This is a genomic window from Achromobacter sp. UMC46 (assembly GCF_014170335.1).
Lineage (GTDB): Bacteria > Pseudomonadota > Gammaproteobacteria > Burkholderiales > Burkholderiaceae_B > Achromobacter.
Genome location: NZ_LZZS01000035.1, coordinates 114,517 through 170,767 on the forward strand (window position 1 = coordinate 114,517; position 56,251 = coordinate 170,767).

The 56,251-nt window shown below is 65.3% G+C and carries 56 protein-coding genes (2 of these 56 running past the window's edge); 13 read left to right on the top strand and 43 right to left on the bottom strand.

Translation table 11 applies throughout. From position 1 onward, the window contains the following. Together A9973_RS24430 and A9973_RS24435 are read left to right on the top strand one after the other, a co-directional pair. A protein-coding gene (locus A9973_RS24430) for an ATP-binding protein (RefSeq protein WP_183016231.1) crosses the window boundary here: on the top strand, positions 1-447 show its 3' portion. 888 nt of this gene lie to the left of the window's left edge; 447 of the gene's 1,335 nt are visible here — the last part of the coding sequence; the start codon falls outside the window, past its left edge; the stop codon is at positions 445-447. A 78-nt stretch (positions 448-525) separates the two neighbouring features. Then, positions 526-1,968, top strand: coding sequence for a DegQ family serine endoprotease (locus tag A9973_RS24435; RefSeq protein WP_183016232.1), 1,443 nt, complete (start codon positions 526-528; stop codon positions 1,966-1,968). A gap of 15 nt (positions 1,969-1,983) precedes the next feature. Here the strand turns inward: A9973_RS24435 and maiA are convergent, their stop codons facing one another. The 3 genes from maiA to A9973_RS24450 form a co-directional block, all read right to left on the bottom strand. Beyond that, positions 1,984-2,628 (bottom strand): maleylacetoacetate isomerase, encoded by a 645-nt coding sequence (gene maiA / locus A9973_RS24440; RefSeq protein ID WP_183016233.1) that lies wholly within the window; start codon positions 2,626-2,628, stop codon positions 1,984-1,986. A gap of 67 nt (positions 2,629-2,695) precedes the next feature. Continuing rightward, a complete protein-coding gene (gene ispH, locus A9973_RS24445) occupies positions 2,696-3,673 on the bottom strand; it encodes a 4-hydroxy-3-methylbut-2-enyl diphosphate reductase (RefSeq protein WP_183016234.1) in 978 nt (325 codons plus the stop codon). Position 3,674: 1 nt separating this feature from the next. After that, positions 3,675-4,151 (bottom strand): peptidylprolyl isomerase, encoded by a 477-nt coding sequence (locus tag A9973_RS24450; protein ID WP_183016235.1) that lies wholly within the window; start codon positions 4,149-4,151, stop codon positions 3,675-3,677. 49 nt (positions 4,152-4,200) lie between these two features. Between A9973_RS24450 and radC the strand changes: the two genes are divergently transcribed. From radC to A9973_RS24480, 6 genes are all read left to right on the top strand, one after another. Continuing rightward, positions 4,201-4,878 (top strand): DNA repair protein RadC, encoded by a 678-nt coding sequence (radC, locus tag A9973_RS24455; RefSeq protein ID WP_183016236.1) that lies wholly within the window; start codon positions 4,201-4,203, stop codon positions 4,876-4,878. A 93-nt stretch (positions 4,879-4,971) separates the two neighbouring features. After that, positions 4,972-5,598, top strand: coding sequence for an arylformamidase (gene kynB, locus A9973_RS24460; RefSeq protein ID WP_006218257.1), 627 nt, complete (start codon positions 4,972-4,974; stop codon positions 5,596-5,598). A gap of 152 nt (positions 5,599-5,750) precedes the next feature. Next, a complete protein-coding gene (gene kynA / locus A9973_RS24465; protein WP_183016237.1) occupies positions 5,751-6,599 on the top strand; it encodes a tryptophan 2,3-dioxygenase in 849 nt (282 codons plus the stop codon). Between the two features lie 213 nt (positions 6,600-6,812). Next, a complete protein-coding gene (locus A9973_RS24470) occupies positions 6,813-7,079 on the top strand; it encodes a type B 50S ribosomal protein L31 (RefSeq protein ID WP_183016238.1) in 267 nt (88 codons plus the stop codon). Positions 7,080-7,202: 123 nt separating this feature from the next. Then, positions 7,203-8,933, top strand: coding sequence for a glycosyltransferase (locus tag A9973_RS24475; protein WP_183016239.1), 1,731 nt, complete (start codon positions 7,203-7,205; stop codon positions 8,931-8,933). Continuing rightward, positions 8,930-10,333: an MATE family efflux transporter gene (locus A9973_RS24480; RefSeq protein WP_183016240.1), complete on the top strand. Its 1,404-nt coding sequence runs from the start codon at positions 8,930-8,932 to the stop codon at positions 10,331-10,333. Before A9973_RS24475 ends, A9973_RS24480 begins: the two co-directional genes overlap by 4 nt. Before the next feature lie 69 nt (positions 10,334-10,402). Here the strand turns inward: A9973_RS24480 and paaK are convergent, their stop codons facing one another. The 9 genes from paaK to paaA all read right to left on the bottom strand — a co-directional run bounded on the left by paaK (position 10,403) and on the right by paaA (position 18,675). Beyond that, on the bottom strand, positions 10,403-11,719 hold the full coding sequence (gene paaK, locus A9973_RS24485; RefSeq protein ID WP_183016241.1) for a phenylacetate--CoA ligase PaaK: 1,317 nt from the start codon (positions 11,717-11,719) through the stop codon (positions 10,403-10,405). A gap of 107 nt (positions 11,720-11,826) precedes the next feature. Continuing rightward, positions 11,827-12,297 carry a hydroxyphenylacetyl-CoA thioesterase PaaI gene (gene paaI / locus A9973_RS24490; protein WP_183016242.1) on the bottom strand — a complete coding sequence of 157 codons (471 nt, stop codon included), beginning with the start codon at positions 12,295-12,297 and terminating at the stop codon, positions 11,827-11,829. Further along, positions 12,297-13,085 (bottom strand): 2-(1,2-epoxy-1,2-dihydrophenyl)acetyl-CoA isomerase PaaG, encoded by a 789-nt coding sequence (gene paaG, locus A9973_RS24495; RefSeq protein WP_183016243.1) that lies wholly within the window; start codon positions 13,083-13,085, stop codon positions 12,297-12,299. Before paaG ends, paaI begins: the two co-directional genes overlap by 1 nt. A gap of 135 nt (positions 13,086-13,220) precedes the next feature. Beyond that, the gene (gene paaN / locus A9973_RS24500) at positions 13,221-14,885 is read right to left on the bottom strand and encodes a phenylacetic acid degradation protein PaaN (RefSeq protein WP_183016244.1); all 1,665 of its coding nucleotides are present in this window, start codon (positions 14,883-14,885) and stop codon (positions 13,221-13,223) included. Between the two features lie 46 nt (positions 14,886-14,931). Beyond that, on the bottom strand, positions 14,932-16,020 hold the full coding sequence (gene paaE / locus A9973_RS24505) for a 1,2-phenylacetyl-CoA epoxidase subunit PaaE (RefSeq protein ID WP_183016245.1): 1,089 nt from the start codon (positions 16,018-16,020) through the stop codon (positions 14,932-14,934). A gap of 13 nt (positions 16,021-16,033) precedes the next feature. After that, a complete protein-coding gene (paaD, locus tag A9973_RS24510) occupies positions 16,034-16,540 on the bottom strand; it encodes a 1,2-phenylacetyl-CoA epoxidase subunit PaaD (RefSeq protein ID WP_183016246.1) in 507 nt (168 codons plus the stop codon). After that, positions 16,537-17,301 carry a 1,2-phenylacetyl-CoA epoxidase subunit PaaC gene (gene paaC, locus A9973_RS24515; RefSeq protein WP_183016247.1) on the bottom strand — a complete coding sequence of 255 codons (765 nt, stop codon included), beginning with the start codon at positions 17,299-17,301 and terminating at the stop codon, positions 16,537-16,539. The genes paaD and paaC overlap by 4 nt, the downstream gene beginning before the upstream one ends. Before the next feature lie 15 nt (positions 17,302-17,316). Further along, complete coding sequence (gene paaB / locus A9973_RS24520; RefSeq protein WP_006225111.1) at positions 17,317-17,601, bottom strand: 1,2-phenylacetyl-CoA epoxidase subunit PaaB; 285 nt, start codon at positions 17,599-17,601, stop codon at positions 17,317-17,319. Positions 17,602-17,685: 84 nt separating this feature from the next. Next, the gene (gene paaA / locus A9973_RS24525; RefSeq protein ID WP_183016248.1) at positions 17,686-18,675 is read right to left on the bottom strand and encodes a 1,2-phenylacetyl-CoA epoxidase subunit PaaA; all 990 of its coding nucleotides are present in this window, start codon (positions 18,673-18,675) and stop codon (positions 17,686-17,688) included. A 172-nt stretch (positions 18,676-18,847) separates the two neighbouring features. On the opposite strand from paaA, the gene paaX reads away from it, so the two are divergent. Next, entirely contained in the window at positions 18,848-19,777 is a 930-nt protein-coding gene (paaX, locus tag A9973_RS24530; protein ID WP_183016249.1) for a phenylacetic acid degradation operon negative regulatory protein PaaX, read from the top strand. A gap of 23 nt (positions 19,778-19,800) precedes the next feature. Here the strand turns inward: paaX and A9973_RS24535 are convergent, their stop codons facing one another. Together A9973_RS24535 and orn are read right to left on the bottom strand one after the other, a co-directional pair. Next, positions 19,801-20,424, bottom strand: coding sequence for an NAD(P)H-hydrate epimerase (locus A9973_RS24535; RefSeq protein ID WP_183016250.1), 624 nt, complete (start codon positions 20,422-20,424; stop codon positions 19,801-19,803). 90 nt (positions 20,425-20,514) lie between these two features. Beyond that, positions 20,515-21,060, bottom strand: coding sequence for an oligoribonuclease (orn, locus tag A9973_RS24540; RefSeq protein WP_183016251.1), 546 nt, complete (start codon positions 21,058-21,060; stop codon positions 20,515-20,517). Between the two features lie 61 nt (positions 21,061-21,121). On the opposite strand from orn, the gene A9973_RS24545 reads away from it, so the two are divergent. Beyond that, on the top strand, positions 21,122-22,372 hold the full coding sequence (locus A9973_RS24545; protein WP_183016252.1) for a M48 family metallopeptidase: 1,251 nt from the start codon (positions 21,122-21,124) through the stop codon (positions 22,370-22,372). Then, complete coding sequence (rsgA, locus tag A9973_RS24550; RefSeq protein WP_255469279.1) at positions 22,369-23,334, top strand: ribosome small subunit-dependent GTPase A; 966 nt, start codon at positions 22,369-22,371, stop codon at positions 23,332-23,334. The genes A9973_RS24545 and rsgA overlap by 4 nt, the downstream gene beginning before the upstream one ends. A gap of 10 nt (positions 23,335-23,344) precedes the next feature. On the opposite strand, the gene A9973_RS24555 is transcribed toward rsgA, so the two are convergent. Next, positions 23,345-24,076, bottom strand: coding sequence for a CoA pyrophosphatase (locus A9973_RS24555; RefSeq protein WP_183016253.1), 732 nt, complete (start codon positions 24,074-24,076; stop codon positions 23,345-23,347). Between the two features lie 123 nt (positions 24,077-24,199). Then, positions 24,200-24,580, bottom strand: coding sequence for a 50S ribosomal protein L19 (gene rplS / locus A9973_RS24560; protein WP_054423686.1), 381 nt, complete (start codon positions 24,578-24,580; stop codon positions 24,200-24,202). A 323-nt stretch (positions 24,581-24,903) separates the two neighbouring features. Between rplS and A9973_RS24565 the strand changes: the two genes are divergently transcribed. Continuing rightward, positions 24,904-25,776 (top strand): DMT family transporter, encoded by an 873-nt coding sequence (locus A9973_RS24565; RefSeq protein WP_183016254.1) that lies wholly within the window; start codon positions 24,904-24,906, stop codon positions 25,774-25,776. 13 nt (positions 25,777-25,789) lie between these two features. Here the strand turns inward: A9973_RS24565 and A9973_RS24570 are convergent, their stop codons facing one another. From A9973_RS24570 to A9973_RS24650, 17 genes are all read right to left on the bottom strand, one after another. Further along, positions 25,790-26,254: a hypothetical protein gene (locus A9973_RS24570; protein WP_183016255.1), complete on the bottom strand. Its 465-nt coding sequence runs from the start codon at positions 26,252-26,254 to the stop codon at positions 25,790-25,792. Positions 26,255-26,313: 59 nt separating this feature from the next. Continuing rightward, positions 26,314-27,747: a PA0069 family radical SAM protein gene (locus tag A9973_RS24575; RefSeq protein ID WP_183016256.1), complete on the bottom strand. Its 1,434-nt coding sequence runs from the start codon at positions 27,745-27,747 to the stop codon at positions 26,314-26,316. A gap of 212 nt (positions 27,748-27,959) precedes the next feature. Next, positions 27,960-29,258 carry a sulfate adenylyltransferase subunit 1 gene (locus A9973_RS24580; protein ID WP_183016257.1) on the bottom strand — a complete coding sequence of 433 codons (1,299 nt, stop codon included), beginning with the start codon at positions 29,256-29,258 and terminating at the stop codon, positions 27,960-27,962. A 41-nt stretch (positions 29,259-29,299) separates the two neighbouring features. Then, positions 29,300-30,208 (bottom strand): sulfate adenylyltransferase subunit CysD, encoded by a 909-nt coding sequence (gene cysD / locus A9973_RS24585; protein ID WP_183016258.1) that lies wholly within the window; start codon positions 30,206-30,208, stop codon positions 29,300-29,302. A 40-nt stretch (positions 30,209-30,248) separates the two neighbouring features. After that, on the bottom strand, positions 30,249-31,016 hold the full coding sequence (locus A9973_RS24590) for a phosphoadenylyl-sulfate reductase (RefSeq protein ID WP_255469280.1): 768 nt from the start codon (positions 31,014-31,016) through the stop codon (positions 30,249-30,251). Next, a complete protein-coding gene (locus A9973_RS24595; protein WP_183016259.1) occupies positions 31,013-32,077 on the bottom strand; it encodes a sulfate/molybdate ABC transporter ATP-binding protein in 1,065 nt (354 codons plus the stop codon). The genes A9973_RS24590 and A9973_RS24595 overlap by 4 nt, the downstream gene beginning before the upstream one ends. A 26-nt stretch (positions 32,078-32,103) precedes the next feature. After that, on the bottom strand, positions 32,104-33,006 hold the full coding sequence (gene cysW / locus A9973_RS24600; RefSeq protein WP_183016260.1) for a sulfate ABC transporter permease subunit CysW: 903 nt from the start codon (positions 33,004-33,006) through the stop codon (positions 32,104-32,106). Continuing rightward, positions 33,003-33,893, bottom strand: a complete 891-nt coding sequence (gene cysT / locus A9973_RS24605; RefSeq protein ID WP_370539530.1) for a sulfate ABC transporter permease subunit CysT — start codon at positions 33,891-33,893, stop codon at positions 33,003-33,005. The genes cysW and cysT overlap by 4 nt, the downstream gene beginning before the upstream one ends. A gap of 24 nt (positions 33,894-33,917) precedes the next feature. Next, complete coding sequence (locus A9973_RS24610; protein WP_183016262.1) at positions 33,918-34,946, bottom strand: sulfate ABC transporter substrate-binding protein; 1,029 nt, start codon at positions 34,944-34,946, stop codon at positions 33,918-33,920. A 212-nt stretch (positions 34,947-35,158) separates the two neighbouring features. Next, positions 35,159-35,800 (bottom strand): peroxiredoxin, encoded by a 642-nt coding sequence (locus tag A9973_RS24615; protein WP_183016263.1) that lies wholly within the window; start codon positions 35,798-35,800, stop codon positions 35,159-35,161. Positions 35,801-35,944: 144 nt separating this feature from the next. Next, positions 35,945-37,771: an acyl-CoA dehydrogenase gene (locus A9973_RS24620; RefSeq protein WP_183016264.1), complete on the bottom strand. Its 1,827-nt coding sequence runs from the start codon at positions 37,769-37,771 to the stop codon at positions 35,945-35,947. A 133-nt stretch (positions 37,772-37,904) separates the two neighbouring features. Then, positions 37,905-39,605, bottom strand: coding sequence for an aspartate-alanine antiporter (aspT, locus tag A9973_RS24625; RefSeq protein WP_183016265.1), 1,701 nt, complete (start codon positions 39,603-39,605; stop codon positions 37,905-37,907). Positions 39,606-39,629: 24 nt separating this feature from the next. Continuing rightward, entirely contained in the window at positions 39,630-41,456 is a 1,827-nt protein-coding gene (locus A9973_RS24630; protein ID WP_183016266.1) for a bifunctional aspartate transaminase/aspartate 4-decarboxylase, read from the bottom strand. 113 nt (positions 41,457-41,569) lie between these two features. Continuing rightward, entirely contained in the window at positions 41,570-43,261 is a 1,692-nt protein-coding gene (gene aspT / locus A9973_RS24635; RefSeq protein WP_183016267.1) for an aspartate-alanine antiporter, read from the bottom strand. Between the two features lie 194 nt (positions 43,262-43,455). After that, positions 43,456-44,385: an electron transfer flavoprotein subunit alpha/FixB family protein gene (locus A9973_RS24640; protein WP_183016268.1), complete on the bottom strand. Its 930-nt coding sequence runs from the start codon at positions 44,383-44,385 to the stop codon at positions 43,456-43,458. Positions 44,386-44,387: 2 nt separating this feature from the next. After that, the gene (locus A9973_RS24645) at positions 44,388-45,137 is read right to left on the bottom strand and encodes an electron transfer flavoprotein subunit beta/FixA family protein (RefSeq protein WP_013392406.1); all 750 of its coding nucleotides are present in this window, start codon (positions 45,135-45,137) and stop codon (positions 44,388-44,390) included. 71 nt (positions 45,138-45,208) lie between these two features. Beyond that, positions 45,209-46,132, bottom strand: a complete 924-nt coding sequence (locus tag A9973_RS24650; RefSeq protein WP_183016269.1) for a histone deacetylase family protein — start codon at positions 46,130-46,132, stop codon at positions 45,209-45,211. Positions 46,133-46,142: 10 nt separating this feature from the next. On the opposite strand from A9973_RS24650, the gene mltB reads away from it, so the two are divergent. Continuing rightward, positions 46,143-47,297: a lytic murein transglycosylase B gene (mltB, locus tag A9973_RS24655; protein WP_183016270.1), complete on the top strand. Its 1,155-nt coding sequence runs from the start codon at positions 46,143-46,145 to the stop codon at positions 47,295-47,297. 106 nt (positions 47,298-47,403) lie between these two features. Here mltB and cysM read toward each other — a convergent pair whose 3' ends face one another. The 10 genes from cysM to aroA all read right to left on the bottom strand — a co-directional run. Further along, entirely contained in the window at positions 47,404-48,312 is a 909-nt protein-coding gene (gene cysM, locus A9973_RS24660) for a cysteine synthase CysM (RefSeq protein WP_105554962.1), read from the bottom strand. Between the two features lie 78 nt (positions 48,313-48,390). Continuing rightward, positions 48,391-48,939, bottom strand: coding sequence for a helix-hairpin-helix domain-containing protein (locus A9973_RS24665; protein ID WP_183016271.1), 549 nt, complete (start codon positions 48,937-48,939; stop codon positions 48,391-48,393). A 224-nt stretch (positions 48,940-49,163) separates the two neighbouring features. Next, positions 49,164-50,153 (bottom strand): ADP-glyceromanno-heptose 6-epimerase, encoded by a 990-nt coding sequence (rfaD, locus tag A9973_RS24670; RefSeq protein WP_183016272.1) that lies wholly within the window; start codon positions 50,151-50,153, stop codon positions 49,164-49,166. Continuing rightward, positions 50,150-51,091, bottom strand: a complete 942-nt coding sequence (gene rfaE1, locus A9973_RS24675; protein ID WP_183016273.1) for a D-glycero-beta-D-manno-heptose-7-phosphate kinase — start codon at positions 51,089-51,091, stop codon at positions 50,150-50,152. Before rfaE1 ends, rfaD begins: the two co-directional genes overlap by 4 nt. Then, positions 51,088-52,305, bottom strand: coding sequence for a lipopolysaccharide assembly protein LapB (gene lapB, locus A9973_RS24680; protein ID WP_183016274.1), 1,218 nt, complete (start codon positions 52,303-52,305; stop codon positions 51,088-51,090). The genes rfaE1 and lapB overlap by 4 nt, the downstream gene beginning before the upstream one ends. A 59-nt stretch (positions 52,306-52,364) precedes the next feature. Then, positions 52,365-52,679, bottom strand: a complete 315-nt coding sequence (locus A9973_RS24685) for a lipopolysaccharide assembly LapA domain-containing protein (RefSeq protein WP_006225143.1) — start codon at positions 52,677-52,679, stop codon at positions 52,365-52,367. Between the two features lie 183 nt (positions 52,680-52,862). After that, complete coding sequence (locus A9973_RS24690; protein ID WP_049072346.1) at positions 52,863-53,222, bottom strand: integration host factor subunit beta; 360 nt, start codon at positions 53,220-53,222, stop codon at positions 52,863-52,865. A gap of 3 nt (positions 53,223-53,225) precedes the next feature. Continuing rightward, the gene (gene rpsA, locus A9973_RS24695; protein ID WP_006225145.1) at positions 53,226-54,938 is read right to left on the bottom strand and encodes a 30S ribosomal protein S1; all 1,713 of its coding nucleotides are present in this window, start codon (positions 54,936-54,938) and stop codon (positions 53,226-53,228) included. A 190-nt stretch (positions 54,939-55,128) separates the two neighbouring features. Beyond that, positions 55,129-55,845 (bottom strand): (d)CMP kinase, encoded by a 717-nt coding sequence (gene cmk, locus A9973_RS24700; RefSeq protein WP_183016275.1) that lies wholly within the window; start codon positions 55,843-55,845, stop codon positions 55,129-55,131. An 11-nt stretch (positions 55,846-55,856) separates the two neighbouring features. After that, positions 55,857-56,251, bottom strand: partial view of a 3-phosphoshikimate 1-carboxyvinyltransferase gene (gene aroA / locus A9973_RS24705; RefSeq protein WP_183016276.1) — the 3' end only. The gene runs 928 nt beyond the window's last position; only the last 395 of its 1,323 coding nucleotides appear in the window; its start codon lies off the right edge, out of view — the gene reads right to left on this strand; its stop codon occupies positions 55,857-55,859.

Here is a 56,251-nt window from a genome sequence, read left to right on the forward strand (position 1 = left end):
CCCGTGGACCTGGCCGACGTCTTGCGACAGGCGCTATCGGAAACGCTGCCGCAAGCCAACGCCAAACTGATCGGCATCGACATGGAAGGGCCGGCCGAAGCCTGGATTCAAGGGCATCGCGACGCGCTGGTGCTGCTGGCGCGCAACCTGCTGGACAACGCCGTCAAGCATACGCCCGAGGGCAAGCACATCCGTCTGCGCCTGGAGCAGGCGGCGGACCAGGCCTCGTTCATGATCGACGACGAAGGCCCCGGCATCCCGCCCGCCGAACGCGAGCGCGTATTCGACCGCTTCTACCGCGCCGAAGGCAACACGCAGCATGGCAGCGGCCTGGGGCTGTCGATCGCCCGCGCCATCGCCGACCGCCATGGCGCCGCCATATTCCTGGAAGACGCGCCCGGCGGCCGGGGGCTGCGCGCCCGGGTCGTGTTCCCTCGCCCGGATTGAGTCCCGCGATTTAAGATTCACCTAAGTGTCAGGCCCGAAGATAGCGCCATGCCCTCAAACATGAACGCAGGAGCCGACATGAAAACTTCGCAACTGACCCCCTCGCGCCTGGTGCTGGCGCTGCTGGCCGCTGGCGCCATTGGCGGCGCTGGCGCAACCGCCATGACCGGCAGTGTGTCGATGGCGGCCAACGCGCCTGCCGCCGCCACCGCGCCGCAGACGATCAACACGTCCAGTCCGCCCAATTTCGCGCAGATCACCCGCGACTTCGGGCCTGCCGTCGTCAACATCAGCGTCAGCGGCACCCGCAAGGTGTCGGCCGACGACGATGACCCCTTCGCCCAGTTCTTCGGCCAGATCCCTGGCTCGCGCGGCCGCATGCCGGCCCGCGAAGTACCGATGCGCGGAGAAGGCTCGGGCTTCATCATCAGCAATGACGGCATCATCCTGACCAACGCGCACGTCGTGCAGGACGCCCGTGAAGTCACCGTCAAACTGACCGACCGCCGCGAGTACAAGGCCAAGGTACTGGGCGCGGACCCGCAGACGGACGTGGCCGTGCTCAAGATCGAGGCCAAGAACCTGCCCGTCGTGAAGGTGGGCGATGTGAACCAGCTGCAAGTGGGCGAATGGGTGCTGGCCATCGGTTCGCCATACGGCTTGGAAAATACCGCCACCGCGGGCATCGTCAGCGCCAAGGGCCGCTCACTGCCCGACGACACGTCGGTCCCCTTCATCCAGACGGACGTGGCGGTCAACCCCGGCAATTCGGGTGGCCCGCTGTTCAACGACCGCGGCGAAGTCGTGGGCATCAATTCGCAGATCTACAGCCGCACCGGCGGCTTCCAGGGCCTGTCGTTCTCGATCCCCATCGACGTGGCCTACAAGATCAAGGACCAGATCCTGGAACACGGCAAGGTGCAGCATGCCCGGCTGGGCGTGACGGTGCAGGAAGTGAACCAGGACCTGGCCAATTCCTTCAAGCTGGACTCGCCGTCGGGCGCGCTGGTGTCCAGCGTCGAAAAGGGCAGCGCCGCCGAGAAGGCCGGCCTGCAGCCCGGCGACGTCGTCCGGAAGATCGACGGCAAGACCATCGTTTCGTCGGGCGATCTGGCGTCCCTGATCACGCTTGCCTCGCCGGGCGAGAAGATCAAGATGGATGTCTGGCGCGCCGGCGCCCCCAAGGAATTGGTGGCCACGCTGGGCGGTATCCCCAAGGACAAGACGCAAGCGTCGTCGGGTGAGCAGGACGTGCAGCGCGGCCAATTGGGCCTGGCCCTGCGCCCGCTGAGCCCGCAGGAGCAGCAGGCCTCGGGCACCGAAGGCTTGCTGATCGAGCGCGCCGCCGGTCCGGCCGCCAAGGCGGGCATCGAACCGGGCGACGTGCTGCTGTCCTTGAACGGCGTGCCCGTGCACAACGTCGGGCAAGTGAAGGAAGCGCTGTCCAAGGCGGGCAAGACCGTTGCCCTGCTGGTCCAGCGCGGCGAAGACAAGATCTTCGTGCCGGTGCAGATCGGCTAAGCCGATCCGCCAGCGTTACTCCGCGTCGGGCTGCTTGCCCGGCGCGGCGTCCGCGAAGGCCGGCAGTTCGCGGCAAGCCGCGTCGATACGCACCACGTTGGGCATCGCGGACAGGTCGCACTCGAAACGCTGCGCGTTGGCCACTTGCGGCACCAGGCACAGGTCGGCGATGGTCGGCGTGTCGCCGTGGCAAAAGCGGCCGGTGGCGCTGGAGCGCGCGAGCTGCGCCTCCAGGGCTTCCAGTCCCTGATGCACCCAATGCTTGTACCAGGCGTTCTTGGCGGCCTCGTCCACGCCCAGCGTGTGCTTCAGATACTTCAACACGCGCAGGTTGTTCAGCGGATGGGTGTCGCAGGCAATGCCCAGGGCCAGATCGCGCACCCGCGCACGTCCGATGGCATCGGCCGGCAGCAGCGGTGCCTGGGGATGCGTTTCTTCCAGGTATTCAATGATGGCGAGCGACTGCCCGATGACGGCGTCGCCATCGATCAGCGTGGGCACCAGCGCCGTCGGGTTCATCTTGCGATACCCCTCCGACAGCTGCTGCCCGCCATCCTTCAGCAGATGCACCGGCACGGTTTCGTACGACAAGCCTTTCAGGTTCAGGGCAATGCGCACGCGGTACGCGGCCGAGCTGCGGAAATAGCTGTACAACTGCATGAAGTCTCCTTGGTGTTCTTCCGGCGCCGCGCGGGCGCCTGTTTTTCAACGATGCACCAGCGCGGCGCTATTCCAGCGATTCCGTCTGGGCAGCCTTGCGCGACAAGCCCTTGGGAAGCGGAAACGCCACGTTTTCTTCCAAGCCCGGCATCGTGCGCACCGACACCGCGCCCAATTCCTTGACGCGGTCGATCACCTGCTGCACCAGGATTTCGGGGGCGGAAGCGCCCGCCGTCACGCCGATGCGCTTTCGGTCGACCAGCCACGCCGGGTCGATGGAGTCGGCGCCGTCGATCAGGTAGGACGCCACACCCTTGCGCTCGGCCACTTCGCGCAGCCGATTGGAATTCGAACTGTTGGGGCTGCCCACGACCAGCACCAGATCGCAATCGGGCGCCATCACCTTGACCGCGTCCTGGCGGTTCTGGGTGGCGTAGCAGATATCGCTTTTCTTGGGCTCGACGATGCTGGGGAAGCGCGCTTTCAGCGCCTTCGACACCGCCGCCGCGTCATCCACAGACAGGGTCGTCTGCGTGACGTAGGCCAGGTTTTCCGGGTTGACCACTTCCAACCCGGCCACGTCTTCCACGGTCTCGACCAAGTACATGCCGCCTTGCGCCTGGCCAAGCGTGCCCTCGACCTCGGGGTGGCCCTTGTGGCCGATCATGATGATCTCGCGGCCAGCGGCGCGCATGCGGGCCACTTCGATATGGACCTTGGTGACCAGCGGGCAAGTGGCGTCGAATACCTGCAGACCGCGGGATTCCGCTTCGGCACGCACCGCCTTGGACACGCCATGCGCCGAGAACACGACGATCGAGCCCGAGGGCGCGTCGTCCAGTTCGTCGATGAAGATCGCGCCCTTGGCGCGCAGATCTTCCACCACGTAGCGGTTGTGGACGATCTCGTGGCGCACGTAGATCGGCGCGCCATGCAGTTCGATCGCGCGCTCGACGATGTCGATGGCGCGGTCCACGCCGGCACAGAAGCCGCGCGGCTGCGCCAGCAGGACTTCGGCGCCAGAGGCGGTAACGGCCTTGCTCATATCAAAGGACTCCCAGCAGCGCCACGTCCACGCGCAAGCTGATGCCCGCAAGCGGGTGGTTGAAGTCGAACAGCGCCGACTCGTCGTTGATTTCTTTCAGGACGCCCGAATAGCGGCCGCCGTTGGGCGCGGTGAATTCCACCAGGTCTCCCGGTTCGAAACCGGCATCCGCGCCCGCGTGTTCTGCCAGCATCGCCCGCGTGACGCGCTGGATCAGCTCGGGGTTGCGGTCGCCATAGGCGTCGGCGGGTTCCAGGGTAACGCTGAACCGCTCGCCTTCCGCATGGCCGATCAACGCGGCCTCCAGGCCGGGCGCCCACTGGCCCCCGCCCATCTGCAGCGTGCCGGGCCGGCCGTCGAAGGTATCGGCGAACACGGAATCCTTGCCGGGACCCGAAGCCAGGGTGATCCGGTAGTGCAGCGTTAGGTAGGAATCCTGACGGACAAAAACGTTCACTTCGTTAGAGGCGATGCTCAAGATCTGCCACCGTATAGATATTGGATAAACCCTGATTTTAGAGCCTCTTATGAAATTGTCTGTGCGGCTGTCAAAACACGAGCGTCCCCGGGAGCGGATGCTGCGTCACGGGGCGGGGGCGCTTCAGGACGCGGAACTGCTTGCCATCGCCCTGCGCACCGGCATTCCCGGGCTGAACGTGATGGATTTGTCCAACCGCCTGCTGGAACGTTTTTCGGGCCTGCGGGGCCTGCTGGGCGCCACCCCCGAAGAATTGATGACCGTATCCGGCCTGGGGACGGCCAAATCCTGCACGCTTGCCGCCCTGCTGGAGCTGGCGCGCCGGACCATCGAGGAAGACCTGACCCGCACCGACACCCTTCGCCACCCCGGCCAAGTGAAACAATATTGCATGACGGCGCTGGGGCATCGCCGGGTCGAGCACTGCATCGCGCTGTATCTGGACAACCAGCTGCGCGTGATCGCCACCGGCGAACTGGCGCGCGGGACGCTGTCGCAGGCCTCGGTCTATCCGCGTGAAGTCGTCCGGGAGGCCCTGCGCCACCATGCCGCCGCCCTGATCGTGGCCCACAACCACCCGTCGGGCCTGGCCGAGGCCAGCGCCGCCGACCGTGGTTTCACCTTGCAGCTGAAACAGGCCTTGGCGCTGGTGGACATCAAGCTGCTGGACCATCTGATCGTGGCCGGCTCGACGGTCGTCTCGATGGCCGAGCTGGGCGGCCTGTAGGCGCGGCGCGGCGTGCCGGAATTCGTTAGACTACCGTCCTGAATTGCTTTAGGCTTTAACCTGTTCCGGCATCATCCGACCGCTCCCGCCACCATGAAACGCCTGTGGGATATCTCTCCTCCCGTCTCCACGGCTTCGCCTGTCTTTCCTGGCGACACGCCGTACCGCCAGCAATGGAAGTGGTCGCTTACGCCCGGCTGTCCGGTCAATGTCAGTGAAATCACGCTGTCGCCGCACATCGGCGCGCACGCGGATGCCCCGCTGCACTACCAGAACGGCGCAGCCGCCATCGGCGCGGTGTCGCTGGAACCTTTCCTGGGCCCCTGTCGCGTCATCCACGCCATCGACTGCGGCCCGCTGATCACGACCGACCACCTGGCCCATGCGGCCCTGAATCTGCCGCCCCGCGTGCTGGTGCGCACCGCCAAGCATGCGGCGCAAGACTGGTGGACTGACGATTTCTCCGCCTACGCGCCCCAGACCATCGAATGGCTGGCCGAACGCGGCGTCATGCTGATCGGACTGGATACCGCCAGCATCGACCCCGCGTCCAGCAAGACCCTGGACAGCCACCACACGATATTGCGGCACGACATGCGGGTACTGGAAAACCTGGTGCTTGATGATGTGCCCGAAGGCGATTACGAATTGATCGCCCTGCCGTTGGCGCTGGTCCAGGCCGATGCCAGCCCGGTCCGCGCCGTCTTGCGCGAGCTGTAGGCTGATCCGCTGGCCATTGGGCGGCCGGTCGCGCCGGCTGCCCGTTTTCGACTAGGCACGACCATGAAGCCTGTTTTCCCCTGCGCGCCCCATTGGCGCGCGTTGCCCGCATCCGCCCGCCGTGCCGCCCCGCCCTGCCGTGGAGGCCAAGCATGAGCTGCCCGCACCGCCCCGAAGACATCGTCCACGAGGAAAAGGCGCAGCTGGATTTCGCGCGCGACATGACCTACGGCGACTACCTGCATCTGGACGAATTGCTGGGCGCGCAGCATCCGCTGTCGCCCGAGCACAACGAAATGCTGTTCATCATCCAGCACCAGACCAGCGAACTCTGGATGAAGCTGATGCTGCACGAATTGCGCGCCGCCATCGCCAACGTGGCTGCCGACCGGCTGCAGCCCGCCTTCAAGATGCTGGCCCGCGTCGGCAAGATCATGGAGCAGCTGGTCCACGCCTGGGACGTGCTGGCCACCATGACCCCGCCCGAATATTCCGCGCTGCGCCCGTACCTGGCCCGTTCCAGCGGCTTCCAAAGCTATCAATACCGCCAGGTGGAATTCCTGCTGGGCAACAAGAACGCGGCAATGCTCAAGCCGCATGCGCACCGCGAAGACCTGCTGGCCCAGGTACGCACCGCCTACGAGGCCCCTTCGCTGTATGACGAAGCGCTGCGCCTGCTGGCCCGCCACGGCGTAGCCGTGCCGGCCGACCGCCTGGAGCGCGACTGGACTCAACCCTATGAATCCTCGGATGGCGTCGAAGCGGCGTGGCTGACCGTCTACCGCGACACCGACCGCTATTGGGACCTGTACCAGCTGGGAGAAAAGCTGACCGACCTGGAAGACGCGTTCCGGCTGTGGCGATTTCGCCACGTCACCACGGTCGAGCGGGTCATCGGCTTCAAGCGCGGCACGGGCGGCACCTCCGGCGTCGATTACCTGCGGCGCATGCTGGACGTCGTGCTTTTCCCCGAGATCTGGAAGCTGCGCACCGAGCTCTAAAACCCGCCCCCATTAAAATGGCAGAGGCGGCGCGGATCCCGTCCGTCCGCCGTCGCTGGCGCATCGGGATTTCCCCGTGCTAGAATTTGGGGTTACTTTTCGGATACGTGGCGAGCGTTCTTGCGAAGTCGTTCCTTGCGGACGGTTTTTCGCGGCCTGGCTGGCGACCCTAACACTTTGAGAAAGACTCCTCGCGAGTCCTAGGAAAGCACCATGAAAGAAGGCATTCACCCCGAATACCGCGACGTCGTCTTCGCCGACCTGCAAACGGGCAACAAGTTCATCACCCGTTCGACCCTGCACACGCGCGAAACCGTCGAAATCGACGGCAAGACGTACCCGCTCTTCAAGTGCGACGTGACCTCCGAATCGCACCCGTTCTACACGGGCGCCCAAACGCGTATCGTCGAAACCGGCCGTGTGGAAAAGTTCCGCGCCCGCTTCGCCCGTACCGCCGGCACGGTCAAGTCCGCTTCCTGATCCTGCCGCTCCTGCGGGAGTCGCAGCAAAAAGGCAGCCTCCGGGCTGCTTTTTTTTCCCCCTAGCCAGCTTGTTACGCGCTGGGGGCTGGCGCAACCAGACCACTCGGTTACATTAACGCCCGTGTCCCCACTTTCTCTTTCCACTCCGGCCCGGCTTACGTCACTGGCCACCGCAAAGCTCCCCAGACTGATTCTGCTGGGCTTGTCGCTGGCCTATATCGTGGCCGGCCTGTTCATGCGCGACCCGTGGAAAACGGACGATGCGGTCGGATTGGCGACCATGATCACCGCCATCCGAGAAGGCGGCATCACGTGGTTGCTGCCCCAAGTGGGACATCTGGCGCATGCCGAGGAAGGTCCGCTGATCACCTGGGTGGGCGCCGCCAGCATTTGGCTGTTCGGGCCCTTCGTCGGCGACATCACGGCCGGGCGCCTGCCCAACCTGCTGTGGTTCGGCATCACCGCGACGAGCGTCTGGTACGGCACCTACCTGCTGGGCCGCCGCCCTGAAGCCCAACCGCTGGCCCTGCCCTTCGGCGGCGAGCCCGCCCCGCGCGACTACGGGCGCATGCTCGCGGACGCGGCCTTGCTGTTGCTGCTGGCCACGGTCGGCATCCTGCAACGTACCCACGAGACCACCGTCGTGCCCGCCATCATGGCGTGCCAGGCGCTGGCCTTCTATTCGCTGGCCCGCAGCGTCGACCGCCCGGTGACCGGCACCACTACGCTGGGGATCGCGCTGGCGGCCAGCTTCCTGACCCGCGGCTGGGTCGGCGCTGTGCCCATCATGATCGGCGCCCTGCTGGCCTTCTACCCGCGCAGCCAACTGTGGAAATGCAAGCGCTGGCTGCCTTGGGCCGCGCTGGTGACCGTCGCGCTGATCCTGGCCTGGTGGATTCCGGCCAACGAAAGCAGCCAGTACTGGATCCGCAACTGGAAGACCTGGAACCTGGCGTCTTTCGCGTGGCCGTCCTGGCACGATATCGGCCGCACGCTGCGCGACCTGCCCTGGTACCTCTGGCCCACCTGGCCGCTGGCGCTGCTTGCCGCCTGGCGTTGGCGCGCCTGGATCTATGCGCCCCACATCTGGCTGCCGCTGATGCTGCTGGCGTGCTCCGCGCTGGTGCTGTTCGGCCTGGAAGAAGCCACCGATTCCGAATATGTGCTGCTGGCGGTCCCGTGCGCCGTGTTGGGCGCGTTCTCGCTGCCGACCCTGCGCCGCGGCGTCGTCAACACGCTGGATTGGTTCGCCGTCATGTGCTTTTCGCTGACGGCGGCCACCGCCTGGCTGGGCTGGGTGGCGCTGCACTTCAACTGGCCGGCCCAGATATCACGCAACATCGCCCGCCAGACAACCGGTTATGAACCGGTGATTTCCTGGACCGCTTTCACACTGGCCGTCATTTTCACGGTGGCCTGGATCGCGCTCGTCGTCTGGCGCCTGCGCGTGCGTCCGCAAGCGTTGTGGCGCGGCACCGTGCTGTCGGCCGGCGGCTTGACCGTGACGTGGATCCTGCTGGTGCTGCTGTGGCAGCCCGCCGTGGACTACGCCCGCAGCTACCGCACCGTCTCGGGCCAACTGGCCCAGGCATTGGAGCAGAACGCGCGGCCGGGCGAATGCGTCCGCGGCCTGAGCCTGGGCAGCGGCCAGCGTGCATCGTTCCTGATCTTCAACAACCTGACCTTCACGTTCGACGCGAAGTGCACGCTGATCCTGCAACAGACCAGCAACCAGAGCCTGCGCGACAACACCGCCGCGTATAGCGACGGCGCCGACGTGCTGTGGCAGGGCGGCCGCCGCGCCGACCGCCAGGAAGTGTTCCGCCTGCTTCGGGTCGGCGCCAACCGATGAGTTCCGTGAACGCGGCGCCGATGTCCTTCGGCGCCACTCTGCGCGGCATCGCCAAGCAGGCCTGGCCCGTGCTGATCAGCCAATGGGCCGGCATCTCGTTCGGCGTGCTGGACACCGCCATGACGGGCCACTCCAGCGCCAGCGACCTGGCCGCGATGGCCCTGTCCGCCTCGATCTACATTACGGTTTTCGTCGGTCTGATGGGCGTGGTCCATGCCCTGATCCCCATCCTGGCCCAGCACTACGGCGCCGGCAACAATCTGGAAGTCGGCCGCAGCTGGGGCCAGGGCGTCTGGCTGGCGCTGGGCCTGTCGGCCGTCGGCGCGGTCCTGATGCTGTTCCCGGATGTCTGGCTGTCGATGTCCGGAGAAGTCGCCCCCGCAGTGCGCGAGCGCATCGCATCCTACCTGCAGGCGCTGGCGCTGGCCCTGCCCGCCGCGCTGGTATTCCGCACGATCTACGCGCTGGGCACCTCGGTGTCGCGCCCCAAGCTGGTCATGGCCATCAACCTGTCGGCCATCGGCTTCAAGGCCTTCTTCAATTGGCTCTTCATCTACGGCAAGCTGGGCCTGCCGGCCATGGGCGCCACCGGCGCCGGCCTGGCGACCGCCCTGGTGTCATGGATGAGCCTGGGGCTTGGCCTGTGGGTGATCACGCATGACCGCTTCTACCGCCGCTTCCAACTGAGGGTCGGCAGGCCCGACTGGAAGACGCTGAAGGAACTGCTGCGCCTGGGCATCCCGATGGGCGGCTCGTACCTGGTGGAAGTGTCGGCCTTCACGTTCATGGCCTTGCTGGTGGCGCGCGAAGGCACGTTCGTGACGGGCGGGCACCAGATCATGTCGAACCTGGCCGCGCTCTGCTACATGATGCCGATGGCACTGGGCGTGGCGACCGCCGCCTTGACCGCCCAGGCGATCGGCGCCGGCAACCTGGCCCACGCGCACCGCACCGGCATGGCCGGGCTGGCGCTGGGCCTGATCGGCGCGCTGCTGACGGCGGCCGTGCTGCTGGCGGGCCGACCGCTGATCCTGGCGGCCTACACCGACGACGCCGGCGTGGCGGCCGTCGCCACGACCTTGCTGGCAGTGCTGCCGCTGTTCCACCTGTTCGATTCCATGCAGTGCATCAACTCCTACCTGTTGCGCGCCTACAAGGTCGCGGTGGTGCCGCTGCTGCTGCAAGTGGTGGCGCTGGCAGGCGTGGGCCTGGTCGGTGGCTGGTGGTTCGGCTTCGGGCCGGGCAAAGGCGGCCTGGACGGCGTGCGCAACATCCTGGTGCCGGGCTCTCCCGTCGGCGCGGGCAGCATGTGGCTGATGGCAATGGTCGGCCTGGCCCTGTCGGCTGCCCTGCTGCACTTCTGGTATCGGCGGATCGTGCGGACGATGGCGCTGCCGTAGACGCTGCGGTCGAAAAAAAAGCCCCCTCGGGGGCAGAGAGCTCACACAGTGAGCGAAGCGTGGGGGCGCCTACCCTTTCGGTCTTTTGTCGATCACGCGGCGCGCCTTGCCGGTCAGGGTGCGTTCCACATGCCCGGAATCCGACACCTGGATGCGCGCGCTGACGCCGATATGCGTCTTCACCGCGTGTTGCAGCTGGCGACCCAGGTCATTGCGCTCGGCGTCCGACAGGCCCGAGAATTCGGCGCGCACTTCGGTCAGGATCTCAAGCTCGTCCATGTTCCCCGAGCGCGACAGCACCAGTTGATAGTGCGGCGCCAGCTGGGCGATCTTCAGCACCAGTTCCTCGACTTGCGTCGGGAACATGTTCACGCCGCGCACGATCAGCATGTCGTCGCTGCGGCCGGTGATCTTGCCGATGCGGCGCATGCTGCGCGCGGTCGGCGGCAACAGGCGGGTCAGGTCGCGCGTGCGGTAGCGGATGATGGGCATCGCTTCCTTGGTCAGCGACGTGAACACCAGCTCGCCCGGCTCGCCGTCGGCCACGGGTTCGCCCGTGTCCGGATTGATGATTTCGGCATAGAAATGGTCTTCCCAGACCACCGGACCGTCCTTGGTCTCGACGCATTCGCTGGCCACGCCCGGCCCCATCACTTCGGACAGGCCATAGATGTCCACGGCGTCGATGCCGGCTTCGGTCTCGATGTCGGCACGCATCTGGCCGGTCCAGGGCTCGGCGCCGAAGATGCCGATGCGCAGCGAACTTTGACGCGGATCAATGCCTTGGCGCCGCTGTTCTTCCAGAATATTGCAGAAATAGGAGGGCGTGACCATGATGATGTCCGGACGGAAATCGCTGATCAGCTGCACCTGCTTTTCGGTTTGCCCGCCCGACATCGGGATGACCGTGCACCCCAGGCGCTCGGCACCGTAATGCGCGCCCAGGCCGCCCGTGAACAAGCCGTAGCCGTAGGCCACGTGCACCGTGTCGCCGGGCTTGCCGCCGGCCGCGCGGATCGAACGCGCCACCAGGTTGGCCCAGTTGTCCAGGTCGCTTTTGGTGTAGCCCACCACCGTCGGCTTGCCCGTCGTGCCGCTGGAGGCATGAATGCGCGATATGCGCTCGCGCGGAACGGCGAACATGCCGAAGGGATAGTTCTCGCGCAGTTCCTTCTTGGTCGTGAAGGGAAACTTCGAAATATCGGACAGCTGCTTCAGATCGTCCGGATGCACGCCCGCGTCGTTGAACGCCTTCTTGTAGTGCGGAACGTTCTCGTAGGCATGCTTCAGCGTCCACTTCAGACGTTCCAGCTGCAACGCGCGAAGTTCGTCCTCGCTGGCATGCTCGATGGGGTCCAGCCCCGGCTTGCTCATGGTGTTGGACATGGTTATCTCTCTCCTGAAATTCTCTCTGCACCGGTATCGGCGGCGACGGGGGTCTGAGCCCCGGGCGCGCGCCGCCCTGCCGGCGGCCTTGTCTTTGGTGGGTTGCCTTACGCGTCGGCGGGAACGCCGACGATCTGGCCTTTGATGCGATAGGAGCGTCCGCGGAACAGCGCGACGTTGCGGCCGTCCTGATTGGTCACGGTCACGTCATAGACGCCCGTACGGCCCGCCAGCGAGCGTTCCTGAGCCACGGCCGTCAGCACATCGCCTTCGAACCCCGGCGCCAGATAATCGATGGTGCAACCGGACGCCACCGTGCTGACATTGCGCGAATTGCAGGAAAACGCGAAGGCGCTGTCGGCCAGGGCGAAGATGAAACCGCCGTGGCAGGTCTTGTGCCCGTTCAGCATGTCGGCGCGCACGCGCATCGTCAGGCGTGCATAGCCGGGCGCCATTTCCTCGACTTTCATATCCAGGCCCTGCGAGGCCGCATCGCCGGCGTACATCACGGTGCCGACGGCCTGCGCCAGCTCCTGGGGATCAGCCGGCACTTCAACAGCGGGAACATGCACGTTCATCATTGCCCCTTGAATTGCGGTTCGCGCTTGCCGAGAAAAGCGGCCACGCCTTCGGCGTAATCGGCGCTGCGGCCCAGTTCGCGCATCATGTCGCGTTCCAGGTCCAGCTGCGTGGACAGGTCGTTGCCCAGGCTGGCCTGCATGGCCCGCTTGGTGAACGCCAGCCCCTTGGTGGGCGCCGTGGCGAAGTGCTTGGCCAGACGGTTCAGCGCGGCGTCGAATTCCTCGTCCTCCACGCATTGCCAGATCAGGCCCCACGCTTCCGCCTGCCTGGCGCTGAGCTTGTCGCCCAGCATCGCCAGGCCCATGGCGCGCGCGCGGCCGACCAGGCGCGGCAGCACGAAGGTGCCGCCGGTGTCGGGGATCAGCCCCAGCCGGCAGAACGACTGGATGAAGTTGGCTGAAGCTTTGGCGATGACGATATCGCCCGCGAACGCCAGGTTGGCGCCCGCGCCGGCCGCCACGCCGTTCACACCCACCACGACAGGCATGGGCAAGGCGTTCAGGCGGCGCACCAGCGGGCCGTAGAACTTGTCGACCGTCTCGCCCAGATCGGGCGGCGTGCCGTCTTCGGCGGGCTTGCGCTCGCTCAAGTCCTGCCCCGCGCAGAAGCCGCGGCCCGCACCGGTCAGGACCAGCACGCGCGCGCCTTCGGTTTCAACGCGCGTCAACGCGTCGGCCACTTCGCCATGCATGTTGGCGGTGAAGCTGTTCAGCTTGTCCGGGCGGTTCAGCGTCAGGCGCGCGATACCGTTGGACAGGTCGAATTGGATGTCTTGGTAGCTCATATCAGTTATCCATTGCGGGCACGCTACTGGCATTAAAGGTAATCGGTAACCCCCTATCCGGGCCGCGCGGAGCCGGCTTTGCCGGGCCGCAGCGGCGCCCCTCGAGGGGGAAGCGCGTAGCGCTTCGGGGGTGGGCTAGATATGACGGCGGGTTTGCACCACGCGGAAGCGGTTCGACACGAACGCGGTGTCGGACAGCGCCGCATTGGCGGCCGGGTTGGCGCCGGTGCCGTGGAAGTCGCTGAAGGCGGCGGTCTGGTTCACGAACACTGCACCCGTCAGGTTCAGCGACAGCGACACGCCGGACACTTCCGCCGCGTCCTGCACCTGGTCGGCCACCTGCGCGTCCGTCGTGTAGGCGGACAGCGACAGGGCGCCGTGCTGGACGACGCTGTCGCGCGCCAGTTGGATGCTGTGCGCGGTGGAATCGGTGGCCACCACGAAAGCGATGGGGCCGAACCATTCCTGGCTGATGGCGGCATTGCCGGCTTCCGTGCGCAGCAGCAGCGGCGTGCGCACGCGGGCGTTCTCGAACTGCGGGTGCGTCAGCGTCTTGCTGTCGGCGACGACCGGCAGGCCGAGCGCGCGAGCGCGTTCGATGCGCTCGATGATGCCTTCATTCTGGATCGCGCCCGTCAGCTCAACGGCGCGCGCGGCGTCCGCGCCGACCTTCTCCAGCGCCACGCCCAGCGCGGCGGCGACGTCGTCGAAGCTGACCCGGCCTTCCGGCGTATTGATGCCGTCGCGCGGCACGTAGATGTTCTGCGGCGCCGTGCACATCTGGCCCGAATACAGCGCCAGCGAGAACGCCAGGTTGCGCGCCACGCCCTTCAGATCGTCGGTCGAGTCGACGATGACCTGGTTGACGCCGGCCTTCTCGGTATAGACCAGCGCCTGGCGGGCGTTGTTCTCCAGCCAGTCACCGTTGGCGGTGCTGCCCGTGAAGTCGACGATCTTGACCGCCGGGTCCAGCGCCAGCTTCTGCGCGGTGTCGTCGCCGGCTTCATGGGCGGCCAGCAGCACGACGTCGGGGTCGAAGCCCGCTTCCTGCAGCACTTCACGCGCCACCTTGACGGTGATCGCCAACGGCAGGATCGCCCCCGGATGCGGCTTCACGATGACGGTGTTTCCGGTCGCCAGGCTGGCGAACATGCCCGGGTAGCCGTTCCAGGTCGGGAAGGTCGAGCAGCCGATCACCAGCGCGACGCCGCGCGGCACCACGGTGAACTGCTTTTCCATGCGGATGGGATCGTTCTTGCCCTGCGGTTTTTCCCAAATCGACACGCCAGGAATGCGCGACATTTCCTGCCAGGCGTAGGTCACGGCCTCGAAGCCGCGGTCTTGCGCGTGCGGGCCGCCGGCCTGGAAGGCCATCATGAAGCCCTGACCGGTGGTGTGCTGGACCGCGTAGGCGATCTCGAAGCTGAGCTTGTTCAGGCGGGCCAGGATTTCCAGCGACACGCCCACCCATGCCTGCGGACCGGCGCGGCGCCAGTCTTCCAGCGCGCGCTTGGAGGCGGCGATCAGCTTGTCGACCGGCACGTGCGGATACGTGATGCCCAGGTCGAAGCCGTAGGGGGATTTCTCGCCGCCCACGGTGCCGTCGGCGTCATGCAGGTTCAGCGGAAACGGCTTGCCCTGCAGCGCTTCGAAGGCGGCACGGCCGTCGTCGTTGGCGGTTTCGCCATAGTTGCGGGGGCTGGGCGACTCGGCGAACGGGCTCCAGTAGCCGCGCAGCGCGGCGGCGGCCAGGGATTGTTCCAGCAGGGGCTGATGGCGTTCGAAGAATTTCTGGGACACTGTGTCTCTCCAATGAATTAGGGATGTCTGCCTGGCGCGCGCCGGGTCAGGTTTCCTGGTCGAAGTCGATGACCAGGCGGTCGCTGACCGGGAAGCTCTGGCAGCTCAGGACGAAACCGCGCGCCACTTCGTAGTCTTCCAGGGCGAAGTTGGCATCCATGTCCACCTCGCCTTCGACCACTTTGCAACGGCAGGTGGAACACACCCCGCCCTTGCACGAATACGGCAACTCGATCCCTTGCGCCAGCGCCGAGTCCAGCACGCTGTCTTTATTCTTTTCAATGACGAACTTGCGGCTGTGGCCGTCCTGCACCACAGTGACCTCGCACTGGCCCTTGCCGGGCGCCTGGCGTGCCTCGTGGCCGGTACGCAGCGCACGCGGCCCCTTGGGCGCGCCGAACAGTTCGAACTTGATGTTCGACTTCGGAATGCCGCGGGCCTGCAGCCGCTCGACCACGCTTTCCGTCATGGTCTGCGGACCACAGACAAAAGCGTAATCGATATCCTCGGGGCTCATCCAGGCCGACATCAACTGGTCGACCTTGTCGCCGTCCAGGCGGCCGTTGAACAGCTCGATGTCCTGCGATTCGCGGCTCATCACGTAGACCAGCGAGAAGCGGTCCATGTACAGGTTCTTCAGGTCTTCGATCTCTTCGCGAAAGAGCACGGCCGACGACGCGCGGTTGCCGAAGAACAGCGTGAACTTGCTGCCCGGCTCGGTCGACAGCGCGGTCTTGACCAGCGAGAACACCGGCGTGATGCCGCTGCCCACGGCGAAGGCCACATAGTGGCGCTTGTTTTCGGGCGAGAAATCGACGGTGAAGTTGCCCGCCGGCGCCATGACTTCCAGCGTCTGGCCGGGTTGCAATTCCTGGTTGGCCCAGCTGGAGAACGTGCCCTCGTCCACTTTCTTGATCGCCACGCGCAACAGCTTGTCGTGGGGCGCGGAACAGATCGAGTACGAACGGCGCAGCTCTTCGCCGTTCAGCTGGGTGCGCAGGGTCAGGTACTGGCCGGGCAGGAAAGCGAATTCCTTGGTCAGCGTGTCGGGAAGATCGAAGGTCACGACGACGGCATCGCGCGTATTGCGCGCCACCGAGGCCACCTTCAACGAATGGAATTGGTTCTGGCTCATCTCGAAACCACGCTCAGTGAGTCTTGAAATAATCGAAGGGTTCGCGGCAAGCGACGCAGCGGTACAGCGCCTTGCATGACGTGGACCCGAAGTTGCTGACCATCCGCGTGTCGCGCGAACCGCAGCGCGGGCACGCGATGGCGGGCGCGGCGGCGCGGCGGCTGATGCCCGAGATGTCGATGGCACGTTCAGCAGGGGCGGCGATGCCGTAGCCCTTGAGCGCTGCGCGCCCCTTTTCGCTCATCCAGTCGGTCGTCCAGGCGGGCGCCAGGCGGGTGTCGACACGGACCTCGCCCACGCCGTGGCGCGCCAGCGTCTGCTGGATGTCCTGCGTGATCTCGCGCATGGCCGGGCAGCCGGAGTACGTGGGTGTGATGACGACGACGCAAGCGTCGCCGTCCCAGGACACGTCCCGCACCACGCCCAGGTCCACCACAGACAGCACGGGGATCTCCGGATCGGGAACCTCCTGCAGCCAGGCGTAGACCTGGTCGGCGGAAATGGGCGCCAGCGCGTTCACCACGTGGCTCCGGGATAGGCGCGCGGCAGATGCTGCATTTCCGCCAGCACGTAGCCAAGGGCTTCGGTGTGCCTGCCCTGGCGTCCGCCGCGGTAGGCAAGATGATCGGCCGCGGCCTCGTCCGGCACGGCAAGCGTAGATTCTTCCAGCACTTCGCGCACGTGGGCCATCCAAGGCTGGCGCAAGGCGGCCAGCTCACAGCCGATGCCGCGGGCGGCCACGTCCTGATCCACGGCGTCGTCGGCGAACAGTTCGCCGGTGAAGCGCCAGGCGTCATCGATGGCGGCCTGCATCTTGCCGTGGCTTTCAGCGGTGCCGTCGCCCAGGCGGACGACCATGTCCGAGGAGCGGCGCACGTGATAAGTCACTTCCTTGATCGACTTGGCGGCGATGGCGGCCACGCGCTCGTCCGAGGATTGCTCCAGGCGCTGCAGCAGGAAGTAGTGCCAGACGTCGAACAGGAACTGGCGCGCCATGGTGTCGGCGTAGTTGCCGTTGTCGCGCTCCACCAGCAGCACGTTGTGGAACTGGTGCGTGTCGCGGAGGTAGGCCAGCGCGTCTTCGTCGCGGCCGGCGCCTTCGATTTCACCGGCCAGCGTCAGCCACATGCGGGCCTGGCCCAGCAGGTCCAGCGCGGTGTTGGTCAGCGCCAGGTCTTCTTCCAGGATGGGGCCGTGGCCCGTCCAGGCGCCCAGGCGCTGCGACAGGATCAGCGACGAATCGCCCAGCCGAAGCAGATATTCAAACAGAGTCTTGTCCATGTCTCCCCCGCCGCCTTACATGTGCTTGATTTCTTCGGGCATCGGGAAAAACGTGGGATGCCGATAGACCTTGCTGTTGGCCGGTTCGAACAAGGGTTCCTTGTCGCCGGGGCTGCTGGCCGAGATGTCCGAGGCGCGCACGACCCAGATGCTCAGGCCTTCGTTGCGGCGGGTATAGACGTCGCGGGCGTGGTTGATCGCCATTTCGGCGTCGGACGCATGCAGGCTGCCGACGTGCTTGTGCGCCAGGCCGTGCTGGCTGCGGATGAACACTTCCCACAAAGGCCAGTCTTTGCTCATGATGGATATCCTTGGAATGCCGGGCACGCGCCGCGCGCACCGGTCTACGATGATGATGGGATGGGGAATGCGGCCGGATGCGGCTCAGGCCGCTTTGCGCTGGGCCTGCTTGTCGGCGTAGGCGACGAGGGCGTCGCGCACCCAGGCGCCGTCCTCGTGCGCCTTGACGCGCGCGGCCAGGCGCTCCCGGTTGCAGGGGCCGTTGCCCTTGAGCACCGCGTAGAACTCGCTCCAGTCGATCTCGCCGAAGTCATAGTGGCCGCGCTCGGCGTTCCACTTCAGATCGGGATCCGGCACGGTCAGGCCCAGGTATTCGGCCTGCGGCACGGTCTGGTCGACCATCTTCTGGCGCAGTTCGTCGTTGGAGAACAGCTTGATCTTCCACGCCATGGACTGGGCGCTGTTGGGCGAGTCGGCGTCGGACGGGCCGAACATCATCAGCGCGGGCCACCACCAGCGGTTCAGCGAGTCCTGGACCATCGCCTTCTGCTCCGGCGTGCCGTGCAGGCACATCTGCATCAGCAGGTCGTAGCCCTGGCGCTGGTGGAAGGACTCTTCCTTACAGACGCGCACCATGGCCCGTGCGTACGGGCCGTAAGAACAGCGGCACAGCGGGATCTGATTGATGATGGCCGAGCCATCGACCAGCCAGCCGATCATGCCGATATCGGCCCAGCTGAGCGTGGGGTAGTTGAAGATGCTCGAGTACTTGGCGCGGCCGGCATGCAGGTCGTCGATCAGGTCGTCGCGCGACACGCCCAGCGTTTCCGCGGCGCTGTACAGGTACAGCCCGTGGCCGGCTTCATCCTGCACCTTGGCCAGCAGGATCGCCTTGCGCTTGAGGGACGGCGCGCGGGAGATCCAGTTGCCTTCGGGCAGCATCCCGACGATTTCCGAATGCGCGTGCTGCGAGATCTGGCGCACGAGCGTCTTGCGGTAGGCGTCCGGCATCCAGTCCTTGGCCTCGATGCGCACGCCGTCGTCAATGCGGCGCTGGAACGTCTGGTCGCGGCCTTCAAGCTGGTCCGCGGTCTTGACCTGCTTGACGCCGGTTTCGACGAGTTGAGCGTACATGTCTGTCTCCTAGAGACGGTTTGCGAAAACGCAAAGCAAACGTTCCGCAGTGCCGTCATGTCATAGGCCGATTATTTAATACAAAAAAACCATTGTCAAACCCAAATCTGTATCACATTAGATTTATGTATCATATTGCAGATCCTGATATCGGCCGCTTGCGGCCCCCCTTATGGCAAACCCTCAGTCGCCCCTGGACCGCTTTCTGTCCCGCTTATTGAAAAGCGATCCGCCCCGCGCCAAATCCCTGTGCGTCAGCTTGCTGGGCGACGCCCTCGCCCCGCATGGCGGCGCCATCTGGCTGGGCGACCTGATCGCCCTGCTGGCCCCGCTGGGCATCAACGAACGGCTGCTGCGCACCAGCGTGTTCCGGCTGGTCGCCCAGAACTGGCTGCAATCCGAACGCCATGGCCGGCGCAGCCTGTACCTGATTTCCGAACAGGGCCTGCGCCATACCGCGCATGCGTCGCAGCGCATCTACGAGGGCGCGTCGCGGGACTGGAACGGGGAATGGACGCTGGTGGCGCTGCCGCGCACGGGCAACGGCCTGGCCGAACGCGCGGAACTGCGGCGCGAACTGGTCTGGGAAGGTTTCGGCATGATTGCCCCGGGGCTGTTCGCCCATCCGCACACCGAGGCACGGGCGGCGCACGACATCCTGGACAAGCTCGGCATCCCGGACCGGGCGCTGGTGCTGTCGGCCCGCGACCTGGCCGGCGCAGGCGGCCTGCCGATCGCCAGCCTGGCCTCGCAATGCTGGAACCTGGAAGACGTGGCCGAGCAGTACCGCCAGTTCTCCCGGAACTTCGGCCCGCTGGAAAAGCTGCTGGAAGAACCGCCCTCGCCGTCCGAGGCGTTCGTCGTCCGCGTCATGCTGCTGCACCATTGGCGCCGGATCGTGCTGCACGACCCCCAACTGCCCGGCCCGATGCTGCCTGACAACTGGCCAGGCCACGCGGCGCGCGAACTGTGCGGACGGATCTACTGGAAGGTGTTCGACGCGTCGGAGACGCACCTTGCGGCCTTGGCCGGCCAGGACAACGAACGCTATGCCCCCCTGGCGGGAGACATCGCGGCGCGCTTCGGCGGAAGGCCGGCCTGAATTTCCGGCCTGGCTGCCCGGCCTCAGGCGGCCGGCGACAGGATCACGCCCAACGTATCGACATGACGCTCGCCGGCGGCCATCTGGCCGGGACCGGGACGCGACAGCCCGGCGGTTTCGGCGATGAAGGACAGCGTCCAGTGCGCCTGGATGGGGCGCCCCAGCGCTGCGCCGGTATCCGCGTCGATGCCACTGGGCACATCCAGCGCCAGCACCGGCACGTTCCAGCCGTTGACGGTATCGACCAGCGCTTGCCAATCCGCGTCCAGCGTCCGGTTCAAGCCGATGCCGAACAAGCCGTCGATGACGATGTCGGGGACGTCGCATGGCATGAGCGTCGTCCGGGTCTCGCCGCCAGCGCCGTGCCAGCCGGCCCAGGCAAGGGCCGCGTCCGGCGGCAACCCGGCTGGGCCGGATGGCAGCAGCACCCGTACCGCATATCCCAGGGCGAGCAGGCGCGTCGCGGCCTCTAGCGCGTCGCCCCCGTTGTTGCCGGGGCCGGCCAAAGCCAAAAGGGTGTGGTCAGGGGGAAAGCGGGCCGCGATGAACTCGGCGGCCGCCCGGCCCGCCAGCGGCATCAACGCCCGGCCCGAAGCCCGCGCAAGCTGTTCGGCGCGGCGAATCTGAGCGACGGAGTAGGACGGCATGGCGAAGTCGCGGCGAAAGGGGCTGGCAGTGAATAGGCCCCATCCAAGGGATAGGCCTGACCCAGTTTACGCCGCGCCCCCGGCCGCCGCTCACACCTTCAGGAAGTGCTCGCGGTAGTACTTGAGTTCGTCGATGGACTCGTAGATGTCGGCCAGCGCTTCGTGGCGGCTCTTCTTCTCGAAGCCCTTGTACACGGCCGGCGCCCAGCGGCGCGCCAATTCCTTCAGCGTGCTGACGTCCAGGTTGCGGTAGTGGAAGAACTGCTCCAGACGCGGCATGTAAGCAAACATGAAGCGACGGTCCTGGCTGATGGTGTTGCCGCACAACGGCGATCTACCGGCAGGCACATGCTGCGCGAGAAACGCCAACAGCGTATCCTCTGCCTGCGCCTCGGACACCGTCGATGCCTTGACCTTGTCGATCAGGCCGCTCTTGCCGTGGGTGGACTTGTTCCAGTTGTCCATGGCGTCAAGCAGGCTGTCGGGCTGGTGGATCACCAGCACCGGGCCTTCGGCCACGACCGTCAGATCAGGCTCCGTCACCACGACGGCCACCTCGATGATGCGTTCTTTCTCAGGTTCCAGGCCCGTCATTTCCATGTCGAGCCAAACCAGGCGATTTTCGTTCACAGCCATATAATTTGCCTATAAAACGCGCGATTTTCGCACATCCCTATTCGAGCCTGACGCTGCGCCCATGTTCACATTGCTGTTCGTTGCTTTCCTGCTGACCGATATTGCCGTGCGCCTGTGGCTGGCGTCACGCCAGATCCGCCATGTCGTGCGCAATCGCGACCACGTGCCTGCCGAATTCTCCCACCGGATCGGGTTGGCCAGTCACCAGCGCGCGGCGGATTACACCGTGGCGCGCGTCAAGCTGGGCATGCTGGAACACACCTTCGACGCGCTCGTGCTGGTGTGCCTGACCTTGCTTGGCGGCCTGCAGTTCATCGACCAGGCGGTGGACCAGCTTACCAGCAATGACTTCCTGCGGCAGTTGCTGCTGCTGACGGTCATGGGCGTGCTGCTGGGCCTGTTGGGCCTGCCGTTCGCGATCTGGCGCCAGTTCAGACTGGAGGCCCGGTTCGGCTTCAACCGCATGACGCCCGAGCTGTTCATCAGCGACTGCGCGAAGAATGCGTTCTTCGCCGTGCTGCTCGGGCTGCCCCTGATCGCCGCCGTACTGTGGCTCATGGGCAGCGCAGGCACGTACTGGTGGATCTGGGCGTGGGCATTGTGGTCGGCCTACAGTGTGGCCATGCAAGTCATCTACCCCCGGTTCGTCGCCCCGTTCTACAACAAGTTCACCCCGCTCACCGACCCGGCGCTGGCCGAGCGCATCCAAGGCCTGGCCAAGCGCTGCGGCTTTGCGCTCAATGGCTTGTTCGTGATGGACGGATCGCGCCGTTCAGGCCATGGCAACGCGTACTTCACCGGCTTCGGCCGATCGCGCCGCATCGTGTTCTTCGACACGCTGCTGTCGCGGCTGAACGGCGACGAGATAGAAGCGGTGCTGGCGCACGAGCTGGGCCACTTCGCCAAACGGCACATCACCAAACAGATCATCATCGGGTTTGCCGTGACGTTCGTGTTTTTCGGCATTCTGGGCTGGGTCGCGCAACAACCCTGGTTCTACGTGGGCCTGGGCGTTTTGCCGCAGTTGGGCGGCAGCAATGATGCCATGGCGCTTTTGCTGTTCATCCTGGTCCTGCCCGTTTTCACTTTCATGCTCACGCCTTTGATCAGCCTATTCTCGCGCCGGAACGAGTTCGAAGCGGACCGCTATGCGGCCGAACAGGCTTCACCGGAACGTCTGGTTTCCGCGCTGGTCAAACTCTACGACGACAACGCCTCTACGCTGACTCCCGACCCTGTGCACTCCGCCTTCTACGACAGCCATCCCCCCGCCGCCGAGCGCATCCGCCACCTGATGGCGCCTGCCGCATGAACGCCCGCAACAACAGCAGCAGGAAACCTCCCAATCAGGCGCCGGCGGGCGCGCCGGCCGCAGAGGCCGGGCTGGAAGGCCGCATCATCGCGGCGCACGGCCGCCATTACACCGTGGAACTGGCCGACGGGTCGGTACGCAAGTGCTTTCCCCGCGGCAAGAAGGCCGGCGCCGCCGTGGGCGACCGCGTCCGGATCACGCCGCAGGGCAACGACGAAGGCGCCATCGACACCATCCTGCCCCGCAGCAACCTGCTGTACCGCTCGGACGACATGCGCTCCAAGCAGTTCGCCTCCAACGTGGACCAGCTTCTGATCGTGATCGCCGTGCGGCCGACCTTCTCGGACGACCTGACCGGCCGCGCGCTGGCCGGCGCCTGGAGCGCGGGCATCTCGCCGCTCATCATCCTGAACAAGACTGATCTGGCCGACGAACTGCCCGCCGCCCGGGCACGCCTGGCGCCGATCGCGGCGCTGGGCGTGCCGGTCATCGAATTGAGCGCGCTGGAGCCCGAAAAGGTCCACACCCTGCTGGCGCCCCATCTGGCCGGCCGCACCAATCTGCTGCTGGGTCAAAGCGGCATGGGGAAATCCACGCTGCTCAACGCGCTGATCCCCACCGCGGGGGCCGCCACGCGCGAGCACTCCACCGCGCTGGACATGGGCAAGCACACCACGACCAGCACGCGGCTGTATCACTTGCCCGAGCCGGGCGGCGACCTGATCGATTCCCCGGGATTCCAGGCCTTCGGTTTGCAGCACCTGACCCGCGAAGACATCATCCGCGGCTTTCCGGAATTCACGAAGCCCATCGAGGCATGCCGCTTCTACAACTGCACGCACCGGCAGGAACCGGGCTGCGGCGTCCTTGCCGCCTTGCAGGCGGGCGAGATCAATCCGCTGCGCTATGCGCTATATGAGCGGATTCTGGAAGAGAACCTGGCGGGGCAGCAGCGCTACTGACCGCCGGCGATCAGCGCGGCTGGAACCCGTTGCGCAGCAGGTGATAGAGGTTGCGCAGCATGCCGGCGGTGGCGCCCCATATGAAATGGCCGCCGTAAGGCATGCCGTAATAGTTGCGCACCCGCCCGTCGTCCAGCCGCGCTTCATACAGGCGGTGGTTGGCGGGATCCATCAGGAACGACAGCGGCACTTCGAACACTTCCGCCACTTCGAACGCGTCGGGCGCAAGATCGAAACCCGGGCGCACCAGCGACACCACCGGAATGATCGAGAAGCCCGTCGCCGTCAGATACGGCGGCATGCTGCCCAGCACTTCCACATGGTTGGCGGGCAGACCCGTTTCTTCCTGCGCCTCGCGCAGCGCCGCGGCCACCGGGGTCGAGTCGCTGGTTTCGATGCGCCCGCCGGGAAAGCTGATCTGGCCGGCGTGGTCGTGCAGGTGCGCGGCACGCTGGGTCAGCATGATGTGCACGCCGTTGTCGCGGGTGACCAGCGGGATCAGCACGGCGGCGGGCACGGGAGTGCCTTCGCGGCCTGGATAGCGCAGGTCGTTGTCGCGGGAAAGCTCCAGCGTCCAGGTGGACGGCTGGCTGAGCGTGCCCCGCAGGGAATCCGGGGTCAGCAGGCTGGCAGGCACGGCCGGCAAGGACTCGTTGGCCACTACCCAAGGTTGCGTCGCGGGGTCGAAGCCGGGACGCGCGAGCGGCCGTCTAGGCCGCGCGGAATACGAGGAATCAGACATACGGCTCTGCAAAAAGAAAAAGGCACCCTCGCAGGTGCCTTTTTAACCCGGAAACCTGTGCCGGACGAAAACGCTGAATGGCGCGGACGTCCGACACTGGTAGGGCCGTGTGCCGATAAGCGATCAAGCCGCCGGGGCTTGCTTGCTGACCAGCTTTTCCTTGATACGCGCCGACTTGCCCGAGCGGTTGCGCAGGTAGTACAGCTTGGCGCGGCGCACGTCGCCGCGGCGCTTGACTTCGATACCGGCGATTTGCGGCGAGTACAGCTGGAACGTACGTTCCACGGCTTCACCCGACGAAATCTTGCGCACGGTGAACGCGGAGTTCAGGCCGCGGTTGCGCTTGGCGATGACAACGCCTTCGAAAGCCTGCACGCGCTTGCGGGTGCCTTCAACGACGTTCACGCTCACGATGACGGTGTCACCAGGAGCAAATTCAGGCTTGGCTTGGCCGCCGGTCAGACGGGCAATTTCTTCCTGTTCCAGGATAGCGATAAGGTTCATTAGAACTCCTTGATCATCATGTCTTTGCGGACTAAAACTTTTGCCGTTCGATGTTGTTCACGTAAAAGCGTCGCCATCAGATGGCTGGCTTCACATGTGCATGGCTGGCAACCGATGAATAATCCCGGTGAAGATGTACTCCCACTCCCGGGCCTACCCATCTACCCGCAATGCTCGTACCGCAAGCAGAGGATGAGATTTGGCAAACCAATGATTCTACACCAAAAATTCGGTTGAGCGTCGGGTAGAATGGCGACCTTCCGGTGGCTTTGCTGTACCCTTGCCACTTCTGTAACAAACACGTCATCTGACGCTGTTCCCTCATGTCGTATACGTCCCTGTTATTGGTTGTCCTGGCGGCAATGGCCCACGCGACGTGGAACCTGCTTGCCAAGCGAGCGGCCATGGTGGGCGCCCCATTCGTCTTTGCGTACGGACTGTGCGCCTCGGTGCTGTATGCGCCCTGGGTGATCTGGGTGCTGATGCATGACGGCATGACCTGGACCTGGCCCGTCGTGGCCGCCATCCTGACTTCCAGCCTGTTGCATCTGGGCTACAGCCTGTGCCTGCAGCGCGGCTATCAGGTGGCCGACTTGTCCGTGGTGTACCCCATCGCGCGGGGCACCGGCCCCCTGCTTTCAACCACAGGCGCCTTCCTGCTGCTGGGGGAACCCGCCACCAGCACCGGCATCATCGGCATGCTGTGCGTGGTGATCGGCGTATTGCTGATCGCGACCCAAGGCCGGCTGACCATCTTCAAGCAGGCTCAGGCCTGGGTGGGCGTGCGCTGGGGCGTGGTGATCGGCCTGTTCATCGCGGCCTATACCGTGGTGGACGCCTACGGGGTCAAAGTCTTGCTGATCAGCCCGGTGCTGTTCGACTGGTTCACTTGCGTGACACGCACGGCCATGATGACCCCCCACATGGTGAGCCGCCGCGCTCAGGCCTGGGAATCCATGCGCGGGCACTGGCATCTTGCGCTGGCCGTGGGCCTGCTGTCTCCGCTGGGATACATCCTGGTGCTTTACGCCTTGCGCAACGGCGCGCCGCTAAGCCTGGTGGCGCCTGCGCGTGAAATGTCCATGATGCTTGGCACCTTGGCGGGCATGTTCCTGCTGCGCGAAAAGGTGGGCCCCGGGCGTCTGGCCGGCTGTCTGTCGATTCTGGCGGGCGTCATCCTGCTGGGTTCCAGTTGAACCTCGCGCCCGCTTAGAAACCGGCGGCCGCGCCCAGCCACATCAGTCCGGGGATGATTGCGCCCCAGGCCAGCACCATCACCACATCCAGCACCATGGCCTTCATGGTGACCTGAGACGTCACGGGTTCAACCGTGGCGTTGCCCAGGCTGCGTTCGCGCGCGGCGGGGGTAGCCTGGGTGGCGGGCACAGCGGCGGCAACCGGTGCGGCAGGGCGAACCGTCTCGGCCGGGGCGGGCACCAACCCGCGGCCTGTGGCCCCCTCGTCCACCGGTGCCGGCGGAAACGGCCACCGGGCCGGCATGGAACCGGGGCGCGCACGATGGCGCGGCTCGGCATCGGCCGAGGACGTGGTCCAGGGCATAGCCAGGCCCGCCAGCTTGGCGCATACCGCCCGGGCGCGATGCGCGCTGCGGTGAAGCGGGTTCAGCGTGACGGAGAGCTCGTCCGACAAAACGGAAATATCAGCGGTGTTCATAGGAACTCCTTGGAGAATCGATTCCAAGCCGCGGCGGGCACCACGGCATTGACCGGCAATCAATCGAACAATGACAACTGGCCCGCGGCCATGGCGCGCAGTTGGCGCGCACCGCGGCCCACTGCGCCGCCGACTGCGGGCAACCCATCAGAAAAAGGGACCCCTGAAGACGCTTTCGCGCCAACCGGGGATAGGAAATCGGAAGAGGACGTGGCAGGCGACGAGCCAGGCGCGGCCGCGGCGAACAGCGACGGGGTCGCGTTCGGGGCCAGGGGCGGCTGGAAACGGTCGCAGTCCAGGGCAAGGCGATGGCGGTTCAGGCCCAGCTTGCGAGTGGCCACGGTGAACCGCTGGCGCAGCAGATCCGCCCAGATGCCGGTGCCGCGCATGCGCGAACCGAAATTCGGGTCGTTGCGGCGGCCATTGCGCAGGTCTTCAATGCGATGCAGCACGCGCTGGGCGCGGTCGGGGAAATGGGCGTTCAGCCAGTCTTCGAACAGGGTCTTGACCTCCCAGGGCAGGCGCAAGACGGTATAGCTGGCGTAATGCGCGCCGGCCGCCTTGGATTCCTGGAGAATGTGTTCCATGGATTCGTCGTTGATGAACGGAATGACGGGGGCCACCAGCACGCCCACGGGCACGCCCGCGTCGGTCAGGGTGCGTACCGTTTCCAGCCGGCGCCACGGGGCGGCGGCACGGGGCTCCAGCGTGCGGGCCATGCCGGCATCCAGCGACGTGATGCTCATGTAGACCACCACGAGCTTCTGCTCAGCCAGCGCGGCCAGCAGGTCCAGGTCGCGGGCGACCAGCGCGTTCTTCGTGACGATCGTGAGCGGATGCCGGGTTTCCAGCATGAGCTCCAGCAAGCCCCGGGTCAGCCGCCATTCGCGTTCGATGGGCTGGTAGGCGTCCGTGGCGGAGCCGATGTTGATGGGCGACGGCTTGTAGCCGGGCCGGCCGAGCTCGGCCCGCAGCGCCTGCACGGCATTCGCCTTGGCCACCAGCCGGGTTTCGAAGTCCAGCCCGGGCGACAGCCCCAGGTAGGAATGCGTGGGGCGGGCGTAGCAGTACACGCAGCCGTGTTCGCAGCCCCGGTACGGGTTGACGGCGACGTCGAAAGGAATGTCGGGCGAATCGTTGCGCGACAGCATCTTGCGCGCTTGTTCGGCCGTGACCGTCGTCTTGGGGGCGGCGGGCGCCAGGCGAGAATCGGGCAGGATGGGGATGACCCGCGCGCCCGACAGCTGGTCGGACGAAAAATCGGAAGAAGAATCGGAAGGAAGATCCGAAGAAGAATCCGAAGAAAATTCGGGGACAGGGTCAATGAAATCGGCCGGCAGGCCGGAAGCGGACCAGCCGTCATCGACCTGCACCCGGTCATCGCGCTGAAAGCGATGCCGAACATTAGTAACCGCACCCCGACCGCGCAAGGCGGCGGGGGCGGCAGCCGGGGACCCAGAACCGGCGGGAAAAGAATGATCGGTGCGTGCCATAAAAACTACTGTACAAAAACACAGTGGTTTTGACAAGCACCAAAAGCCTTTTCGTAAGACAGCCCCACTTTACCGCAAGACGCGAGCCCCGTCTGAACAAATCGATTTCACCAGGCGATATGCCCCGGAGAGCCGCACCAGCATTAGGTTTGGAAGAAAAACAACAGCAAAATTCTGGCGAAAGGTCCGTTGTTTTCCAACCCGTGCGGGCATCAGCGCAACATGCCCGCCGCCGCGGTCTGATGCGTGGCCTCGTCGATCAGGATGAAGGCGCCGGTAGCCGGCACATCGGCATACCGATCGACCGCCAAGGCCTCGCGCGTGGTGAACGTCACGCGTCCGATATCGTTCATGCGCAACGTGCCTTCCGTGTTCTCGACTTCCTGCAGTTCGTGGATGTCGCGATGCGAGAGCACCGCGCGGATCTTCGCCGACGTCAGGCGCGTGCCGGACTTCAGCAGATACTTGCGCGCCGGATTCAACGCTTGCGCATCCAGCCAGCACAGCTCGGCCTCGAACTCGCGCGAGACCTGCGCCAGAGCCGACGAATGCACGATCACATCGCCGCGCGACACGTCCACGTCTCGGTCCAGCACCAGCGTCACCGAGTCCCCCGCCACCGCTTCGTCTTGCACGCGGTCGAAGATGCGCACTTCACGCACCACCGCCGTCACGCCCGACGGCTGCACGGTCACCGCGTCGCCCGCGCGCAGCACGCCGCTGGCCACGCGGCCCGCATAGCCGCGGAAATCTTCTTTGCGGTCGCCGTCGTGGCGCGCCACCCACTGCACCGGAAAGCGCAGCGGCAACGCACGACCGTCGCTGGCCAGGTCCAGCGATTCCAGCAGCGCCAGCAACGGCTGCCCCTCGTACCACGGCGTTTTTGGCGACAGCGTGACGACGTTGTCGCCATTGAGCGCCGACAGCGGCAACGCATCGAAATGCGCGAAGCCCAGCTTGCCCGCCAGGTCCGCATAGGCCTCGCGGATGCGCTCGAACACGGCGCGGTCCCAGTCCACCAGATCCATCTTGTTCACCGCCACCACGATGTGGCGAATGCCCAGCAGGCGCGCGATGGTGCTGTGCCGCTTGGTCTGCGCCAGCAGCTTGCCGTCGGCGGCGCGCGTGGCATCGATCAGGATGACGGCCACGTCCGCCGTCGATGCGCCCGTGACCATGTTGCGCGTGTACTGTTCGTGCCCCGGCGCGTCGGCAATGATGAATTTGCGCGCCGGCGTGGAGAAGTAGCGGTAGGCCACGTCGATGGTGATGCCCTGCTCCCGCTCGGCTTCCAGCCCGTCGGTCAGCAGCGAGAAATCGATCCCGTCGCCGGCCACGCGCTTGTGCTTGGCCCGCGAAATCGCGTCCAGCTGGTCGGCGAACACGCCCTTGCTGTCATACAGCAGACGGCCGATCAGCGTGGATTTGCCGTCATCGACGGAGCCCGCCGTGATCAGGCGCAGCACGCCGTCGCCGGCGCCGGAGAGAAAAGAGTCGTTCAGTGCGTTCATGTGCGTCCCCTGGCGCCGGCCGCAGCCGGCGCATCCTGCATTCAGAAATAGCCTTCTTTCTTGCGGCGCTCCATCGAGGCCTCGGAAGTCTGGTCGTCCATGCGCGTGGCGCCGCGCTCGGTGATGTCAGTCACGGCCGTCTCGGCGATGATGGCGATGGTGTCGGCGGCGTCGGACGCCACCGGGCAGGTGCACGAGATGTCGCCCACCGTGCGAAAGCGCACCGGCAGGCGTTCGACCTGTTCGCCTTCCTGCGGCGGCGTCAACCGCGTGACCGGCACCAGCAGGCCCTTGCGGCGCACCACCTCGCGTTCGTGGCTGAAATAGATGGAGGGCAGCGCCAGCTGTTCGCGCTGGATGTATTGCCAGACGTCCAGCTCGGTCCAGTTCGAGATCGGGAAGACACGCATGTTCTCGCCGCGGTGCACGCGGGTGTTGAACAGGTTCCACAGTTCCGGGCGCTGGGCCTTGGGGTCCCATTGGCCGAATTCGTCGCGGAACGAAAAGATGCGTTCCTTGGCCCGCGCCTTTTCCTCGTCGCGCCGCGCGCCGCCGATGCAGGCGTCGAATCCGAATTCCTCGATCGCCTCCAGCAACGTGACCGCCTGGGCCGCGTTGCGGGAATCGGTTTCGCGGCGCAGCACCACGCTGCCGCGCGTGATCGAATCTTCCACGCTGCGCACGATCAGTGTCTCGCCCAGTTCGGCGGCGCGCTGATCGCGGAAGGCGATCACTTCATCGAAGTTGTGCCCGGTATCGATGTGCATGAGCGGGAACGGGAACCGCCCCGGACGGAAGGCCTTTTCGGCCAGGCGCAGCAGCACCACCGAATCCTTGCCGCCCGAGAACAGCAGCACGGGGTTTTCGCTTTCGGCGGCGACCTCGCGCATGATGAATATTGCTTCCGATTCCAGCCAATCCAGGTGGCTGCGTTGGATCACAGCAGACATAGGTATTCCCCTAAAACAGATTTCGAATTCATGGTCGGCGTCAATCGCCGCGCGCCACGACGCTGATGACCCGGTTGCCGGCATGCAGGCCGCATTCCTTGGAGTCCGACGACTCCCACCACCAGCGCCCCGCCCGCAGGTCTTCGCCCGGACGGATCGCGCGCGTACAGGGTTCGCACCCGATCGACGGGTAGCCCTGGTCGTGCAAGGGGTTGTACGGAATGTCCAGCGTGCGGATCACGGCCCAGACGTCTTCCTCGCTCCACTCGGCCAGCGGGTTGAACTTGTAGAGGCCGAAGGTGGCGTCGTGCTCTTCCAGCGGCAGTTCGCCGCGCGTCGTGGACTGCTGGCGGCGCTGGCCGGTGATCCACGCACCGCGTCCGGCCAGCGCGCGCCTGAGCGGTTCGACCTTGCGGATCTGGCAACAGGCTTTGCGCAGTTCGACGCTTTCGTAGAAGGCATGGGCGCCGTGCGCCGCCACGTGCGCGTCGACGGCGGCGGCGTCGGGCCGGTACACGGTGACGCGGCGCCCGTAGCGCGCGTCCACGGCGTCCAGCACGCCCAGCGTTTCGGCATGCAGCCGGCCGGTATCCAGCGTAAAGACTTCCAGGTCCAGGCCCGAGCCGTAGATGGCGTGGGTCAGCACCATGTCCTCGGCCGCCAGCGAGGACGCGAGCGCCGCGTCCGGGTAGCGGCGTTGGACCTGCGACAACCGGTCGACCAGCTCGCGCCAGCGGCGCGCCAGCCCGGTGTCCAGGCTGGCCGGGGGGCGGGTGGACAAGCCGTGAGAAAGGTTGGAAATCGTCATGATTGCACCGCGAAAATACGCGCGCGGCGGGGACGCGCCAACAGGACTTCGCCATCGCGCAGGGCCAACTCCCGGTACACGTGTTCGGGGACCTCGGCTTCGAGGATGGCGTCGGAATCCTCGCGGGCCAATTCCAGATAGGCGCTGGGCCCGGCCAGGTACGCGTGCGACAGGCGCACGGCGATGCCCTCCCTGCCCGCCCGGTAGCGCTCGATCTCGAACTCGTGCGGCCGCACGTAGGCGGTGGCGCGCCGGGCTTCGGCTTGCGCCAGGCCGGGCGCGGGCAGCGACAGGCCGGCGCCTTCCCAGACCTCGCGCGCCGCCACGCCCTGCAACTGGTTCACATCGCCCAGGAAGCCGTAGACGAACGGCGTGGCGGGCTGTTCCCAGACTTCGCGCGGCGTGCCCACCTGTTCGATGCGGCCGGCATTCATCAGCACCACGCGGTCGGCCACTTCCAGCGCCTCTTCCTGATCGTGCGTCACGAACACGCTGGCCACGTTCAGCTCGTCGTGCAGCCGGCGCAGCCAGCGCCGCAGTTCCTTGCGCACCTTGGCGTCCAACGCGCCGAAGGGCTCGTCCAGCAGCAGCACGCGCGGTTCGACGGCCAGCGCACGCGCCAGCGCGATGCGTTGCCGTTGACCGCCCGACAGTTGCGCCGGGTAGCGGTCGGCCAGCCAGTCCAGCTGCACCAACGTCAAGAGCTCATGCACCTTGCGCTGGATCTGGTCTTCGGAAGGACGCTGCGACCGGTGCTTGACGCGCAAGCCGAAGGCCACGTTCTCGAACACCGTCATGTGCTTGAACAGCGCGTAGTGCTGGAACACGAACCCGACCTGGCGCTGGCGCACGTCGACCGCGGTGGCGTCTTCGCCGGCGAACAGCACGCTGCCGGAATCCGGCGCCTCCAGTCCGGCGATGATGCGCAGCAGCGTGGTCTTGCCGCAGCCGGATGGCCCCAGCAGCGCCACCAGTTCGCCCGTTTCGATGTGCAGCGACACGTCGTTCAACGCGCGGAACTGGCCGAACTGCCTGGATAGATTGCGAACTTCGATACTCATGCTTGTCTCCGTCTGAACCGGCCGCGTCAGGCGGCGGCCGGTTTGAGGGTTGCCGCCGCCGGACCGGGGTACTCGACGGGCAGGTCCGCGGCGCGCAGCATGCGTGCGTTGCGCCACTCGACCACGTTCTTGGCCACCAGCGTCACCAGCGCCAGCAACGCCAGTAGCGAGGCCACCGCGAACGCCGCGGAATACTGGTATTCGTTGTAGAGGATCTCGACATGCAGGGTCATCGTGTTGGTCAACCCCCGGATCTGACCGGACACCACCGACACCGCGCCGAACTCGCCCATCGCCCGCGCGTTGCACAGGATGGCGCCGTACAAGAGGCCCCACTTGATGTTGGGCAAGGTGACGCGCCAGAAGATCTGCCAGCCGTTGGCGCCCAGCGTCAGCGCGGCCTGCTCTTCTTCGCTGCCCTGCGCCTGCATCAGCGGAATCAGTTCGCGCGCGACGAAGGGGAAGGTCACGAAGAGCGTGGCCAGGACGATGCCGGGCACGGCGTAGACGATCTTGAAATCGTTGTCTTGCAACCAGCCGCCAAGCCAGCCTTGCGTGCCGAACAGCAGGATGAACACCAGGCCGGCCACCACGGGCGACACCGAGAACGGCAGGTCGATCAGCGTGATCAGGAACTGCTTGCCCCGGAACTGGAACTTCGTGATGGCCCAGGCGGCGGCTACGCCGAACACCAGGTTCACCGGCAACGCGATCGCGGCCACCAGCAAGGTCAGCCGGATAGCCGACAGCGCATCCGGCTCGACGATGGCCGCCAGGTACAGCTCCCAGCCCTTCTTGAACGCCTCGGCGAAAACGGCCGCCAACGGCACCAGCAGGAACAGCGCCAGGAACGCGAGCGCGATGAACAGCAGAATGCCGCGCACCCAGCGCGGCTCGGTCAGATGTGCGGGACGATCCGATGCGCTCATGCGAGCCTCCCCAGGTTGCGGCGGGCCTGCCAGCCTTGCAGCAGGTTGATGACGAGCAGCAGCGCGAACGACAGCACGAGCATCACCGTGGCGATGGCGGCGGCGCCGGCGTAGTCGAACTGCTCCAGTTTGGAGATGATCAGCAGCGGCGTGATCTCGGACACCATGGGCATGTTGCCCGCGATGAAGACCACCGATCCGTATTCGCCCACCGCCCGCGCGAACGCCAGGGCGAAGCCGGTCATCAGCGCGGGCAGGATGGTCGGCAGCAGCACGCGGCGGATGGTCTGCCAGCGGCTTGCGCCCAGACTGGCCGCGGCCTCCTCGATCTCGCGCTCGACGTCTTCCAGCACGGGTTGCACGGTGCGCACCACGAACGGCACCCCGATGAAGATGAGCGCGATCACGATGCCCAGCGGCGTGAACGCGACTTTCAAGTCGAACCATTTGGACAACGGCGCGCCCAGCCATCCCTTTTCGGAATACAGCGCGGTCAGCGCGATGCCGGCCACCGCCGTCGGCAGCGCGAACGGCAGGTCGACCAGCGCGTCCAGGATCTTCTTGCCGGGGAAGCGGTAACGCACCAGCACCCAGGCCACTACCGTCCCGAACACAAGGTTCACCAGCGCGGCCAGCAGCGACGCGCCGAAGGTCAGCTGATACGACGCCAGGACCCGGGGCGCCGTCACGGCATCCCAGAACCCCTGCCACCCCAGTTCGGCGCTCTTCAAGGGCAAGGCGGCCAGCGGGATCAGCACCAGCACGCTCAGGTACAGCACCGCAAAACCCATGGAAATGCCAAATCCGGGCAGCACGCCCGGGCTGTTGCGCCGAACGGCAAAAGGCGCTTGCGCGCCGTTTGCCGCCGGGTTCGAGGCAGTGGTCATGGCCATCGTCCGATCGTTGTCCGTTTATTTCTTCTGCGGCAGGTAGATCTGGTCGAACGTGCCGCCGTCGCTGAAGTGGTCCTTCTGCGCCTTGCGCCAGCCGCCGAAGATCTTGTCGTCGATGGTGACGAGCTTGACCTTGGGGAACTTGCTTTCGTATTTGGCGGCCACCGTCCGGTCAATGGGGCGGTAGTAGTTCTTCGCGATGATTTCCTGCGCGGCCGGCGTATACAGGAATTCCAGGTAGGCCTGCGCGGCGGCGCGCGTCCCCTTCTTGTCCACGATCTTGTCCACGATGGCCACTGGCGGCTCGGCCAGGATGGACAGCGACGGCACCACGATGTCGAACTTGTCCGGGCCCAGTTCTTCAAGCGCCAGGAAGGCTTCGTTCTCCCAGGCCAGCAGCACGTCGCCCACGCCGCGTTCGACGAAGGTGGTGGTGGCGCCGCGGGCGCCCGTATCCAGCACCGGCACGTGCTTGAGCAGGTCGCCGACGAACGCGCGGGCCTTCTCTTCGCTGCCGCCGTTCTTCTCCAGCGCATAGGCCCAGGCGGCCAGGTAGTTCCAGCGCGCCCCGCCCGAGGTCTTCGGGTTCGGCGTGATGACCTGGACGCCGTCCTTGACCAGGTCGTCCCAGTCCTTGATGGCCTTGGGGTTGCCCTTGCGCACCAGGAACACGATGGTGGAGGTATAGGGCGAGCTGTTCTGCGGCAGGCGGGTCTGCCAGTTCTCGGGCACCAGGCCCCTGTCGGCGATGGCGTCGATGTCATAGGCCAGCGCCAGCGTCACCACGTCGGCTTCCAGCCCGTCGATGACCGACCGTGCCTGGCGGCCGGAGCCGCCGTGCGATTGGCGGATCGTCAGGTCGACGTTGGCCTTTTCCTTGTATTGCTTGATGAAGGCGTCATCGATCGCGCGGTACAGCTCGCGCGTCGGGTCATACGAGACGTTCAGCAGCGTCTGCTTTTGCTGAGCCTGGGCCGGCGCGACCGCCGCCAGCGAAACTGTCACCGCCGCCAGAGCGGCCCACCAACCGGCTTTCCCGAAAGACATCCCTTGCTCCCTGTGTTTGGCAATGTGGAAGCAAGTGTGCTGGCTGGGCATTCTGAACGGAACGAATCATTTTTTGATTGCTCATCGCTCCCAGACATATAGGATCCGGATCCCAACCATGAAAAACCGCCGCGTTCCCCTATGGGAAGGCGACGGTTCGGATGGCGGAAAACCGCCTGCGGATTCCGGGGGCTACCCCCCGGAATCCGAATTTACTTATTCGGCTGGGGGGTGATGCGCAGGTACGGGCGCACGGCCTTGTAGCCCTTGGGGAACTTCTGCTTGATCACGGCTTCGTCCTGCAAGGACGGCACGATGATCACGTCGTCGCCGTCTTCCCAGTTGACCGGCGTGGCCACGCTGTGGCTGTCGGTCAGCTGCAGGGAATCGATGACGCGCAGGATCTCGTTGAAGTTGCGGCCGGTGCTGGCCGGATACGTGATGATCAGGCGCACCTTCTTGTTCGGGTCGACGATGAACACCGAGCGCACCGTCAGCGTGGCATTGGCGTTCGGATGGATCATGTCGTAGAGCTCGGAGACCTTGCGGTCCTTGTCGGCCAGGATCGGGAAATTGACCTTGGTCGACTGCGTGTCGTTGATGTCCTCGATCCACTTCGAGTGGGAATCGGTGCCGTCCACCGACAGCGCCAGCACTTTCACATTGCGCTTGGCGAATTCGTCCGCCAGCTTGGCGGTGTAGCCGAGTTCAGTCGTGCAAACGGGCGTGAAATCGGCCGGATGCGAAAAGAGCACCCCCCAGCTGTTGCCCAGATACTCGTGGAAGCGGATAGGGCCAGCCGAAGATTCCTGTTCGAAATCAGGGGCGATGTCGCCCAGACGTAGATGACTCATGATGTCTCCTGTATGCGGATTCAGTTGGGGGCCGGCGGCTCGCGACCGCTGCCAGCGGGAAAGTCGTTTCGTGCGGAAATTACCGCGGGTAAAACGATTCTTCCATCAAACCTGTGGCGGGGGAAATACGCAAGCCATATAACCTTATGCAATATCTGAAGCGGCGCCGCACGCCTCCGCGACGACCCCGGCGCGCACGGCGGCCGACAGGGACAAAGCGCGCGGCAGGATGTGCGCGGCGTAGAACAATCCTGTCGCGATCTTCGACTTGTGGAACGGATCGGTTGACCCGGCAGCCAGATGCTTGCGGCAAGCCAGCACCGCGCGCGCCATCTGCCAGCCGCCATGCACCACGCCGGCCAGCATCAGGTACGGGACGCTGCTGGAGTAGACCGCCCGGATGTTGGCGGCCGACTGCTCCAGGATGAAACCCACGCCCGCCTCGTACGCCTGGATTGCGCCATCGAGGTTGTCGCGAAGCAGCCGCAGCGCGTCGCGTTCCGCCGCAGCCGCGCGCGTGGACTCCGCTTCGACGGCGCGCAGCGTTTCGCGCATGGCGGCGATGGCGGCGTAGGCCGTGGCACCGCCGTCGCGCTGCGTCTTGCGGCTGACGAGATCGTTGGCCTGGATCGCGGTGGTGCCTTCATAGATCGGCAGGATGCGGGCGTCGCGGTAGTACTGCGCCGCCCCGGTTTCCTCGATGAAGCCCATCCCGCCGTGCACCTGCACGCCCAGGGACGCGACCTCGACCGCGCTCTCGGTCGAGAAGCCCTTCACGATGGGCACCATGTATTCGTAGAACGCCCGGTTGCGCGAGCGCTGCTCGGGATCGGGATGGTGCGTGCCCTTGTCATGCGCCGCCGCCGTCACATAAGACACGGCGCGAGCAGCTTCCGTCAGCGCCTTCATGGTCAGCAGCATGCGCTGCACGTCGGGATGCCGCACGATGGCCACCGGCCCCGCCGACCCTTCCACCGCGCGTCCCTGGACGCGTTCGCGCGCGTACGCCAGCGCGTGCTGGTAGGCGCGTTCGGACACGCCGATACCCTGCTGCCCCACGGAATAACGGGCCGCGTTCATCATGATGAACATGTATTCCAGCCCGCGGTTCAACTCGCCGACCAGGTAGCCCACGGCGCCCTCGCCCACCTCGCCCTTGCCGGCGCCGTACAGCAGCACCGCCGTGGGGCTGCCGTGGATGCCCAGCTTGTGCTCCAGCGAGGCGCACCAGACGTCATTGCGCTTGCCCAGGCTGCCGTCGGTCTCGACCAGGAACTTGGGCACGATGAAAAGTGAAATGCCTTTCACGCCCGCCGGCGCGTCCGGCGTGCGGGCCAGCACCAGGTGGATGATGTTCTCGGCCAGGTCGTGCTCGCCGTAGGTGATGAAGATCTTCTGGCCCGACAGGCGGAAGCTGCCGTCGTCCTGGCGGACGGCGCGCGTGGCGACCTGGGCCAGGTCCGAACCGGCCTGCGGCTCGGTCAGGTTCATGGTGCCGGTCCATTTGCCGCCGATCAGGTTGGGCACGTATTGCTTGCGCTGCGCCTCCGAACCGACGGTCAGCACGGCCTCGATCACGCCGTCGGTCAGCATCGGACACAAGGAGAACGCCAGACTGGCCGCCTGGATGTTCTCTCCGGGCGCCGCCGCGACCAGCTTGGGCAGACCCTGCCCGCCCCACTCCTGCGGATGCTGCAGGCCCTGCCAGCCGCCCGCCGCATAGTCCTTGAACCCTTGGGCGTACCCCGGCGTGGTCGTCACCTGCCCGTCCTTCCAGACCGGCGGCTGCGTGTCGCCGGGCACGTTCAAAGGCGCTACCGCCTGCTCCACGAAGCGTCCGTTCTCTTCGAGGATAGCGTCCACCAGGTCAGGCGTGACGTCGCCGAATCCGGGCAGTTTCAGGATGTCGTCCAGTCCGGCCAGTTCTGTCAGGGCGAAGCGGAAGTCCTGCAGCGGGGTTACGTAAGGCATGGTGTCTCCGTGTGCAATGGACAACGAGGCGCGGGGCGCCTCGTTGTCGGATGCGTTTCTTGATACGCGCGTCTGATTGCGCGCGTCGGGATGCGTCAAGCGCCGCGTCGTCCGGCGGGTAGCCGGACGGGCGCTAACTCAGATGGTACGCCAATGACACGATGATCGGCCCCAGCACCGGCAGCAGCACGTTGGCGATGGCGTAGGTCACGGTGTAGCCCAACAGCGGCACCGAACTGCCGCTTGACCCCAAAATGGCGCTGATCGCGGGCGTGCTGACGTGTTGCCCGGCAATGGCGCCCACCAGCAGCGGCCCCTCGATCTTCAGGATCTTGTGGCCCACCCACAGCGACAGGCACGCGGGCCCCAACGACACCAGCAACCCGATCACAGGCAGCACGGCGCCGTGCTCACGGATCAGCGATATCGCCTCGGGCCCCGCGGACAAGCCCACGCAGGCCACGAACACCGCCAGGCCCAGGTCCTTCAGCAGTTGCACCGCGTGGTCCGGCATATGGCCGATAGCGGGCCGCTTGGCGTTGATCCAACCGCAGACCAGGCCGCTGACCAGCGCGCCGCCGCCGCTGCCCAGGGACACCGGGATGCCCCACAGGCGAGCGCTCAGGGCGCCGATCATCAGCCCCGCAAGAATGCCGAACGCCAGGAACACCAGATCGGTCACGCCGCTGCGGCGCAATTCGTTGCCCAGGGCCGCGCCGGCTTCAGACAGCTCCGGTTCAGTGCCCACCAGAGTCACCAGATCGCCGTACTGGACGACGGTGGCCGGCGTCAAGGGCAGCACGTGGCCGGACCGCACGATGGATTGGACGAAGACGCCGCGCGCGCGGCGGGCGCCGGGCCGTTTGGCCAATTCGCCCATGGTGCGCCCGTTGACCGCCTTCTTGCTGACGATGATCGCCAGCTCGCTCAGTTGCAGGTCGTCCGCATGCGCTTCGGGCAACTGGATTTCAGGGCCGACCACCGAACCGGCACGCAGCGCGAAGCGGCGCACGCCCAGCACCACCACGATGTCGCCAGTGGCCAGCGTGTCTTCCGGCGTAGCGTCGACGGCTTCGCCATTGCGCAGGATACGGCTGATCACCGTCCGTCCGCCCAGTTGCGATTCGACGTCGGCCACCGTCATGCCGTCAGCGTCTTTCACCACATGGGCGCGCCCCACCAGCCGCGGCAACGTGGGCAGATTGACGTCTTCTTCATCGCCCGAGGCCACGCCCAGCTTCTCCTCCAGGGCCTTGGAGGCCTCGCGCAGATTGATGCGCAACAGCGCCGGCGCGACCTGGCTGGTGAAGAAGACGATGCTGATCAAGCCCACCAGATACGTCAGCGTGTAGGCCGTGGCGATATTGGCCTCCATCCGCTGCACCTCGGCGTCCGGCAGCCCCAGGTGCTTGAGCGCCTCGGCCGCCGTGCCGACCACGGCCGATTCCGTGGCCGCTCCCGCCGCCAGGCCTGCCGCCGTGCCGGCGTCCAGGCCGAACAACGGCACGGCCGCCAGCACGATGGTCAGCACCAGCAGGGCCTCGATGATCGGCAGCAAGATGTAGCGCAGGCTGGACCGGTTGAGGTTGGCGAAGAACTGCGGGCCACCGGAGTAGCCCATGGCGAAGATGAACAGGGCGAACGCGACCTCTTTCAGGTCGCCGCGCATCTGGCAACCTGTCTGGCCGATCAGCAGGGCGACGATGAGTGTTCCGCACACCCCGCCCAGCTGGATCGGCCCGACCTTCAGTTTGCCGATCAGGTATCCCAAGCCCACCGTGACGAACAAGACCGCGATGGGGACGCTGTTGAAAAACCCGATTGAGCACGTCATAAGGTCATGTCACCCTGTGTTTGCCTACTTCCGGGCCGAAGCCTTCTTGGCCGACTTGGCGGCGGTGTCCGCTTGCTTCACCGCCTTCTTTACCGCCGTCTTGGCTCCTTTCTTCACGGCCTTCTTGGCGACGCGCTTGGCCGCACCGGCCTTCACCGTCTGGCCCTTGCCTGCCGTCGGGCCCGAACGCACCAGCTCGGATGCCTTCCATGCCTCGACGTACTCGGTCGCGCATTCGACCATGTACTTGCCGATCTTGGCATAGTCGCCGTCGTCCAGGTTGGCCAGCGAGATGCGGATCGACCACGGCGGGCCGCCGAATCCGCCCCCGTCCATCAGCACCACGCCGGACTTCTCGGCCAGGCGGAACAGGAAGTCCACCGGTTCGTAGTTGCTGGTCATGTACTTGCAGAAGGCGTCGCCATACATGACCTTGGCCCAGACCATGAAGTCCAGTTCCACGTAGTACCAGCCGCGCATCGGATCTTCCGGCGGCAGCGGGATGCCCAGGCCACTCCACAGCGAGTCGCGCCGCGCCCGGACGATCTCCATCGTCAGGTGCTTGTAGGCGTCTTTCAGGTCCAGCAGGTGGGACAGCGCGAAGAAGCCCATCTGCACCTGTTGCGGCAAGGACAGGCCCGCCGTGTGGTTCAGCGCCACGTTACGGCTGTCGGCCACCATGCGGTCGATGAACTTGAGCTTTTCGGGCTCCATCGTCATCGCGCCATAGCGCTTGTTCAGGCGCTGCTTCCACGACGCCGGCAGTTCGGCGATGCGGCGGTCCATCGTGTTCTTCTCGTGCGTGGCGATCACGCCCAGGCGCCAGCCCGTGCAGCCGAAGTTCTTCGAGAAGGAATACACGCAGATCGTGTTGTGCGGCACCTCCGCCATCAGCGAACGGAAGTTCGGCACGAAGGTGCCGTAGACGTCGTCGGTCACCAGCACCAGATCCGGGTTCTTGCGGATCAGGCGCACGATCTGCTTCATCTCGACCGGGCTGAACGCGACGGACGGCGGATTGCTGGGGTTCACCGTGACCGCCAGCTTGATCTTCGGGTTCTCCAGCTTGGCGATTTCGGATGCCGGATAGTGCCAATCGTGCGTGCCGTCGGCGCGCACGCTGCTGGCGTTGATCGCGACGATCTTGAACTGGAAGCGCTCCAGGTGCGCGATCTCGATATAAGGCGTGAAGGTCGGCAGGAACAGCGCGATGGTGTCGCCCTGCTTGAGCAGGCCGTTCTGCATCAGCGAATCGAAGATGTAGCACATGGCGGCCGTGCCGCCCTCGACCGGGAACAGGTCGAACTTGCCCTTGGGCGGGCGGCCGTCGCACATTTCCTTGATCAGGTAGTCGTGCACGATCTGTTCGATGTGGACCAGCGCGCGCGGCGGCACGGGATAGTTGTCGCCGATGATGCTGTCGGTCAACTCGTGGATCCACTCGTCGGGGTCGAAGCTCTTGATCTTCACGCCGTACTCGAGCACGCCGGCCAGGAAGTCGTAACCGTCCTCACCTTTATGCTTGGACAGGAACTTGCGCAGGCGGTCGGCGCAGCCCTTCTTGGCCGGCATGCCCGCCAGGATGGCGTCGTCGCGGACGCGGCGCGCTTCCTTCATGGCGAACTGGCCCAGCAGGAAGAAGGCGTCGCGCGGTTCGGTGGCGATCCAGTTGGGATTGCCCCGGCCGGCGTTCAACATGGTCAACGCGGCGGTCTGCTGGTTTTCTTTGGCCAGCGTGATCAGATAGTCCTTCAGTTCGAAGGGCGACAGCTGTTCCAGGTCGCGCTGGCGCGACCGCGTCGTTTTCAGGGCCGAGGCCAGGCTGACGGTAAGGGGCGTGGTGGAAGCCATTATTCAGTACTCCTGGTTTGCGTTTTGACAAGCGCTTGCCGGGGCGGCGCGGGCGGGCACGCCCGCCGCCCCGATGTGCTGCCCGCCCGCCCTGCGGCGTGGCGGGCGTCCCACTAGGTCATGAGCAAGACAATGACAATGCCCCAGATGATGAGCAGGGTATTGCCGATCGCGTAAGGCACCGTGTAGCCCAGGGCTGGCACCTGGCTTTTCGCCGTTTCGGTGATCTGGCCGATCGCAGCCGTCGTGGTGCGGGCGCCCGCGCAGACGCCCAGCACGATGGCGGGATGGAACTTGAACACGTAGCGGGCGATATACACGCCCAGGATCATCGGCACGCTGGTCGCGATGATGCCGGCCACGAACAGTTTGGCCCCAAGCTGCTGGAAGCCCTGCACGAAGCCTGGTCCGGACGTGATGCCGACCACCGCCACAAAGGCGGTCAACCCGACCGATGTCAGGAACCAGTGCACGGGTTCCGGCACGCGGCCGAAGGTGGGATGCACCGATCGCAGATAGCCGAAGATCAGGCCGGAGATCAGCGCGCCGCCCGAGGTCGACAACGTGATGGGGATGCCGCCGACAGTCAGCACGAGGGTGCCGAACAAGCCGCCCAGCAAGATGCCGAAGCCCACGAACACCATGTCGGTCTGATTGGTGGCGCGGTCGACATAGCCCAGCTTGTCTATCACCCGCTCGACGTCGCGCTTGGCGCCAAGGACGAAAAGACGGTCGCCGCGATCCAGTTTCAGGCCCCAATTGACCGGCATCTCGTGGCCGCCACGCACCACCTTGCGCAAGAACACGCCCCGGCCCAATTGGCGCACGGTCTCGTTTTCCGCGAGTTCCTTGAGCGTCTTGCCAGCCACGTTCTTATTGGTCAGCACCACCTCGACAACCTCCGCGGGCAGGCTCAGCAAGTCGCGGTCTTCGACTTCGGTGCCGATGATGCCGGAGGCCTGCAGGACCAGCGCGTCGTGCCGGCCGGTCACGCACAGGACGTCGCCCGCTTCCAGCACGGTGGCCGAATCATTGTCCAGGACCTGGTCGCCGCGGCGGATCCGCTCCACGAAGACGCGGGCTTCGACGAACTTCGACTCCAGATCGCCGACGGTCTTGCCCACGTGCTCGGTGTTGTCCAGGCGATACGCGCGCGCCGTGAACTTGCGGTAGCCGGACAGTTCCATGGAATCCGACGCCCCGGACATCTTGGCTTCGTAATCCTTGCACTCCTTCACGATGTCCACGCCCATCAGCTTCGGACCCAGCGAGGCCAGCAGCCATGCGCTGCCCACCGTGCCGAAGATATAGCAGACGGCATAGGCGACCGGAATGCTGTCGATCCATTGCTTCTTGGTGGCCGCGTCCACGCTCAGGCCATTGATCGTGTCGGTCGCCACGCCCATCACCGCGGAAATGGTCTGCGCGCCTGACAACAGGCCGGCACCGGTGCCGGCGTCAAAGCCGAAGCCCACGGCGGTCCCCCAAGTGACCAGCAAGCAAATCACGCAAATGATGACCGCGAAAATGACCTGGGGAAGGCCATCGCTTTTCATGCCGCGGAAGAATTGAGGTCCGACGCCGTAGCCAAGACCAAAGAGGAAAAGCAGGAAGAACACCTGCTTGAGAATTGGGGCGATGGTGATGTCGAGTTGCCCGACCAGCACGCCCACCAGTAATGTACCCGTCACCGCGCCTAGATTAAACCCGAAGAGCTTTTTGGCGCCGATCCAATAACCCAATCCCAGGGTCAGGAAGATCGCTAATTCAGGGTACTTACGCAATGTGTCAAAGAACCATTCCATCCCGAATCTCCTTCGTTCTGTACAGGTCGAGCACGTGCGCGAACAATACTGCTGCGCGCGGAATACATTATCAGAATCTTTCAGAAAATCAAAAGAAATACGACGACCAGACGAGACGGACGCAGATTATCGGGAACAAGAAAAAGCCCGCGGACGTGACATCCGCGGGCTTTCAAACTGCTTGCACAGGCGGCTTACAGCGCGCCAGTCAGTTCGGGTACGACCTGGAACAAATCGCCCACCAGACCATAATCGGCCACGCCGAAAATCGGCGCTTCGGCGTCTTTATTAATCGCGACGATGACCTTGGAATCCTTCATGCCGGCCAAATGCTGGATGGCACCCGAGATACCCACCGCCACGTAAAGTTGCGGTGCAACAATCTTGCCCGTCTGGCCAACCTGCCAGTCGTTCGGCGCGTAGCCGGCGTCGACCGCGGCGCGCGAAGCGCCCAGTGCGGCGCCCAGCTTGTCGGCCAGCGGATCCAGGATCTTGAAGTTTTCGGCGCTGCCCAGACCGCGACCGCCCGACACCACCACGCGTGCGCCGGCCAGTTCCGGACGGTCGCTCTTGGCGACTTCCCGGCCCACGAACGTGGACAGGCCCGAATCGGCCACGGCGGTGATGGCTTCCACGGCGGCCGAGCCACCTTGCGCGGCGACGGCGTCAAAGCCCGTCGTGCGCACGGTGATGACCTTCACGGCGTCGGCCGATTGCACGGTGGCAATGGCGTTGCCCGCGTAGATCGGACGCAGGAACGTGTCGGCGGATTCCACGCCAATGATGTCCGAGATCTGCGCCACATCGAGCTTGGCCGCGACGCGCGGCGCCACGTTCTTGCCCGAGGCGGTAGCAGGGAACAGGATGTGGCTGTAGCTGGAAGCCACGGCCAGCACCTGCGCGGCGACGTTTTCCGCCAGGCCGTCGGCCAGTTGCGGCGCGTCGGCCAACAGGACCTTGGCCACGCCTGCGGCGGCCGCGGCCTGGTCGGCCACGGCGCGCGCGTTGGCGCCGGCGACCAGCACGTGCACGTCGCCTCCGATCTTGGCGGCGGCGGCGACGGCGTTCAGGGTTGCGCCCTTCAACTGGGCGTTATCGTGTTCGGCAATAACCAGCGTCGTCATGTTCAGACCACCTTCGCTTCGTTCTTGAGTTTGTCCACCAGGGCTGCAACGTCCGCCACCTTGATGCCGGCCTTGCGGGCGGGCGGTTCGCTGACCTTCAGCGTCTTCAGGCGCGGAGCCGCATCAACGCCCAATTCTTCAGGCGTGACGGTGTCCAACTGCTTCTTCTTGGCCTTCATGATGTTCGGCAGCGTGACGTAGCGCGGCTCGTTCAGGCGCAAGTCGGTCGTGACGATCGCCGGCAGCTTCAGCGTCAGCGTTTCCAGGCCGCCGTCCACTTCGCGCGTGACCGTGACCTTGCCATCGGCAAGCTCGACCTTGCTGGCGAACGTGGCTTGCGGCCAGTCCAGCAGCGCAGCCAGCATCTGGCCGGTCTGGTTGGCATCGTCGTCGATAGCTTGCTTGCCCAGGATCACCAGTTGCGGCTGTTCCTTGTCGACCAGCGCCTTCAACAGCTTGGCGACGGCCAGCGGCTGCAGCTCGGCGTCGGTCTGGACCAGCACGCCGCGGTCGGCGCCGATGGCCATGGCGGTGCGCAGCGTCTCCTGGCATTGCGCAACGCCGCAAGAAACCGCCACGACTTCAGCGACGGCACCCTTTTCCTTCAGGCGGGTCGCTTCTTCGACGGCGATTTCGTCAAAGGGGTTCATGGACATCTTCACATTGGCGATATCCACGCCAGTCTGATCCGACTTGACTCGCACCTTGACGTTGTAGTCAACGACGCGCTTGACAGGTACCAACACCTTCATCCCGCTGCCTCCAAATGGAAATAATGACCCGGCGATGCGCCGGGATCGCATTGCACAATTTTTTCCTGATTCTACAGCTTCGCCAGCGCTCGTATATGCGCAACCACGCTGCGGCCGAGGGCGGACAAGTTGTAACCGCCCTCCAGCGTGCTGACGATCCGTCCCTGGCAGTGGCGTTCGGCCACGTCCACGAGCTGCTCGGTGATCCAGGCGTAATCGGCCTCGACCAGGCCCATCTGGCCCATGTCGTCTTCCCGGTGCGCGTCGAAACCCGCCGACACCAGGATCAATTCCGGACGATGGGCCTCCAGCCTGGGCAGCCAGGTATCCGTGACGATCGCCTTGACCGCGGCGCCCGTCGTGTAAGCCGCGACAGGCACGTTCAGCATGTTGGCGGCCGGATGCTCCGTGCCGCTGTTGGGAAAGAACGGGTGCTGGAAAAAACTGCACATCAGCACGCGCTCGTCGCCGGCGAGCACGTCTTCGGTGCCATTGCCGTGATGCACGTCGAAGTCCACGATAGCCACGCGCGACAGGCCGTGGACGTCCAGCGCATGGCGCGCCGCGATGGCCACGTTGTTCAGGAAGCAGAACCCCATCGCCTGCGACCGGCAGGCATGGTGGCCGGGCGGACGCACCGCGCAGAACGCCGTGCGGGCCTCGCCGGCCATCACCGCATCCACCGCCGCCACGCCCGCGCCGGCCGCATGCAAAGCGGCTTCGTAGGTGTGGGGATTCATCAGCGTATCGGGATCTATCGGGTAATACCCTTGGTCCGGCGTATGTTCGCGCAAACTGTCCAGGTACTGGACAGTGTGCACGCGCAGCAGGTCTTGGCGCGAGGCCTGAGGCGCCTGCCGGTCGTCCAGATAAGGCATCAGTCCGCTTGCCAGCAACTGGTCCGAGATGGCGTCCAGCCTCTGCGGGCTTTCGGGATGCCAACTGCCCATTTCATGCAAGCGGCATGCCGGGTGAGTAAGATACATGGTCTCCATAAGGAAGATTATGTTCATCTGTCGGCGATTACTGCAACTCGGAACGCTTTCCGCCCTGCTGGCGGGGTGCTCCACCACCGCTCCTACCGCACCTAATTCACTTGCCGCGCAACCCGCGGCCGCAACAGCCAATGCCGCTATCCGTATCGGGCCCAGTACGCCGACACCGGGCTCCGAACTGCCGGACGACGCGCCCGCCACGCTGACCGCCACCGGCGCGCTGCGTCCGGAAGTGCGCAGTTTCGTGGAAGAACTGGCCGCGGAACGCCAACTGCCGCTCGATCCGATGGTCAAGGCGCTGGAAGGGTCGCGCTACAACGCCACGGTGTCGCGCCTGATCGCGCCCTCGCCACCGGGCAAGAAGATCTGGCGCAGCTGGCTGACGTACCGGTCGCGCTTCGTCGAGCCCAAGCGCATCGGCTGGGGCGTGGACTTCTACAACGAGAACCGCGACCTGCTCAATCAGGCCGCGCAACGCTTTGGCGTGCCGGCGCCCATCATCGCGTCGATCATCGGCGTCGAAACGCTGTATGGCCGCAACATGGGCAATTTCCGCGTCCTGGACGCACTGGCGACGCTGGCCTTCGACTATCCCGACCCCAACAAGCCCGAGCGCGCCACGATGTTCCGCGGCCAGTTGGCGGACTTCCTGACCCTGGCCATGAAAGACAAGCTGGACCTGGAGACGCGCGGCTCGTATGCGGGCGCCATCGGCATGCCGCAATTCATGCCGACCAGCATCATGCATTACGCGGTGGACGGCGACGACAACGGCCATATCGACCTGACCAACAATACTCAGGACGCCATCATGTCCGTGGGCAGCTTCCTGGCGCAGCACGGCTGGCAACGCGGCCTGCCCGTGTTCGCTCCGGTGGCCCTGCCGGCGGATCCCACTGCGCTGGTCGACGGCGGGCTGGAGCCCAAGCAAAGCTGGGGCACGCTCAGCGCCGCCGGCGCGCGCCTGCTGCCAGGCGCGTCCACCACCGGCTGGGGCAGCCAGCCGCTAGGCGTGGTCGATCTGGTGGAAGAGGCCCGCGGCACCGCCCAGTACCGCGTCGGCACGCCCAACTTCTTCGCCCTGACCAAGTACAACCGCAGCTACTTCTACGCCACGTCCGTGGCGGACCTGGCCAGCGAAATCGAAGCCCGCGTCAGGCGTTGACCTGACCTTGCCGGACATGAAAACGCCCCGTTGATGATGAACGGGGCGTTTTTCATTGCGAGGCCAGTGGCCCGGCCGCTTTCGGGCTTTCAGGACGTTCAGGCTTTCAGTTGAACACGCCCGTGGACAGGTAGCGGTCACCGCGGTCGCACACGATGAAGACGATGGTGGCGTCATTGACGCGTTCCGCCACGCGCAAGGCGGCGACCAGCGCGCCCGCGGACGAAATACCGCCGAAGATGCCCTCTTCCGCGGCCAGGCGGCGCGCCATCACTTCAGCTTCCGATTGCTCGATGGACTCGTAGGCATCCACGCGGCTGCGGTCGAAGATCTTCGGCAGGTAGGCCTCGGGCCACTTCCGGATGCCGGGAATCTGCGAGCCTTCGGCCGGTTGCGCGCCCACCACCTGCACCGCCGGGTTGCGCGATTTCAGATACGTCGACACGCCCATGATGGTGCCCGTCGTGCCCATCGCGCTGACGAAGTGCGTGATGCGGCCGTCGGTCTGGTCCCAGAGTTCGGGCCCGGTGGTTTCCACGTGCGCGCGGGGGTTGTCGGGGTTGGCGAACTGGTCCAGCACCACGCCCCTGCCGTCCGCCTGCATCTCGGTGGCCAGGTCGCGGGCATACTCCATGCCGCCCTTGTCGGCCGGCGTCAGAATCAACTCGGCGCCATAGGCCGCCATGGCCGCCCGGCGCTCCACCGACAGGTTGTCCGGCATGATCAGGATCATGCGGTAGCCCTTCATTGCGGCCGCCATGGCCAGCGCAATGCCGGTATTGCCGCTGGTGGCCTCGATCAAGGTGTCGCCCGGCTTGATGTCGCCGCGCGCTTCCGCGTGCTTGATCATCGACAAGGCCGGACGGTCCTTCACGGAACCGGCGGGGTTGTTGCCTTCCAGCTTGGCCAGGATGACGTTGCCACGCGCGTCGCCCGCGGCACCGGGAATGCGCTGCAAACGCACCAGCGGCGTGTTGCCGACGGTCTGCTCGATAGTGGGGTAGGTAGTAGTCATGCGGACGATAATAACTCCGCCCGGCGGCGGACGCGGCCAAAAGCCGCGCTCCCGCCAGGGGCTCCCCGCCCAGGCCCTTCAGGGCCTGGGCGGCGCCTGCGCCTTCAAGGCGGCGGCCTTTGCCGTGGATTGAGTCGTGGATTTGGCGACAGGCGTGGCTGCCGGTCTGGCGGCCGCCTTGCCGGCGGCCAACGCAGGCGGCGCAGCCGCCGGGATTGCCGCCGGCTTTGCCTCGGGCTTGACGGACGCCGCCGTGCCCACCCCGATCTGCAGACCGGCCGATTCCAAGGCCTGCGCCTTTTTCAGGCCGATGCCCCGCACACGCTCAGCAAGATCTTCAAACGAGTCGAACTTGCCGCCGCGGTCCCGTTCACCCACGATGATCTCGGCGGTGCGCGGACCGATGCCCCGAATGCCTTCAAGTTGCTGCGCGCTGGCCTGGTTGACATCCAGCGCGTGGGCCGGCCCCGCGATGCCCAGCCCCGCCGTCACCAGCAGCGCGCCGAATGCCCGGCGCAGCCCGCGCGGCACGCGCCGGGGGAATGCGGACCGGAGCGGCCGGCACGGCAGCCGCTGTGCCGGGCAAGCGCCGGGCCGGGTAGACGTCGAGGGATGCAATGGATTCATGAGAGTCTCCTGAACGAACGGGCGCAACGGTTGTCGCGCCACCCCTGAATCATGGCCACCCGCCCCGTTATCCAGGGCCCCGGTGAACGGAAAGATCCACCCCGGCAAGTACGGAGGGCGAAAAAAAACCACCGGAACGGTGGTTTTCCTAGCCGGACCGGGCGGTGCCGGGCCGGCTCAGGCAATGCTTGCTTTCATCGACGCTTATGGGCGCTTATAAGCGCTTATCGGCGCGCGCGCCAATAGCGCACGTACTCGGCCACACCCGTTTGCACGTCGCGCATCGGCGCGTAGAAACCTGCGGTGCGCAGTTGCGAGACATCCGCCTGCGTGTAGCTCTGATAGCGGCCTTTCAGGTCGTCCGGGAACGGGATGTAGCGGATCAGATCCAGTTCCACCAGTTGCGCCAGCGTCAGTTCCGCCTCGCCGCGCTCGGCACGCAAGGTATTCACCACCGCCGCCGCCACGTCGTTGAACGGCTGGGCACGGCCCGTGCCGCAATTGAAAATGCCCGATTGTTCCGGATGATCCAGGAAATGCAGATTCACGGCCACCACGTCTTCGACCGAAATGAAGTCGCGGCTTTGCCCACCGTCCACATAGCCGTCCCAGCCCGCGAACAGGCGCACGTGGCCGTGCTCCAGGAACTGGTTCATGTTGTGGAACGCCACCGAGGCCATGCGCCCCTTGTGCTGCTCATGCGGCCCATAGACATTGAAGTAGCGCAGGCCCACGACCTGCGCCGTCAGGCTGTCCATGCGCTTGCGCAGCACCTGGTCGAACAGCAGCTTGGAATAGCCGTAGACGTTCAAGGGGCCTTCGTTGTCGGGATGCTCGACATAGATCGACGAGCCGCCATACACCGCCGCCGACGAGGCATACAGGAACGGGATGCGCCGCGACTGGCAGAACTCGAACAGCTCCAGCGTGACGCGGTAGTTGTTGTCCATCATGTAGCGGCCGTTGCGCTCAGTCGTGTCCGAACACGCGCCCTGATGCAGTACGGCGCGCACGGAGGGCAGGCTGCCGTCGGCCACGCGGCGGCGGAAATCGTCCTTGTCCATGTACTCGGCGATCTGGCAATCGACCAGATTGACGAACTTGTCGCCTTCGGTCAGATCATCCACCGCGATGATGTCCTGGATGCCGCGGCGGTTCAGCCCGCGCACCAGATTGCTGCCAATGAAGCCTGCGGCTCCGGTTACGACGATCATGAGGGTTCTCCTGCCAATTCCGCTGCGGTGACGACGGACGTGCCCAGCTTGCCCACGGCGATGCCGCCGGCCTTGTTGGCCCAGCCCATCGCTTCGGGCCACGGCAAGCCGATGGCGCGCGACACCGCCAGCGTCGCCAGCACGGTGTCGCCCGCGCCGGACACGTCGAACACTTCGTGCGCTTGCGCATCGATGTGGTCTCGCCCCGTATCGGTAAACAATGTCATGCCCTGCTCGGAACGCGTCACAAGCAAGGCCTCCAGGTCCAGGTCGGCGCGCAAGCGTTGCGCCCGATCGGTCAATTCGGCTTCGGAATTCCAGCGGCCCACGGCCTGCTGCATTTCCGAGCGGTTCGGTGTGACCAGCGTCGCGCCGCGATAGCGCGCGTAGTCGTCGCCCTTGGGGTCCACCAGCACCGGAATGCCCGCATGGCGCGCCATGGCCAGCAGCGATTCGACGCGAGTCAACACGCCCTTGGCGTAGTCGGACAGCACGACGATGTCGTGGTTGGCCAGATGGCGGGCCAGCGCGGCGTCCACGCCGTCCAGCGCGGCCTGTTCAGGGTGCTGTTCGAAATCCACGCGCAGCAACTGCTGCTGGCGGCCCAGCACCCGCATCTTCAGCGTAGTGTGCAGGGACGGGTCGGCGATCAGGTCGGCCTGAATGCCGGCTTCGGCCGACAGGCGGCGGATGCTGTCGCCCGCCTCGTCCGCGCCCAGCACGCCCACCAGCGTCACCTGGCCACCCAGCGCCGCGACGTTGCGGGCCACGTTGGCTGCCCCGCCCAGGCGGTCTTCGCGGCGCGCGACGCGCACCACGGGCACCGGCGCTTCCGGCGAAATACGTTCGACTTCACCGAACCAATAACGGTCCAGCATCACATCGCCCACCACGAGAACGCGGCTACGCGAAATGGCTTCGGCGGGGAAAGGCTTCATTCAAGTTCTTCCAGGCGGCGCGGCGCATAGGTTTCCCAGGCGTTGCAGCCGGGACATTGCCAGTAAAAGCGACGCGCTTGAAAACCGCAACTGCGGCACGCATAGCGGTCCAGCCGTTGCGTATGCTTGTGGATCAGGCTGCGCAGCAGCGTCAGGTCCGCCCCGGGTACCGGGCCCTGTTCGGTGACGCCGGCTTCCGGACTGGCCAGTTCGGCTTCCAGCAGGCGGTCCAGCCCCAACAGGGACGGATGACTGCGCAGCGCGCCGCGCGCGAACGCCCAGGCGACGGCCGAGCCCTGCTGCACGCGCAACTCGCGGAACACCACATTGAAAAGATCCAGCGACGCGTGGCGCTGATATTGCTTTTGCAGGAATTCCAGCCCCGCTTCGACCTGGCCGGCGGCACGGTAGTTGGCCAGCAGCTGTTCGGCCACCAGGCCTGCGTATTCCGGCGCGTCGGTCATCACCGACTCCAGGTACAGCCGCTCGCGCTTGGGATCCTGTTCCATCAGGGCCAGGCGGGCGCGCAGCACGGCCGTACGCACCATCGCCCCCTTGCTCAACGACGCATCGGTCGTCGACAGGGCGTGGTCGGCGGCGTCAAGCGCCTTGTGCGCGGCATCCACGTCGGCCGGCTTCGCGGTCAGGGCGGTCTGCGCCTGCTCGCAGTAATAATGCACGATCTGGGGCACCGGCTCGTCGACCAGGCCTTGCAGCGTCTTGACCGCTTCGATGGCGCGCGGCCAATCGTGTTCGGATTCGAAGATGCGGATCAGCGAACGCAGGGCCGGCAGCGCGTAGCGGGTGTCCTTGAGCTGTTCGAAGCCACTTTCCGCGCGGTCCAGCATGCCGGCCTTGAGGAAGTCCTGCGCCAGTTCATGCTGCGCGTGTTCGCGCTCGGCGGCAGGCAAATCGGACCGGCTCAGCAAGCTTTGATGCACGCGGATGGCGCGTTCCATTTCGCCGCGGCGGCGGAAAAGGCTGCCCAGCGCAAAGTGCAGCTCGGTCGTCTCGGGGTCCAGCTTGGCGACTTCGACGAACGCGTCGATCGCGCGGTCCGGCTGTTCGTTCAGCAGGAAGTTCAGCCCGCGGAAATACGAATCGGGCAGGCTGCGGGTTTCCCGAAGCATCTGCCGGATGTCGAAACGCGCGGCCAACCAGCCGAGCGCAAACAACACCGGCACGAAAATCAACCACCAAGGTTCAAAATCCACTGTTCGGGCTCTTGCGGTAATTCAGTGCGAAAAAGGGGCGTGCGGCGGACGGCGCGCCGTCACAGCGGCGACATCGGCGCGACGGCTTCCGGCGGCACGACAGGCGTGGTGCCGTTGACGGCAGCCTGGACACGGTCCAGCTCGCGGCGCAAGCGCATGGCTTCGCGGCGGCGGCGCATGGCGGCGGGCACGGTCAGCAACAGGCCAAACAGGGCGCCGGCCACGAATACGACCAGCATCACAACGATCAATGGCACGTCTTGCACGACGTAGTCCGCATAGAACTTCACGGCAACCGGATCGGTGTTCTTCAAGGCGAACATCAATACCGCAATAAACACGAGCAATCGCAGGGCCCAGACGAGATAGCGCATGACGCATGCTCCAGAGAATTCAAGACTGTCAATTGTAAGCGACGCCGCAAAGCAGCAAGGAAAAAAAATCCCCGCGGGGCGCCGGACGGGCACTCGACCGATCGGAAAAAACAAAGCCCCTTGATTTCTCAAGGGGCCTGTTCTCGGTCCGATCTGCCCGTAGGCAGCCTTTACGCCGAGCCGTCAGTGCATGGCGTGCAAGCTTGCCATGGACGGCATCGGTTCACTCGATCCAGAAGATTGAGCGTCCTCGTCATTGCCGCCGACCAGATCTACCCGTTCACGCAATTCCTTGCCCGCCTTGAAATGCGGCACCTGTTTGCCAGGCACCAGCACTTGTTCGCCAGATTTCGGATTGCGGCCGATTCGGGGAGACCGCTGCGACAACGAGAAGCTGCCAAAACCGCGGATCTCGATGCGCTGACCCGAGGCCAGGGCCTGGGTCATCGCATCCAGCACGGTCTTGACCGCGTAATCGGTGTCTCGGGCGGCCAGCTGAGGATAGCGGGCCGCCAAGGCGGCGATCAGCTCCGACTTGGTCACGAATTAACCGTCGTTGCGCTGTTGGTCCAGCTTGGCCTTCAGCAGCGCGCCGAGGTTGGTGGTGCCGGACGAAGCGCTGGCGTCGGACATGCGCTGGATCGTGTCGGCGGTCTCGGCGTTGTCACGGGCCTTGATCGACAGTTGGATCGAACGCGTCTTGCGGTCGATGTTGACGATCATGGCTTCGATGTTTTCGCCGGCGTTCAGAACGGTGGTGGCATCTTCAACGCGGCCCGAGGAGATCTCGGAAGCGCGCAGGTAGCCTTCAACGTCCACGGACAGCGTAACAACAGCGCCCTTGGCTTCAACGGACTTGATGGTGCCCGGAACAACGGCGCCCTTGTCAAACGTGGCGACGAAGTTGTTGAAGGGGTCGCCTTCCAGCTGCTTGATGCCCAGCGAGATGCGTTCCTTGTCGGTATCGATGCCCAGAACCACGGCTTCGATCTCGTCGCCCTTCTTGAAGTTGCGCACGGCTTCTTCGCCCGTTTCCGTCCACGACAGGTCGGACAGGTGAACCAGGCCGTCGATGCCGCCAGGCAGACCGACGAACACGCCGAAGTCGGTGATCGACTTGATGGCGCCGCGGACCTTGTCGCCGCGCTTGAAGTTCGTAGCGAACTCTTCCCACGGGTTCTGACGGCACTGCTTCATGCCCAGCGAGATGCGACGACGGTCTTCGTCGATTTCCAGGACCATGACTTCGACTTCTTCGCCCAGGGTAACAACCTTGCGCGGGTCGACGTTCTTGTTGGTCCAGTCCATTTCGGAGACGTGAACCAGGCCTTCGATGCCGGCTTCGACTTCGACGAACGCGCCGTAGTCGGTCAGGTTCGTGACCTTACCGAACAGGCGGGTGCCTTGCGGGTAGCGGCGAGCCAGACCCACCCACGGATCTTCGCCCAGCTGCTTGACGCCCAGCGAGACGCGGCTCTTTTCCTGGTCGAACTTGAGGACCTTGGCTTCGACTTCTTGACCCACTTGCAGGACTTCGGACGGGTGACGCACGCGACGCCATGCCATGTCGGTGATGTGCAGCAGGCCGTCGATACCGCCCAGGTCAACGAACGCGCCGTAATCGGTGATGTTCTTGACCACGCCCTTGACCACGGCACCTTCGTGCAGGGTTTCGAGCAGCTTTTGACGCTCTTCGCCCATGCTGGCTTCCAGCACCTGGCGACGCGACAGCACAACGTTGTTGCGCTTGCGGTCGAGCTTGATGACCTTGAATTCGAGGGTCTTGCCTTCGTACGGGGTGGTGTCCTTGACCGGACGCAGATCCACCAGCGAACCCGGCAGGAACGCGCGGATGCCGTTGGTCATGACGGTCAGGCCGCCCTTCACCTTGCCGGTGATGGTGCCGGTAACCAGTTCGCCGTTTTCCAGGGCCTTTTCCAGCTGCAGCCAGGCCGACAGGCGCTTGGCGCGGTCACGCGACAGGATGGTGTCGCCGTAGCCGTTTTCCAGGGAATCGATGGCCACCGAGACGAAATCGCCAGGTTGCACTTCGAGCTCGCCCTGGTCGTTCAGGAACTCTTCCAGGGGGATCAGCGCTTCGGACTTCAGGCCGGCGTTGACGACGACGAAATTATGGTCGACGCGCACGACTTCGGCGCTGATGACCTCGCCGGACTTCATGTCCTGGCTCTTGAGGCTTTGTGCGAAAAGGTCGGCGAAACTTTCGCCGCCGGTGGCGGTAGTGGAAACGGAAGACATGGGGTTGAAATCCATTGGGCCGAAATGGCCGTTAAGAACACACCGCAGCGGATTGCCCGCCACAGTGGAGTCAAAATACCTGTCTGCCGGTTTGCCCTGCGGGGTGTCCCGTGGGGGTTGCGCCTGGCAAGAACAGGGCCTAATCAAAAAATCAACGTGGGTCTGGCGGGTGCAGCTTTCAGGCTTTTGCCTAGGCTTTCGCTTGTGCTTTCGCTTGTGCTTTTGTCTGTGCTTGCTGCCAAAAATCCAGTATTGCCTGCACCGTCTCTGCAATCGTCAATTCAGACGAATCCAGCACGTGTGCATCTGCTGCGGGAGCAAGCGGCGCAGTCGCCCGTTCGGTATCACGGGCGTCCCGCTCGCGCATGTCGCGTAGAAGGTCATCTAGATTAGCAGAAATTCCCTTTTCGATCAACTGCTTACGGCGCCTCTCCGCCCGGGCGACCACGTCGGCAACCAGGAACACCTTGAGGGATGCATCCGGGAACACCACTGTGCCCATGTCGCGGCCGTCCGCCACCAGCCCGGGAGCCACGCGGAAAGCGCGTTGGCGCTCTAAAAGCGCCTGGCGCACGCCAGGGAACGCGGCCACGCGGGACGCGAAATTGCCCACTTCCTCGCGGCGGATGTCGTGGCCGACGTCAACGCCTTCCAGGTACACGTGGGGGCCGTCGAAGCGCACGTCCAGCGTTTCGGCTACCCGGGCCACGCCCGGCTCGTCGTCGGCGGGAACGCCCTGCTTGAGGGCCGCCAGGGCGGTCAGGCGGTACAGCGCTCCGCTGTCCAGCACGTCCCAGCCCAACGCCTTGGCGACGCGATGCGCCACGGTGCCCTTGCCCGAAGCGGTGGGGCCGTCGATCGTGATAACGGCGGCCAGAGGGGAGTCAGTAGAAGAAGTCAAAGTCATGGAAATTTGCGCTAGGCCGACACCAGGCCCGCGTAGACATCAAAGTAACCCGGGAACGTCTTGCTGACGCAACCCGGATCCAGAATTCGGACCGCCGCCGGGCCGAAGGCCGCCAGCGAGAAGCACATGGCCATGCGATGGTCGTCCCAGGTGCCGATGTGCGCGTCGCGCCAAGCGTCCTGCGCCGGCGGGATGACGCGCAGCCAATCCGGCCCCGATTCCACCAGCGCACCCAGCTTTTCCAGCTCGGTCTGCATGGCGTGGATGCGGTCGGTTTCCTTTACGCGCCAGCTGCCGATGTTGCGCAAGCGGCACGGGCCGTCGGCGTACAGGGCCAGCGCCGCGGCGGTCATCGCGGCATCGGGGATCAGGTTGAAATCGGTGTCGAACGCCTTCAGGCGCGCGC

Coding starts and splice junctions, on each gene's coding strand:
- A9973_RS24620 (WP_183016264.1), bottom strand. CDS start 37,771: ATGCCTTACGTAACCCCGCTGCAGGACTTCCGCTTCGCCCTGACAGAA.
- A9973_RS24645 (WP_013392406.1), bottom strand. CDS start 45,137: ATGAAGGTGTTGGTACCTGTCAAGCGCGTCGTTGACTACAACGTCAAG.
- paaI (WP_183016242.1), bottom strand. CDS start 12,297: ATGAACGTGCATGTTCCCGCTGTTGAAGTGCCGGCTGATCCCCAGGAG.
- paaA (WP_183016248.1), bottom strand. CDS start 18,675: ATGTACGCTCAACTCGTCGAAACCGGCGTCAAGCAGGTCAAGACCGCG.
- cysT (WP_370539530.1), bottom strand. CDS start 33,893: ATGACCACTGCCTCGAACCCGGCGGCAAACGGCGCGCAAGCGCCTTTT.
- rfaD (WP_183016272.1), bottom strand. CDS start 50,153: ATGATCGTCGTAACCGGAGCCGCAGGCTTCATTGGCAGCAATCTGGTG.
- paaB (WP_006225111.1), bottom strand. CDS start 17,601: ATGAGCAAAGACTGGCCTTTGTGGGAAGTGTTCATCCGCAGCCAGCAC.
- paaE (WP_183016245.1), bottom strand. CDS start 16,020: ATGAGCCAGAACCAATTCCATTCGTTGAAGGTGGCCTCGGTGGCGCGC.
- A9973_RS24470 (WP_183016238.1), top strand. CDS start 6,813: ATGAAAGAAGGCATTCACCCCGAATACCGCGACGTCGTCTTCGCCGAC.
- A9973_RS24665 (WP_183016271.1), bottom strand. CDS start 48,939: ATGAATCCATTGCATCCCTCGACGTCTACCCGGCCCGGCGCTTGCCCG.
- rsgA (WP_255469279.1), top strand. CDS start 22,369: ATGAACGCCCGCAACAACAGCAGCAGGAAACCTCCCAATCAGGCGCCG.
- paaG (WP_183016243.1), bottom strand. CDS start 13,085: ATGAGCTACCAAGACATCCAATTCGACCTGTCCAACGGTATCGCGCGC.
- kynA (WP_183016237.1), top strand. CDS start 5,751: ATGAGCTGCCCGCACCGCCCCGAAGACATCGTCCACGAGGAAAAGGCG.
- aspT (WP_183016267.1), bottom strand. CDS start 43,261: ATGGAATGGTTCTTTGACACATTGCGTAAGTACCCTGAATTAGCGATC.
- aspT (WP_183016265.1), bottom strand. CDS start 39,605: ATGACGTGCTCAATCGGGTTTTTCAACAGCGTCCCCATCGCGGTCTTG.
- ispH (WP_183016234.1), bottom strand. CDS start 3,673: ATGAGCAAGGCCGTTACCGCCTCTGGCGCCGAAGTCCTGCTGGCGCAG.
- kynB (WP_006218257.1), top strand. CDS start 4,972: ATGAAACGCCTGTGGGATATCTCTCCTCCCGTCTCCACGGCTTCGCCT.
- cysM (WP_105554962.1), bottom strand. CDS start 48,312: ATGACTACTACCTACCCCACTATCGAGCAGACCGTCGGCAACACGCCG.
- A9973_RS24555 (WP_183016253.1), bottom strand. CDS start 24,076: ATGTCTGATTCCTCGTATTCCGCGCGGCCTAGACGGCCGCTCGCGCGT.
- A9973_RS24630 (WP_183016266.1), bottom strand. CDS start 41,456: ATGGCTTCCACCACGCCCCTTACCGTCAGCCTGGCCTCGGCCCTGAAA.
- maiA (WP_183016233.1), bottom strand. CDS start 2,628: ATGCAGTTGTACAGCTATTTCCGCAGCTCGGCCGCGTACCGCGTGCGC.
- A9973_RS24435 (WP_183016232.1), top strand. CDS start 526: ATGAAAACTTCGCAACTGACCCCCTCGCGCCTGGTGCTGGCGCTGCTG.
- rplS (WP_054423686.1), bottom strand. CDS start 24,580: ATGAACCTTATCGCTATCCTGGAACAGGAAGAAATTGCCCGTCTGACC.
- A9973_RS24580 (WP_183016257.1), bottom strand. CDS start 29,258: ATGAACGCACTGAACGACTCTTTTCTCTCCGGCGCCGGCGACGGCGTG.
- A9973_RS24615 (WP_183016263.1), bottom strand. CDS start 35,800: ATGAGTCATCTACGTCTGGGCGACATCGCCCCTGATTTCGAACAGGAA.
- A9973_RS24545 (WP_183016252.1), top strand. CDS start 21,122: ATGTTCACATTGCTGTTCGTTGCTTTCCTGCTGACCGATATTGCCGTG.
- A9973_RS24640 (WP_183016268.1), bottom strand. CDS start 44,385: ATGACGACGCTGGTTATTGCCGAACACGATAACGCCCAGTTGAAGGGC.
- A9973_RS24595 (WP_183016259.1), bottom strand. CDS start 32,077: ATGAGTATCGAAGTTCGCAATCTATCCAGGCAGTTCGGCCAGTTCCGC.
- orn (WP_183016251.1), bottom strand. CDS start 21,060: ATGGCTGTGAACGAAAATCGCCTGGTTTGGCTCGACATGGAAATGACG.
- A9973_RS24650 (WP_183016269.1), bottom strand. CDS start 46,132: ATGGAGACCATGTATCTTACTCACCCGGCATGCCGCTTGCATGAAATG.
- A9973_RS24535 (WP_183016250.1), bottom strand. CDS start 20,424: ATGCCGTCCTACTCCGTCGCTCAGATTCGCCGCGCCGAACAGCTTGCG.
- mltB (WP_183016270.1), top strand. CDS start 46,143: ATGTTCATCTGTCGGCGATTACTGCAACTCGGAACGCTTTCCGCCCTG.
- A9973_RS24590 (WP_255469280.1), bottom strand. CDS start 31,016: ATGACGATTTCCAACCTTTCTCACGGCTTGTCCACCCGCCCCCCGGCC.
- rfaE1 (WP_183016273.1), bottom strand. CDS start 51,091: ATGAAGCCTTTCCCCGCCGAAGCCATTTCGCGTAGCCGCGTTCTCGTG.
- rpsA (WP_006225145.1), bottom strand. CDS start 54,938: ATGTCTTCCGTTTCCACTACCGCCACCGGCGGCGAAAGTTTCGCCGAC.
- radC (WP_183016236.1), top strand. CDS start 4,201: ATGAAATTGTCTGTGCGGCTGTCAAAACACGAGCGTCCCCGGGAGCGG.
- paaC (WP_183016247.1), bottom strand. CDS start 17,301: ATGGACAAGACTCTGTTTGAATATCTGCTTCGGCTGGGCGATTCGTCG.
- A9973_RS24480 (WP_183016240.1), top strand. CDS start 8,930: ATGAGTTCCGTGAACGCGGCGCCGATGTCCTTCGGCGCCACTCTGCGC.
- cysD (WP_183016258.1), bottom strand. CDS start 30,208: ATGTCTGCTGTGATCCAACGCAGCCACCTGGATTGGCTGGAATCGGAA.
- A9973_RS24575 (WP_183016256.1), bottom strand. CDS start 27,747: ATGGCACGCACCGATCATTCTTTTCCCGCCGGTTCTGGGTCCCCGGCT.
- paaK (WP_183016241.1), bottom strand. CDS start 11,719: ATGTCCAACACCATGAGCAAGCCGGGGCTGGACCCCATCGAGCATGCC.
- cmk (WP_183016275.1), bottom strand. CDS start 55,845: ATGACTTTGACTTCTTCTACTGACTCCCCTCTGGCCGCCGTTATCACG.
- A9973_RS24610 (WP_183016262.1), bottom strand. CDS start 34,946: ATGTCTTTCGGGAAAGCCGGTTGGTGGGCCGCTCTGGCGGCGGTGACA.
- A9973_RS24570 (WP_183016255.1), bottom strand. CDS start 26,254: ATGAACACCGCTGATATTTCCGTTTTGTCGGACGAGCTCTCCGTCACG.
- A9973_RS24685 (WP_006225143.1), bottom strand. CDS start 52,679: ATGCGCTATCTCGTCTGGGCCCTGCGATTGCTCGTGTTTATTGCGGTA.
- paaX (WP_183016249.1), top strand. CDS start 18,848: ATGGCAAACCCTCAGTCGCCCCTGGACCGCTTTCTGTCCCGCTTATTG.
- cysW (WP_183016260.1), bottom strand. CDS start 33,006: ATGAGCGCATCGGATCGTCCCGCACATCTGACCGAGCCGCGCTGGGTG.
- A9973_RS24565 (WP_183016254.1), top strand. CDS start 24,904: ATGTCGTATACGTCCCTGTTATTGGTTGTCCTGGCGGCAATGGCCCAC.